The organism is Streptomyces sp. NPDC046931 (assembly GCF_040644655.1).
GTDB lineage: Bacteria > Actinomycetota > Actinomycetes > Streptomycetales > Streptomycetaceae > Streptomyces.
In genome coordinates, this window is the sequence record NZ_JBEYWX010000025.1 from 57,672 (window position 1) to 109,000 (window position 51,329).

At 70.9% G+C, this 51,329-nt stretch carries 34 protein-coding genes; 19 read left to right on the forward strand and 15 right to left on the reverse strand.

Going from position 1 to position 51,329, the window contains the following annotated elements; all coding sequences use genetic code 11:
- Positions 1 to 1,006: 1,006 nt before the first annotated feature.
- From ABZ876_RS31665 to ABZ876_RS31675, 3 genes are all read left to right on the forward strand, one after another.
- On the forward strand, positions 1,007 to 1,345 hold the full coding sequence (locus tag ABZ876_RS31665) for a MerR family transcriptional regulator (protein ID WP_361788392.1): 339 nt from the start codon (positions 1,007 to 1,009) through the stop codon (positions 1,343 to 1,345).
- 539 nt (positions 1,346 to 1,884) lie between these two features.
- On the forward strand, positions 1,885 to 2,397 hold the full coding sequence (locus tag ABZ876_RS31670; RefSeq protein ID WP_361788394.1) for a hypothetical protein: 513 nt from the start codon (positions 1,885 to 1,887) through the stop codon (positions 2,395 to 2,397).
- Positions 2,398 to 2,572: 175 nt separating this feature from the next.
- Entirely contained in the window at positions 2,573 to 2,683 is a 111-nt protein-coding gene (locus ABZ876_RS31675) for a helix-turn-helix domain-containing protein (RefSeq protein ID WP_361788396.1), read from the forward strand.
- 73 nt (positions 2,684 to 2,756) lie between these two features.
- Here ABZ876_RS31675 and ABZ876_RS31680 read toward each other — a convergent pair whose 3' ends face one another.
- The 5 genes from ABZ876_RS31680 to ABZ876_RS31700 form a co-directional block, all read right to left on the reverse strand.
- Positions 2,757 to 4,220 (reverse strand): hypothetical protein, encoded by a 1,464-nt coding sequence (locus ABZ876_RS31680; protein WP_361788398.1) that lies wholly within the window; start codon positions 4,218 to 4,220, stop codon positions 2,757 to 2,759.
- Positions 4,221 to 4,262: 42 nt separating this feature from the next.
- Positions 4,263 to 4,991: a Crp/Fnr family transcriptional regulator gene (locus ABZ876_RS31685; RefSeq protein ID WP_361788400.1), complete on the reverse strand. Its 729-nt coding sequence runs from the start codon at positions 4,989 to 4,991 to the stop codon at positions 4,263 to 4,265.
- 253 nt (positions 4,992 to 5,244) lie between these two features.
- The gene (locus ABZ876_RS31690; RefSeq protein ID WP_361788402.1) at positions 5,245 to 7,848 is read right to left on the reverse strand and encodes a CHAT domain-containing tetratricopeptide repeat protein; all 2,604 of its coding nucleotides are present in this window, start codon (positions 7,846 to 7,848) and stop codon (positions 5,245 to 5,247) included.
- Positions 7,845 to 9,719, reverse strand: coding sequence for a caspase family protein (locus ABZ876_RS31695; protein WP_361788404.1), 1,875 nt, complete (start codon positions 9,717 to 9,719; stop codon positions 7,845 to 7,847). The genes ABZ876_RS31690 and ABZ876_RS31695 overlap by 4 nt, the downstream gene beginning before the upstream one ends.
- 1 nt (position 9,720) lies before the next feature.
- The gene (locus ABZ876_RS31700; protein WP_361788406.1) at positions 9,721 to 13,461 is read right to left on the reverse strand and encodes a CHAT domain-containing protein; all 3,741 of its coding nucleotides are present in this window, start codon (positions 13,459 to 13,461) and stop codon (positions 9,721 to 9,723) included.
- 364 nt (positions 13,462 to 13,825) lie between these two features.
- Here ABZ876_RS31700 and ABZ876_RS31705 point away from each other — a divergent pair, with 364 nt between their 5' ends.
- From ABZ876_RS31705 to ABZ876_RS31735, 7 genes are all read left to right on the forward strand, one after another.
- Positions 13,826 to 15,433, forward strand: a complete 1,608-nt coding sequence (locus ABZ876_RS31705; RefSeq protein ID WP_361788408.1) for a hypothetical protein — start codon at positions 13,826 to 13,828, stop codon at positions 15,431 to 15,433.
- 26 nt (positions 15,434 to 15,459) lie between these two features.
- Positions 15,460 to 16,005 carry a hypothetical protein gene (locus ABZ876_RS31710; protein ID WP_361788410.1) on the forward strand — a complete coding sequence of 182 codons (546 nt, stop codon included), beginning with the start codon at positions 15,460 to 15,462 and terminating at the stop codon, positions 16,003 to 16,005.
- 108 nt (positions 16,006 to 16,113) lie between these two features.
- Positions 16,114 to 18,858, forward strand: coding sequence for a hypothetical protein (locus tag ABZ876_RS31715; RefSeq protein WP_361788412.1), 2,745 nt, complete (start codon positions 16,114 to 16,116; stop codon positions 18,856 to 18,858).
- Positions 18,859 to 18,860: 2 nt separating this feature from the next.
- Positions 18,861 to 22,394 (forward strand): hypothetical protein, encoded by a 3,534-nt coding sequence (locus ABZ876_RS31720; protein WP_361788414.1) that lies wholly within the window; start codon positions 18,861 to 18,863, stop codon positions 22,392 to 22,394.
- Between the two features lie 554 nt (positions 22,395 to 22,948).
- On the forward strand, positions 22,949 to 23,944 hold the full coding sequence (locus tag ABZ876_RS31725; protein ID WP_361788416.1) for a hypothetical protein: 996 nt from the start codon (positions 22,949 to 22,951) through the stop codon (positions 23,942 to 23,944).
- Between the two features lie 11 nt (positions 23,945 to 23,955).
- The gene (locus tag ABZ876_RS31730) at positions 23,956 to 25,404 is read left to right on the forward strand and encodes a hypothetical protein (protein ID WP_361788418.1); all 1,449 of its coding nucleotides are present in this window, start codon (positions 23,956 to 23,958) and stop codon (positions 25,402 to 25,404) included.
- Complete coding sequence (locus tag ABZ876_RS31735; RefSeq protein WP_361788420.1) at positions 25,394 to 26,818, forward strand: hypothetical protein; 1,425 nt, start codon at positions 25,394 to 25,396, stop codon at positions 26,816 to 26,818. Before ABZ876_RS31730 ends, ABZ876_RS31735 begins: the two co-directional genes overlap by 11 nt.
- A gap of 757 nt (positions 26,819 to 27,575) precedes the next feature.
- On the opposite strand, the gene ABZ876_RS31740 is transcribed toward ABZ876_RS31735, so the two are convergent.
- The 3 genes from ABZ876_RS31740 to ABZ876_RS31750 all read right to left on the reverse strand — a co-directional run bounded on the left by ABZ876_RS31740 (position 27,576) and on the right by ABZ876_RS31750 (position 29,859).
- Positions 27,576 to 27,977 carry a septal ring lytic transglycosylase RlpA family protein gene (locus ABZ876_RS31740; RefSeq protein ID WP_361788469.1) on the reverse strand — a complete coding sequence of 134 codons (402 nt, stop codon included), beginning with the start codon at positions 27,975 to 27,977 and terminating at the stop codon, positions 27,576 to 27,578.
- A gap of 158 nt (positions 27,978 to 28,135) precedes the next feature.
- Positions 28,136 to 29,014, reverse strand: coding sequence for a glycoside hydrolase family protein (locus ABZ876_RS31745; RefSeq protein WP_361788422.1), 879 nt, complete (start codon positions 29,012 to 29,014; stop codon positions 28,136 to 28,138).
- Positions 29,015 to 29,043: 29 nt separating this feature from the next.
- Positions 29,044 to 29,859 carry a thaumatin family protein gene (locus tag ABZ876_RS31750; protein ID WP_361788424.1) on the reverse strand — a complete coding sequence of 272 codons (816 nt, stop codon included), beginning with the start codon at positions 29,857 to 29,859 and terminating at the stop codon, positions 29,044 to 29,046.
- A 155-nt stretch (positions 29,860 to 30,014) separates the two neighbouring features.
- Between ABZ876_RS31750 and ABZ876_RS31755 the strand changes: the two genes are divergently transcribed.
- Positions 30,015 to 30,704 (forward strand): transposase, encoded by a 690-nt coding sequence (locus tag ABZ876_RS31755; RefSeq protein WP_361788426.1) that lies wholly within the window; start codon positions 30,015 to 30,017, stop codon positions 30,702 to 30,704.
- 253 nt (positions 30,705 to 30,957) lie between these two features.
- Here the strand turns inward: ABZ876_RS31755 and ABZ876_RS31760 are convergent, their stop codons facing one another.
- From ABZ876_RS31760 to ABZ876_RS31785, 6 genes are all read right to left on the reverse strand, one after another.
- Entirely contained in the window at positions 30,958 to 31,908 is a 951-nt protein-coding gene (locus ABZ876_RS31760; RefSeq protein ID WP_361788428.1) for an IS481 family transposase, read from the reverse strand.
- A gap of 361 nt (positions 31,909 to 32,269) precedes the next feature.
- Positions 32,270 to 33,025: an alpha/beta fold hydrolase gene (locus ABZ876_RS31765; protein ID WP_361788430.1), complete on the reverse strand. Its 756-nt coding sequence runs from the start codon at positions 33,023 to 33,025 to the stop codon at positions 32,270 to 32,272.
- 110 nt (positions 33,026 to 33,135) lie between these two features.
- Entirely contained in the window at positions 33,136 to 34,338 is a 1,203-nt protein-coding gene (locus ABZ876_RS31770; RefSeq protein WP_361788432.1) for a cytochrome P450, read from the reverse strand.
- Positions 34,339 to 34,367: 29 nt separating this feature from the next.
- On the reverse strand, positions 34,368 to 35,219 hold the full coding sequence (locus ABZ876_RS31775; RefSeq protein WP_361788434.1) for a phytanoyl-CoA dioxygenase family protein: 852 nt from the start codon (positions 35,217 to 35,219) through the stop codon (positions 34,368 to 34,370).
- 51 nt (positions 35,220 to 35,270) lie between these two features.
- Positions 35,271 to 36,500 (reverse strand): beta-ketoacyl-[acyl-carrier-protein] synthase family protein, encoded by a 1,230-nt coding sequence (locus tag ABZ876_RS31780; RefSeq protein ID WP_361788436.1) that lies wholly within the window; start codon positions 36,498 to 36,500, stop codon positions 35,271 to 35,273.
- The gene (locus tag ABZ876_RS31785) at positions 36,497 to 36,745 is read right to left on the reverse strand and encodes an acyl carrier protein (protein WP_361788438.1); all 249 of its coding nucleotides are present in this window, start codon (positions 36,743 to 36,745) and stop codon (positions 36,497 to 36,499) included. The genes ABZ876_RS31780 and ABZ876_RS31785 overlap by 4 nt, the downstream gene beginning before the upstream one ends.
- A 345-nt stretch (positions 36,746 to 37,090) precedes the next feature.
- Here ABZ876_RS31785 and ABZ876_RS31790 point away from each other — a divergent pair, with 345 nt between their 5' ends.
- The 6 genes from ABZ876_RS31790 to sbnA all read left to right on the forward strand — a co-directional run bounded on the left by ABZ876_RS31790 (position 37,091) and on the right by sbnA (position 46,108).
- Positions 37,091 to 38,266, forward strand: coding sequence for a cytochrome P450 (locus ABZ876_RS31790; protein WP_361788440.1), 1,176 nt, complete (start codon positions 37,091 to 37,093; stop codon positions 38,264 to 38,266).
- A gap of 140 nt (positions 38,267 to 38,406) precedes the next feature.
- The gene (locus ABZ876_RS31795; RefSeq protein ID WP_361788442.1) at positions 38,407 to 40,326 is read left to right on the forward strand and encodes a BTAD domain-containing putative transcriptional regulator; all 1,920 of its coding nucleotides are present in this window, start codon (positions 38,407 to 38,409) and stop codon (positions 40,324 to 40,326) included.
- A gap of 252 nt (positions 40,327 to 40,578) precedes the next feature.
- Positions 40,579 to 43,044: a non-ribosomal peptide synthetase gene (locus ABZ876_RS31800; RefSeq protein WP_361788444.1), complete on the forward strand. Its 2,466-nt coding sequence runs from the start codon at positions 40,579 to 40,581 to the stop codon at positions 43,042 to 43,044.
- Complete coding sequence (locus ABZ876_RS31805; RefSeq protein WP_361788446.1) at positions 43,037 to 44,062, forward strand: TauD/TfdA family dioxygenase; 1,026 nt, start codon at positions 43,037 to 43,039, stop codon at positions 44,060 to 44,062. Before ABZ876_RS31800 ends, ABZ876_RS31805 begins: the two co-directional genes overlap by 8 nt.
- Positions 44,059 to 45,108, forward strand: a complete 1,050-nt coding sequence (gene sbnB / locus ABZ876_RS31810) for a 2,3-diaminopropionate biosynthesis protein SbnB (protein ID WP_361788448.1) — start codon at positions 44,059 to 44,061, stop codon at positions 45,106 to 45,108. Before ABZ876_RS31805 ends, sbnB begins: the two co-directional genes overlap by 4 nt.
- 16 nt (positions 45,109 to 45,124) lie before the next feature.
- Positions 45,125 to 46,108 (forward strand): 2,3-diaminopropionate biosynthesis protein SbnA, encoded by a 984-nt coding sequence (gene sbnA, locus ABZ876_RS31815; protein WP_361788450.1) that lies wholly within the window; start codon positions 45,125 to 45,127, stop codon positions 46,106 to 46,108.
- A gap of 13 nt (positions 46,109 to 46,121) precedes the next feature.
- Here sbnA and ABZ876_RS31820 read toward each other — a convergent pair whose 3' ends face one another.
- On the reverse strand, positions 46,122 to 46,448 hold the full coding sequence (locus tag ABZ876_RS31820) for a hypothetical protein (protein WP_361788452.1): 327 nt from the start codon (positions 46,446 to 46,448) through the stop codon (positions 46,122 to 46,124).
- A 331-nt stretch (positions 46,449 to 46,779) separates the two neighbouring features.
- Between ABZ876_RS31820 and ABZ876_RS31825 the strand changes: the two genes are divergently transcribed.
- Positions 46,780 to 46,995 carry an MbtH family protein gene (locus tag ABZ876_RS31825; RefSeq protein WP_361788454.1) on the forward strand — a complete coding sequence of 72 codons (216 nt, stop codon included), beginning with the start codon at positions 46,780 to 46,782 and terminating at the stop codon, positions 46,993 to 46,995.
- Positions 46,996 to 47,097: 102 nt separating this feature from the next.
- Positions 47,098 to 51,329: condensation domain-containing protein (locus tag ABZ876_RS31830; protein ID WP_361788456.1), on the forward strand; the 4,232-nt coding region annotated here is incomplete at its 3' end.

Sequence of the window (51,329 nt, forward strand, 5' to 3'; positions counted from 1 at the left end):
GTCGGGCCCACACTACGTGCAGCGGGTTCCCGTCGCCGTCGCTCAGTGGCCGGAACAGCTGAAGTCGCCCACGGTCCAGGCGCTGACTTCCTCGATCGCAAACCGGTATCTCCCACCCGCCTCGGGACCCCCAGGGTGCCCTGCGGGATCCGGGCGGCATGGAAGTGCAGACGCGTGAGCGGCCCGTCCTTGCTTCGCGGGGGAGCCGAAGACGGCGGTGACTGAGCCTCGGAGCTGCTTGAACCAGCCATGGACCGGTCGAGGCGGATTGCCTCGTCTTCGAGCGCACAGAAATCTGTGTAACCCAGAGTAGACATTCGGTGACGGTGTGGTTATGGTTTCTCTCGTAGCCGAGATCGAGTGAGGCCCGGCAGAGATGAACTGCCGGCCAGCAGTACCGCAGTTGCAGTTCGCAGGGCGGTGCGGTGGTGGAGTTTCGAAGCCAGAGCGGTTGCAGGACGGCGACGGGACTGACGACCGGACCGGGTGGCCCGCAGTGATCAGGGGCCGCCATGAGCAGTACCGCAGTGGCAGTACCCGCAAATGAAGGATCGCAGTACCCAGCAGTGAAGTCAGTGAGCAGTACCTCGGTGAAGGCGTCGGCTGCGGACGCGCGCACCGGGAGGTTCGGCAGTGGGGTTCCAAGCCAGAGCAGACGCACGACGGGTGACGGGGCTGGCTGCCGAAGAGTGGCGCTGTTCGAGGCCATCAGAGGTTCGCAGTTTCCGTTGGTGAGTAGTTGATCAAGAGGGAAGAACGGAGGAGCCGAGCGCCATCAGGATCGCCCGGGCAGAAGTCTTGGCCCCGGGTACCGCAGGACATCGATAGTGAGGTGGTCTCCGGTCAGGCAACCGCGATCCCCGCGCCCCCGACAGCTTCTCGGTCGGGTCTGCGGAAACAGAGGGCCGGTGCAGTATCAGGGCCGGCAGATGGTGTAGTAGTTCCTTCGGGGCCCTGGTGCCAGTAAGGCGCCAGGGCCCCTCCACGCGTTCCACAGAGAGGTGCAATGACAGCAGACGACACGTTCAGCCGTCTCGACGACGACACCTACCCCGCCTACACCATGGGCCGGGCCGCCGAGATGCTCGGCACCACACAGGGCTTCCTCCGCGCCATCGGCGAAGCCCGCCTCATCACCCCTTTGCGCTCCGAAGGCGGCCACCGCCGCTACTCCCGGTACCAACTGCGCATCGCCGCCCGCGCCCGGGAACTGGTCGATCGGGGCACCCCCATCGAGGCCGCCTGCCGGATCGTCATCCTCGAAGACCAGCTCGAGGAAGCCCAGCGCATCAACGCCGAATATCGCCGCGCCGCCGAATCAGCGAAGCCAACGGCAGCAGCATGAGATGAGCGTGCCCGTCAGCGCCGGCGGGCACCGCGCGCACGATCTCGGTGTGCGGTGTGATCATTTCCTGTGGTGACGCCGGTGTGTGGGCGTGTAACGTCCGGGTCAGCTGTCGTGGTTCGGAATTCCCTCTTGCCCACGCCTCTGGTGTGGGCGTTTTTTCTTGGACTCACTGGCAGCTTCAGACTGGCCGAGCCGGGGGACTGGCCCTACTGCAGCGGTTGACCTGCCGGGTGGTGTCCACCTCGCGTTCCTTCACGTCCCGGACGGTGCGGTCGACTGCGCGGACAACGAGCCAGACGCATGATCTCGTCAGTTTGACGATTTTCTCTATCTGGTGGAGCACCCACGATCATGTGCGTTTCCGTGGTTGACGGTGATGTCGATCGAGCTGCTCGGGAACTCGTAGGTGTGGACTCCCAAGCAGAACGGGCGCCGTCCTGCGAGTCCGGCTGATCGGGCGCTCTCAGCCCGGCCCCGCGGTTTCCGCCACACCCGCCCGGCCGGTCCTGGGCCTGCTGGGCTCCTCCCCGCAGTGGTTGCGCGCGGTCGCCGACAGCGAAGCGGCGTTCGTCGCCGGAACATGGCTTCATCTCCTGGGCGAAGCCGGCGTCGGCAAGGGGACGCCGGTCGAGGTCCTGCACCGGGCCCATGGCGCCGGAGGCCGGCTGGAAATGGCGGAAGCGCCGCTGTCGGATGTCCCAGCTGTCACCGAGCGCTGGCCGCACGACATCCGAGAACTGCTTGCCGTACCGTCCAACGTGCTCGTCCTGCGCGACGTACACATGCTGGGCGACCAGCTGCGGCAGCGGCTGAGGAGCCTGTTGACGCAGCTGGACGGCACCGCCACCGGACAACTGGTGATGACCAGTCAGCCTTCGATGGTCGGCACCGACGACCAGCCGGACCAGTTCTGCGATGCCACGGTGGAGGTGCCGCCCTTGCGTCATCGCTACGGGGACATCGAGCACCTGGCGCGCTTGTTCCTGCGTAAGTACCGGCCGAGCGACGAGAGCAGGTTCTCCCCGGATGCGCTGGCCGTGTTTCAGTGATGCCCCTGGCCGGAGAACGTCCGGCAGCTGGAGTCGGTGATCCGCGGCCTGGTCCGGCGGCCTCCCGGCCGGGTGATCCACGTGGAGGACCTGCCGCCGGAATGCCGGGTGTCCTCGCACAAGGTCCTGACCACCATCGAGGCGCTGGAACGCGACGCCAGTTCTGCGTGGGTTGGTGGCCCGCAACTCCAACGTCCAGCGCACCGCGCAGGACCTCGGGATCTCCCGCGCCACCATGTACCGCAGGATGCGCCGTTACGGGATCGTCCCGTCGAGCCCGACCTGACGGGCCGCCCACTGCCTCGACGGCGTGCCGGGCCGCTGTGTCCTTGTCGGCGCGCCGGCGGACCGGTGAGGGCTCACAGGGCGCCGACGCGTCCACGGCCCGTCGGCCTCACCTGGATCCATGCCACCCCGGTGTAGCCCTTGGTTTCGACGTGTATCTCGGCCCGCTCGAAGCCGTTCCCCGACAGTCCTTCGTAACCGGTGGCTACAAGATCCTTGTAGAGCGTGTCGGAGAAGGCGACCGCCAGATGGGAGGAGGGGTTGTCGGCGAGCCTGCGGCGGACGGGACCGGAGTCGAGGACGCGGAAGAGGGCTACCACCGTCGATCCCGCGTAGCCGCTGTCCGCCTCGTGCACGATGCCCTGGTGCAGGCTGGCCCGCATGCGGACCTCGCGGGGGACGGTGGGGCCCCGGTCCGACTCCGTGCCAGGAGGCCGGTGGGCGGCGGCTGCGGCATTGGCGGTTGCCAGACCCGCGGCGAGCCCGTCCAGCAGCCTGGGGACGACCCTGACCTCGTCGATGCCGGGCTCCAGCACGAGCAGATAACCGTCTCCCTGAGCCTGGCGGCCACAGCGCTGCCAGTCGACGCCTGCCCTTGCGCAGGCGGCCCTCAGGGTCCGCAGCAGGACACGCTGCAGCCGGACCATGTCGGCGTTGTCGCGGGCGCTGTACTTCTCGATGTCGACGGCGAGGCAGAGCCGCCGCAGGCCCGGGGGCAGTTCCTCGCCGTCGGCGGAAGCGCCGTCGACATCGCTGTGGATCTCTCTGCCGGTCTCGCCGTCGCCGTCCGGCATGGCGCCGTCGTCGTACCCTGCGAGCGCCCATGACCCGGGGAGTGCCCCGTGGGGCGCGAGCGGTGCGGCAGCCGCCCAGGCGTCGGCGAGCCTCAGGCGGAACCGCGTGTCCTGCGGACTCGCCGCCTCCCTGCGCACAAAGGCCCCGCCCAGCACCGATTGCACAGTCACCGTCGTCAGGCTCAGCCGGCCGGACACCTCCTCTGCGGTCGCCGGTACGCGTACGACGGCCTGGACCCAGCGGCCGTCTGGGCGCAGAGCGCCGCCCCGACCCGGGGCACGGAAGGTCCAGCGGAGCCGGTCCTGGCCGAGCCCGAACGCGACGATCTCCGTTCCATCCGCGGCCATCGTGCCGGGCGCCGGCTGCAGGGCCAGGGCGTGTGTCCCGTCGTCGAACCGTACCGCGAGGGTGACCTGCTGGTATCCGCGGCCGTCCGGCAGTTCCTCCAGGTCGAAGGGGAAACACAGAAGCATCTCGCGGTGCACGTCGGCCTCTGTCGCCCCCCCACCGCCGGCTCCGGGCAGCACGAAGCCGAGGGGCCGCCCCAGCGAGGCACGGGCGACCCGGTCACGCACGGGGTGCCCTCCCCCCTTCGCCACCACGCTGTCGAGGGCGATCAGGTCCGTGGTGGCCAGTACGTCGTCGTGGTCGTCGTGGTTGTCACGGTCTCCTCGGTCGTACTGCTTCTCCGTGTCGTGCTCGCGGTCCCCCATGTCCCGTCCCCCCTCGATGTCCTGTGCCATGGCCGGCCGTTCCGTCCTGTCGCAAGTCCCGGCCGTCGTGCCTCAGTCGTCCGGTTCCGTCAACCGTGCCGCCTGACGCAGTCCGGCCGGGGAGACGACGGTGATGCGGCTGTAGCCGACCTGGATGATTCCCTGCTCGGCCAGCGCGCCCAGCACGTGGTGAACCCGTCGTTCCTTCGCCCCGACCAGTCCGGCGATCTCCGCCTGGGTGAGCCGCGGCCCGATCAGGACCCTGCCGCACGACGGCTGCCCGTAGTCCTCGACCAGATCGACGAGCACCCTGGCGACCCGCGTCGCCACCGGACAACCGCTGAAGTCGCCGCGGCGCCGCACCGACCACCGGTTCTTGCGCACGAGCATCCGGCTGACCGCCAGCGCGGCCACGGGACAACGGTCGAGGCAGCCGAGGAAGTCCAGCTGTCCGATGCGCCGGGCCGTGACCCGGCCGGCGGCCGTGACCGTGGCCGAGCGGGGTCTGTTGTCGAAGGCCGCGAACTCTCCGACGAGGTCCCCGCCGATCCGTACGGCCAACAGCGCCGTGTCCCCGTCCTCCGTGAGAGCGGTCACCTTGGTGACACCGCTCAGCAGCAACAGGACGAACGTCTCGTGCAGCCCTTCGGCCAGAAGCGTCTCGCCGGGCTCGTACGACCGCAGGGTTCCCAGGGAGAGCAGGGTTTTGGCGGCCTCCGAGGAACCGGCCAGCTCTGCCAGGAAAGTACCGTGCGGCCAGCGCTCGGCGGAGCCCGTGCCTTGTGTGTACCTGTCCGGCATCACAGCACCTCTCCGGCTTCTCGGGCTTCTCCGGCACTTGTGACGTACGGCATCGTAGTCGCTGCGCAAGGGTGGACAGCCGCTTTTCGCAAGCCCGTTGACACCGTCCCACGGGATTCCGCACTGCTGCGGGGACGTGGTCCCCGTGCGTGCCGCACGGTGGCTGTACGGGGACAGCACGGGGATCTGGCGGCCGTCGGCGGCTGCCGGGTCCCCGTCGCTCGTTCCTCCCGGGGCTCCGCCTCGCAGGAGCTCACCCCCGCGCCACCGGAGAGAGCCGGAGATCGGCGTTGCCCAGCAGGCTGAACCCCGCCCAGTCCTCCGGCCGTGGGTGACGCCGCCTGGTGTCGCGTACGGCTCGGCGCAGAGCCTCTCCCGTGGTCGTCCCCGTGACGAGGTACTGGTGGAACGCGGTCATCAGATCGGCCGTCGCCGTGTCGTCCACGGACCACAGGGAGACCACCACGGATTCCACCCCGGTGGCCAGGAAGGTACGGGCCAGGCCGAGGTTGCCCTCCGGTGAGGGCTTGCCCCAGCCGGTCTGACAGGCACTGAGCACGACGAGCGGGCAGTCCGAGAGGTCGAGCGGCTCGATGTGGCCGGCCCGCAGGTACGAGCCGTCCGCGCCGTCCCCGTGCGTCCCGCCGACCGGATCGGGCGTGCCGCTCGGGGCGAGGCAGAGCGCCCCCGGGATCCGCAGGACTTCCTCACAGGCGAGGGCGTGGGTCGCGAAGTGCGCGAACCGGGCCCGCGGCAGCCGGGCGAGAACGGCCTCGCGGGTGGCTTCCGCACCGAGGAGCGCGCGGGCTCCGTAGAGGTCGGCGACGTCCCGGGCCTCCCGTTCGGCCGCGGGCAGGGCCCGGAGGGCGGGCGCGGGCAGCCCGGGCATGAGAGGTTGCGTCGGCGGGTCGGGGTTTCCCACCACCAGGGCCTGGGACGATGAGACTTCGACGGGCCGGCTGCGCCCGGTGGCCCGAGGGCCCTGCCGGGTGGACGGCGCCACGGCCACGGTGTACCGGTCCACCAGCGGGGTGGAGTCCTTCAGGGGCAGCGCGTTGAACGGCAGGTGGTGCAGGAACCCGTCGGGTACGACCACCAGCCGCCGCGTCCCGGCTGCCGTCAGGTCGTCCTCGACCGGCCGCAGGAACGCGTCGGCGAGCAGGCGCAGTTGCGCGTCGGTGACCTGGTGGGAGTCGCGTTCGGCGAGCGGGCTGCTGTCGCGGGTGCTCGCGTCCGGGACCACGGTGCCCTGGGACAGGGCCCGCAGGAGCCGCTTCTCGGGGGGTTCGGCGGCGGCCCCGTCCGCACCGCCGCCGGAGGGGGCCGCGTCGGCCGCGACGGCGCTCGGCATCGCGGCGCGCACGGTGGCGAGGTCGACCTCGTGATGCCGCCGCGTGCCACCGGGTGCTATCACCCAGACATAGGCGGTGGTGGCGCCACTGCGGACGCTGGGGCGGGCGGGCCCGAGCAGGCTGTACACGAGCGTGACCGTGTTGTTCCGGGCGGCCTGCTCGGACAGTTCTCGCGCGGTCCGGGCCGCCGTCCTCGGCCCAGGGCTCGTGACGGGGCCGGAGGAGCACCCGGCGAGGAGCCGCTGTTCCAGCAGCAGGCCGCGGACCCGCTCCGCCGCCTCCAGCGCGCCGTCCGGGTCGCCGCCTGCGACCCGGCAGCGCTGGAGGGCCCGGTACACCTGGGCCTGTTCACCGAGCAGGTCGATGTGCTCGAGCTCGTTGCGGCTGGTGGCGCGTACCTGTTCCCACAGCGTGACCGCCTCCAGCAAACGGCGGTCGGCCTCGGCGTGCCTCCCGCGCACCTGCAGCATGGTCCCCAGGGTCAGCAGGGCGGAGGCGGCCATGTGCGGCCCCTGGCCGGCGTTCCGCGCGGCGTCCACGGCTCGCTCCGCCCAGGCGAGCGCCTCCTCCATGGCGTCCACCAGCGCATGGGCACCGGCGAGGTTGGCGGCGGAGGAGACGATGAAGAGTGCGTCGCCGCGCTCGACCGCCTCCGAGTGGTTGCGGCGCAGCAGATCGATCGCCTCGGCCGCCTTCTGCGGCTCGTCGCAGGAGAGCAGGCAGGTCGCGAGCCGTTCACGGGACTGCGCCAGTACCGCGACGTCCTGCCGGCCGACCGGGTCGGACAGCAGCGTCAGGGCCTCGCGTGCGTACGCGACCGCTTCCTCCCCGCGCAGTTCGCGCCGCAGCACGAGGGACCGGAAACCGAGGGCGGAGGCGAGCACCGTGGTGCGTTCTCGCCGGGTCGATGCCCGCGCGAGCCGCTCGGCCTCGGCAGCGCAGTCGCGGGCGGTGGCGTCGTCGCCCACCGTCGCGGCGGCGACGCCGAGGCTCACCAGTTCCTGGGCCACCTCCAGCCCTTGTCCGCCGGCTCGTGCGGTCTCGACGGCGCGGGTGAAAGCAGTCAGGGCGCCGCCGACCTGACCCTGGAGGAGCAGCGCCTGGCCGAGCCGGTGGAAGGCCTCGGCGGCGAAGTCGGCGTCCTTCCCGGCGGTCATGTCGTAGACCCGGCGGGCGACTTCCTCCCCGCCGGTGAGGTCACCGGTGCGGTAGCGGGATTCGGCCAGGGCCAGCAGGGCTCTGATCCGCGTCCTGCGTACCAGAGGGGTGCTGAGCACCGTGCCGTTCAGGAGGGCGAGGCTGCGCCTGCTGCAGTCCTCCTGCTCGGAGTAGCGGCCGAGCCGGCCGGCCATGCCCGCGGCGTCCTGCCAGCAGGCTGCGGCGAGCACCCGTTCGGGGTAGGCGCGGGCGGCTTCACGGTACAGGTCGTACGCCTCGGCCCACCGCTGCCGCTTGGCGCTGCGGTCGGCCTGGACCCGGCGCACCACCGGGGGCAGGCGGATCACGGGCGCTCGCCTTCCGGCTCCGGCAGCGCGTCCGCGTGCACCGTCTTCACGCGGTAGTGGAACTCCTCGCCCACCTCGAGCATCTGGTCGCGGGTGCCCTCCCAGACCTCCCGCAGCAGCGCGCTCAGGGTGGGACCGGCGGTGTGCGCGGACCGCTCGCGCGAGGCGAGACCGCTGAGGTCCATCGGGCGGTCGCCGACCAGGACGTGGATGGTCTCCGGCCGTGGACCCTGCTCGGGCACGTCGGACGGCCAGTAGATGGTGACGGGCGGGGTCGTGCGCGTGCCGCGGTGCTCGGCACCATGGGGTTCCAGGCGGTAGCCGCTGGGCTGGTCGTTGGTCACCAGCGAGGTGCGGCCGCTCAGCCCGACACCGATCACCCAGAAGTACAGCGGAACGCCGGAACGGTTGGTGACGGTGACCCGGTAGTGGTCACCGTGGTGGAGCCGCTCGCCGGCCGCGTGCAGTTCGCGCCAGTGCCCGCTCGTGGCGGGCTGCCGGGCCTCGATCAGGATGTCCGGGTCCGCCTCCAGGCGGCCCGGTCGCGGCGGGTCGCCAAGACGCCGTACGCGTTCGCCGCGGGCGAGTTCCTCCAGCAGCGCGATCAGCCCGGACGGACTGGCATGCGCCGCTTCGGACGGGTACCGGAAGGGCAGCCCCTCCGGGTTCAGGACCGCGCAGGTTCCGTCGTGTGCGCGGACGGTGGCGAAGGCATCCTGGGCGTCGTCGGTCTCCGCCAGCCGTGGGCAGCGGGCCAGTTCCTCACGGAGCGCGCCGGCGAGGGGGTCTTCGGCGTCGATGAGGACACGGCGGCGGTCGTGGACACGCACCGCGAGCGCGTGGGCGCCGGGGGGCAGCAGCGCGGTGCGCAGGTCACCGGCGGCAGGGCTCGCAAGGGCAGACGTCGCCGGGCGCAGCAGAGCGTCGCCGGCCCTCATCTCGTCCACGGTCGCGGGTACCGAGGTCCCGGTGCCGCCGTGCCGCGTACCGCTGCCGGGGAACACCATGCTGACCTGGTCCGCTACGCCCAGACCGAAGACGGCGCCGCCCGGTACGGCGAACCGGCCGTCGCGCCGCACCAGCGGGAGCCGTTCGGGCTCGGCGGGCTCGTCGAGGGAGAACGGCAGCCGCCCGGACGGCCCGCCCGCATCGGGCCACTGGCGTACCTGCTGCTGCTTGACGCGGTCGCGGACCCGGGCGATCAGCACCGACCACGGCACACGCGGGTGCCGGCGGGGGCGGAGGAACTCGGCCAGGGCCGCGGTGAAGACGCCCTGCCGTCCCTTGCCGGGGACGAGCTCCGCCTCGTACGCGGAACCGTGCTGCTGACATGCCGTCAGCCGGACCACGCCGGGGACGAGCGGGCCCCCGGGCCGCGCGAGTCGAGCCGCGCGGGCGAGTCCCGCGTCCCGGGCGACGGCGGGCAGCTCCACCGACTTCAGGGCCCACCGCCCCGACTCGTACGCCGCCTCCCGCACGGCGCCGCCGGAGTGGCAGGAGTCGAGGATCACGGTGAGGTTCGGCGTCCGCTCCCTGAGCGCCCGGACGGCGGCGGTGAGTTCCTCGGCCAGGTAACCGCGGAAGTCGGTGGGGGTGCTGTCGCCCATGTCGACGGGGACGAGGTACTGCAACTCGCCCAGGAGCGCGCCGTGCCCCGAGTAGTACACCACCACGCCGTCACCCGGCCGGGTGTCCGCCCGGAGCCGGTTCATCGCCTCGGTGATGCCCTCGTACGTGGCGTCGCCTTCCGTGCACGTCCGCAGGGTGGTGCAGCCGCGGGCACCGAGTGTCTCCGCCATCACCTCCACGTCGGTGTGCACACCGGTCAGGCCATAGGTCTGGGCGCCGATCAGCAGTGCTCGCAACGTCATCTCAGATCCCCACGTGGATGAAGGGCGCCCAGTGATACGGATGCCGGTCGTCTGCTTCCGTGTCCGGGCGCAGCGTGCCGCTGTCCCTGGCCGCTTCCCAGGAGCGGGCCCCGGCCGGCGCTCCGGGGCGGCTCCTCCCGGCCCGGCGGGCCAGCGTGCCGAACTCCTCGTCCCGTTCGGCGCGGGGGAGGTCGCGCACGGCGCGCTGGGCGCGTGCCAGCGCCGAGCCGACGGAGACGGCGGGGTCCTCCAGGAGGTACCGGTAGGTCCTCGTCATGACCAGGCAGCCCGTACGGTCGTGGACCGGCCAGAGTGAGACGACGGCATGCCGGGCCCCCGTGATCAGGGCGGCGCGGGTCAGTCCCAGAACGTCGCCGCCCGCCGTGGCGGTGCCGCGTCCGGTGTCGCAGGCGGAGAGCACCAGCAGTTGCGGCTCGTGGGCGGCGCGCAGGAGGTCGGCGATGCCGAGGACGTCGTCACCGGCGAGGGACAGCCGACCGCGGTTGGGGGCGAGTTCGTCGACGAGGCCATGGGTGGCGAGGTGCAGCACCTGGCAGTCGGGGGCGGCCTCCAGCACACGGTCCCGGGTTGCCTGCGTCGCGGTCAGGAGCCGGTGGCGGGGCAGCAGCCGGGCGAGTTCCGCGGTCTCGGCGACGGTGCCCGGCAGTGCCCGCAGCCCGTGGCGGGGGTCGGTGGCGGGACCGCCGATCAGCAGCGCGTTCAGCTCCGGCCACGGCCTGTCCGGCGTGCGGCGCAGACGGGGGAGCAGGGAGGCCGAAGGGAGGTAGGACACCTCGTGGCCGGCGCCGAGGACGTCCCCGTCCCAGGGAAGGGCGTGGAAGGGCAGCAACGAGAGCATGGCCGGGGGAACCACCAGCACGCGCCTGTGGTCGCGCAGGAGCGCGGCGAAGGGGCGCAGCAGCAGATCGGCCAGTTCCCGTCCGTCGGCCTCGCCGTCGCGCCCGCCATCCGCCGAGGAACACCAGCTGTGGAACCGGCGCACGGCCGCCACCATGGACTGCGCCCACCGGGTCCGGCGGTCGCTCACCAGTGTCCCGCGGGTCATCGCCCAACCGACCAGGGTGTCGTCGAAGAGGTGGTACGCGAGGAGGACGGTACCGGAGGGCAGGGACCCGGCCACGGCCGCGGCGCCCGGCAGCGCGCCCCTGCCCGACGCGGTGAGCGCGGCCGGGACGAGCCTGCGCACCTGCGCCTCGGCGGCGTCCAGGGCGCGCTCGGCGTCCTGGATGCGCACGCGTCGGTCTTCCCGTGGCGCCCGGTCCGTGCCGGCCCGTGCGCGGGCTGTGCCCGCCGCTGCCGGACGGGGCCCGGGCGGGAACTCCCGGCCGCCCAGGCGGGCCGCGTGGTCCTCGAACTCCGCGGACCAGTGGACCTCCGCACCCAGCCAGTCCTTGACGGCGGCGCGGGCGGCCCGGTCCGGGCCGGCGGTGTCGAGCGCGTGGAGCGCGTGCAGGAATCCGGCCCGGCCCCGCTCCGCCTGGGCGAAGGCGGCGGCCACCGCGCCGGGTCCGCCGGCGCCGAGGGCCGAGAGCACCGCCACGTGGTACAGGCCGGCGACCACCGGATCGTCGGCGAAGGAAGCACGCAGTGCGTCGCGGGCCAGCCTGACCTGGTGCGCCTCGTAGGCGTCGAGCCCCTGCCGGGCGTGGTCGGCGGCCGGGCCGTACGATCCCCTGGCCAGGGCCAGGTCCGCCCGGATCGCCGCCCGTTCCCAGGGGAGATCCTGGTCTCCGGCGCCGGCGGTGGGGCCGGCGTCGATGAACGGCACGTGGGCAGCGGCGCGTTCGGGGCGGTGCAGCCGCAGCCAGAGAGCGGCTGCCTGGACGGCGGAGAGGCGTGATTCGACCGCCTCCATCTCGGCTCGGGCGCGGGACCATTCGCGCAGGTCGACATGGGCCGCGCAGCGCAGTACGCACCGGAACGTCTCGTCCGGGATCCGCTCGGCCTCGCCCAGGGCTCGCCGCGCGAGGCGGTCGGCCTCCTCCTCCAGGCCGGCCGCGCGGGACCGACGGGAGCGGAACAGCGTCTCCTGCGCGGCGCAGGACGCGAGGTCGGAGGCAAGCACGCCGAGGACCTCGTTCACGGGCTCGACGTCGGCCAGGAATTCGGTGCCGATACGCAGCGCGAGCTCGATGCGGGCGCGGGAGGCGGCCACCACATCGGGGTCCCGCAGCGCGGACGCCTGATCGTGGAGGATCTTGGCGGCCTGGATGAGGCCGAGACAGTCCGCGAGGGCGGGCGGCTCGCCCCGTTCGCTGCTGCGCACAACGCTCTGGAGGCGGTCCTGCTGCTCCAGGTCGGTCAGCACGATGCCCGCCAGGCGGTGCCGGGCCCGCACGTAGACCCTCGGGGCGGGGAGGCCTCCTGCGACCGCCGGCCGTGCGTTCGCCCCACCGTCGCTCCCCTCGGGCCCCGGGCAGAGCCGCTCAGCGAGAAGGGCGGCCCGCTTGGCGCGGACGACGTCCCCCTGCCCGCCCCAGAACTCGGACCGGTCCAGGACGAGTTGCCGCAGACCCCGCAGCCATGACGTGCTGCCGGCCGTCGCGGCCCAGGCGACCACCTCCTCGGCGGCCTCGGTCTCCGGCTCGACCGCCCGGTCGGCGCGCCCCCAAGACGGGACGCCGGCCTGGATCAGGTCGAGCGCCTGATGGACACGGAGCAGCGCGGCACAGGCGCCGTCGCCGGCCGCCACCGCCAGTTCCCTCGCCCGCTCGACGGTCTCCCCGCATGCCTCCAGGCCGCCGCGCAGCCGCTCGACATGGGCGAGGCGCAGGAGCGCCGCGGCGCGGCCACGCCGCGAGAGCGCGGCCCGGTACGCCGCGTCCGCCCGCTGGTAGTGCTCCTGTGCCCGGGTCAGTGCCCGTGGGTCCGGCGCGGCGGCCGGGAGGGCGCATCGCTCGGCGGTTCCCGGTGTGCCCAGCTCCCAGTCACCGGCGAGCAGCGCGGCCAGGCCGGCGGTCGCCTGGCTCCCGGTGGCGAACCGCCTTCCGTGCCGCAGCAGCGGCTGGGCCGCCCGCGGGTCGCCGGCGCGGACGCGGAGGTCCGCGGCGAGCAGCAGATGACAGGCCGCGGCCTCCTCGTGACGCGAGGCGGCGATCTCTTCGTACAGGCCGTCGAACCAGGCGAGCGGCTCCCTGAGCCCGGCCGAGAGGTCTTGATGGTCCCAGTCGGCACGCGCCCCGTACGCGGCGGCTCGCTCCTGGGCCGCCGACGCGCTCATGGCGAGTCCCAAAGTCGTACGGGAGGAGAGGAGCACCGGGACGACGCGTCCCGCGAGGTGGGCGCAGAGCCTGTGCCCCGGGTCGGTGACCGACGCGACGGCTGCCTCGAACCCCGCTCCGGCGGCGAACTGGGCCTGCTGCGCGGCGGGCGGAAGGCGAACCGGCGAGCCGCCCGGCTGCCAGGCGCCGTCCATGGCGATCGCCGCGGTCCGCAGTGCCCGCGAGAGCGGGGAAGGACAGGATGATGCGAGGCCGACGGCGTCCGGTGGCGGCTCGTCGAGGAGGGCCAGTGCCGTCTTGGGCTCACCCGCGGCCAGTGCGGCCGCCGGGGCCAGCCAGGGATCCTGCCGTGCGGCGTTCGCCGCCCCCGCCGGCTCGCCGGGCGGGCCGGCGCCGGGATCGGTTCCGCGCTGCTCCAGGAGCAGGAGTCCCGTCAGCCGTGCCAGGTTCTCCCCGTCCGCTCCGGCCCCGCCACCATCGTCCTTCGTGGGTGTGGTCATGGCTCTCCCTCCCCTGCGCGCCGTCCCCACGGAACGCCGGTTGACGACCGTAGCCGCCATTTCCCGGACCGGACCATGCCTGTGAGTTCGGCTGGCCGTCCCCGACCTATCTCGATCGACAGAACAGTCAAACAGCGACACTTTCAAAAACAATTCAGAAACTGAACGCGTCTATTTCTGGCAGTAGTTGTCGCGCCTGTCACCTGCGGAATCTTCCGCCTCCCGGAGTCCCGGCCTTCGGGCAGCGGCGCACCACACTGGATACCGCAAGCCCCCCGGAACCAATTCCGCAATACGACTGGTTGTCCGCCGCTGTTCAGTGGCATATTTCAGGCCTATTCCAGGCGCGGCCGGGGGGAGCAGCATGGGGTGGCTGGAGACATGGGGGAGATCACGGGCGCGCCGGCGCAGGCACGACGCCCTGGCCCACGAGGGGAGCGCCACACCCAGGCCCACGCATCACGAACCCGAACGCCTCGCCGCCGAGCTGCGTCTCCTGGCCGGCCATCCGCGCTGCGCGGCGCACGCGACGGCCCTGACCCGGCTGGCGGACGCGGTGCAGTCGGGCAGCGAGGACGAACTGCGCCCGTGGGCGGGCGGCGGACTGGTGACCGCGTACTGCGGGCCCCACGCCCTCTCCGTTCCGCCCTCGGCCGGGACCGGCCGAGGCCGGCGGTTGCTGTCGGCGCTGCCTTCCGTGCTCGTCTTCGCCCCCCTGCTGGTCACCTGGGCGGGGCTCGGAGCAGCGGCCTACGCGTACCGGCGGATGCGGGACCCGGGAGCCACCGGGCAGGGCGGGACAGCTCCGTCCGGCTCCTTCCTGACCCTGTGGCAGCAGGGCTTCGACGGCCACCTCTGGCCCGTCCTGCGCTTCGACACGATGGTCGTCTACACCGTCGTCGCTCTGCTGGCGCTGATGGGCACGACCGTCCTGGGCCGCCTCAGGGAAACGGCGGAGGAGACCGAGCGACAGGGGCTCGTCTCCCGCCTCTCCGCGGCACTCGTCCAGGTCGAGGCGCTGGCCGTGCGCACCGCGCAGGCCTCCCCCGCGCGTTTCGCCGAGGAGCTCCAGGGCGCCGCCTCGGGTTTGCGGGATCTGCTGTCCGAGGCGACCCGGGTCCAGGAGCGCGCACATGACCTGCTGAGCGGGGCCAGCACGGCCACGGAGCACCATCTGGCGGCCGTCAAGGCCCTGGAGTCGGCCGTCGCCGAGCTGCGGGCCGGCGCCACGGACGTCCGGACGTCCGCCGGCTCTGCCACCCGGGCAGCCGACGAGGTCGCGGCCGGTACCCGCCGGCTGACCGAGGAACTGGCCAGGTCGGGCGCCGCGATGGCGGAGGGCGTGGACAAGGCGGGCCGGCTCACCGCGGAGCGAATAGGTGCTGCCGGCGAGTTGGCCGCCGTACGGATCGGTTCCGCCGGGGAGCTGACCGCCGAACGGATCGACAGCGCCGCGTCCGAGGCTCAGGAGCGGCACCGGGCGGCCGGCGAACGCGCCTCGGAGTGGATGCGCCAAGCCGTACGGGAAGTGACAGCGGCCCTCGCCGACGTACGGGCCTCGACGGCCGAGTCCACCCAGGTCCTCGCCGCCACGCGGGACGGTCTCCACGGCACGCTGACGGGCCTTCCGGCGGCCCTCGAAAGGGCGGCCGCCGAGGGCGCCGAACGCATCGGCGACGCCTACGACCTGGCGGTGGCGGCCCTGGCCGTCTCCCTGCGCGACGAGGTCCGCACGGTCACGGGCGAACTGGCCACCCGCATCGAGGAGATGCGGGAAGCGGCCCTCGCCCACCGGGAGGACAAGAACGAGGCGCGTGACCGGCTGTCGGAGACCGTCGAGCAGGTGCACGGCGCCCTGCGGATTCTCGTGGACGCACTGCCCGCGACCTCCTCCACCGGGCCGGCGGCGCGGGCGCCCTCCCCACCGCGGGAACCGCGTGCTCCCCAGCCGGTCGCAGAGGTCGACGGATGAGGCCGCCGAGGATGACGGGGGCGCACATGGCAGGGTGGCTCTTCGCCGATCTGCTGCTGGTCATGGTGGTCGTCCTCCTGGGCGGTGAGACGACGGACGGGGCCGACCCGCGCCCGCCCTGCGCCGCGGCGGGCCCCAGCTGCATACCGTCGCCCTCCGAGCCGACGCTCCCCGGCCCCTCCACCTCCGCATCGGTCGGTCCGCCGCCGAGTGGCGGGCTCGACCCCCACACCCGGTCGATCACGGTGCGCACGGACCCCGAGGCGTTCATGGGCGGCTCCGCCCGGGCCGCCGCGAGCGTCCGCAGGCAAGTCGCCCACCAGACAGAGAAGTTCCGGGGCAAGCGGGCGGCCTTCGTGATGGTCTTCGGCAACGCCGGCCGGCTCCCGGGCGGCGCGGTCGACACCGGGACCAGTACGGCCTTCGCCGAAGCCGTCGCCCGGCTCCTGCCCTCCGCGGCGCCGGAGTTCTTCCCGCAGTACCACAAAGAGATCATTCGCGGCTACCACAACACCGACCCGGGCATCCCGTCCGGCACCGCGGAGATCGAGTTGTTCTTCCTCCTGCACTGAACGGTCGTCAGGTCGGCCGATCGACCCACCGGCAAACCAGCTCACCGACTCACCGACAAACCGACCCGTCCTCAGATCCTCGCTCACCGCACTCACCGCGGAGTCGCCGTGTCCCACACATCCGCCTCAGCCGCCACCAGCCCAGCGGCTTCGCCCACCGCTCTGGCCGATCTGCGCCGGTACGCCGAAGACGCCCAGGCCATGCTCCAGGACCAGGAGATACCCGACACCCCGGAGTGCCACGCGGCCCGGGCGCGCGTCGCGGAGACCGCCCAGGAGCTGCTGGACCGGGTCGACTCACCCGTCACCATCGGCGTCGTCGGGGAGTACAGCGTCGGCAAGTCCCTCCTCCTCGGCACCCTCCTCGGCTGTCCCGATCTGCTGCCGGTCGAGGAACGCCCCACCACCGGCAACATCACCGTGCTGTCCCTGACCGCGGGCGAGCCCGGCAGCCCCACGCGGGCAGCCGACACCACCGAGATCCGCTATCTGAGCGAAGCCCAGCTGAGCCGCTGCGTCGAGGACATCCTCTCCACGCTCATCACCAAACTCGACCGCAGACACCCGACCCTGGGCGCCGGTGCCGCGCTCGCGGGATACGACCCGGTGACCGACCCGCGCGGCTGGGCGCCGTTCGACAGCTGGTACCCCTGCCTGTGGCCGGCGCCCGCCGGCGCCTCCCCGCCCCCGGTACCGCCCGAGCTCATCGATGACGCCCACCGGGACACCGTGGTCGAGCTGTGCCGGATCCGGGACGCCCTGCTCAGCCAGCGTGGCCAGTACAGCGTGCTGGGGCACCGGGCGCTCGTCGCCCGGAAGATCGTGAACGAGGCGCTGAAACTGCCCCCGGCCAAGGTCACGCCCAAGACGCCGCCCAGACTCACCCTTCAGCCCTTCAACAGCGAGAACATCGAGAGCGACAAGGACGCGCTCAGCCGCAGCTTCCCGCTGATCGAGCGCGTGGTGCAGAAGGTCACCGTCTCGCCGGACCACTGGGCCCTCGGCGGTCTGCTGACCGAACACCCGGTCCAGCTGCTCGACTTCCCCGGCATCGGCGCCGCCGGCTCGTACGGCCGGGACAAGTCCCTGAGCCGGCGCGCCCTGGTCGACGTGCACACCATCCTGCTGGTCGTCCTGTCCTCCCGCCCCGAGTCCAAGGGCGCGTCGGAATTCTGGGACATGCTGCTGGAGGACGGCCGCAGTGCCGAAGCCCTGGGGCAGGCGGCGCTGGTCGCCGCCAACGTCTTCGACCGGACGCATCTTCCGTCGCTCACGGCCGTCCCCGGCACCGCTCTGCCCGTGACCGAACTGCTGCGGCACGCCGACGAGCTCAACGGAATCCACGTCTACGGCAGCAAGTTCGTCCGGGGACGCCAGGACGGCATCGTGGTGACCTCGGCGGTACCCGCGATCCGCGCCTACGAGCTGTCGTACACCCGCCTCTCCGACGAGACCCGCGAGCGGGTACGCGCCGCCATGGGCAAGCTGCCCCCGCCCGGAGAGCGCCCGTGGGAACCGATCGCGGCCCGGCTGGAGAGCGCCGACCCCGGCAACCCGTGGACGCCGCGCCTGCGGGCCTACGACCAGGACGGCGGGATCGGCCATCTGCGCCATGTGATCGAGGACCACGTACGCAGGAACGGCGTGGGGCAGAAGCTGGAGCGCGCCGAGCGTTCCCGGCGGAAGCTGGACGCCGCACTGCTCACCCTGCGGCGCCAGGTGTACCGCGCCGCGGCGGGCGGGAACGCCGCGTACCGCGAGATCGCGGAGACCTTCGCCGAGCTGCGCTTCCTGCTGGACAAGCGGGTACGCCCGGCGCTGCACGCGCTGCGCCGCCCCGACCGGCTCCGCGGGGGCGGTCTCGAGACGCCGGTGTACGGCGAGGGCGAGGGCGCCACGGCACCGGCCGCGCCGCCGGGTCTGGCGGAGACGGCGGCCGCCGTGCACCGGGCCGTCTTCCAGTGGAAGGAGTGGCACCATCTGCTGGAACGGGCCGAGCGGGACCCGCAGCACCTGGTCACCAAGAGCGGGCCGCCCACGTCCGAGTCGGACATGTTCGACGACTATCCCGGCTTCGGCGACGCGACCGATGCCGGAGGTGCCGACGGGATCCTCGGTGACGGCGATCCGGTGGAGGACTCCTCCGATGCCTTCATCGAGCATTTCCAGCACACCGTGGAGGAGTGGGGGAGCAACGGCAGGGCGGCGCTGCGGGAATGGTGCCAGGACTGGGCCGCGCACTGGCAAGCGGAGTTCGCACCGCTGCGCGAGTGGTTCGCGGACCCGGGGACGAGCCCGCTGCTGATCGAGCTGTACTCCCGGCGCCGCGGCGGAACGGCGAAGGCCCGACGCCAGCTGGGTGATCTGTGGACCTGCCTCAACCCCGAGAAGGCCATCGAGAAGATCATGCCCGCGCTGGACCACCGGAAGTGGGACAAGGCGGAGCTGGAGGGTCACTTCCCGGCCCGGCCGCACCACGCCCTGGCCTGGCACCACCTGATGCGGGACCTGGAGGAGCACATCGAGGAGCGGGAACGGCACCCCCTGCGGATCGTCGAACTGCGCCAGCACACGGCTGTCGCCGCGGCCCGGGCCGTCACCGACCTTCTGGACGAACTGCTCGGCGCGGTCACCGACAAGCTCGTTCCGCTGTACGACCTGGCGTCGGCGGCGCTGCTCGACGAAAGCGACATCGTGCCGCCCCGGCAGGAGCCGCCGGACGACGGCCACGGCAGCCCGTTCCCATACCACGGGCCGAACGGCGACTCGCCGGACGACCATGAGGACGGCGCCCAGCCCCCGCACGACGAGCAGCCCATCGACCGTCTCATCAGCACCTGGAGCGTCGACTGACCATGAGCGCACTCGAGATCACCTTTCGCGTCCCCGATCCGGCCGGGATCCCGGCCGAAGCCTCGGCCCCTGGCGGGGTCGTCGCACTCGGCCGCCGGCACTTCCGCGTCTACGCCGGCCAGTCGGGCTTCCCGCTGCCGGAGGTGCTGGTGGAGCGCGAGCCCGGCAGCCCCGGCTATGTCACCGTCCATCTGCCGCCGCGTGTCGACGTCCGTGCCGAGCCCGGCGTGCTCATACCGGCACAGCTGGCCCACGCCCTGGAGACCATCTGGGTGCCCCAGGACTACACCGCCGCGAGCGTCGACGGGCCCCGCATCCTCTCCCTGGACTCCCGGCTGCCGGTGAGTCTGGTGTACGGAGATCCGCGCACGGCCGACGTCTTCGGCTCCGGCCACCCCACCGACGTGCGCGTCGACGTCCAATGGTCTCTCGAGTACACGGGATCGGCCGGCGCCGACACCGCGTCCGGCAGCGTCACGCTGGAGTTCGCCCCGCTCGGTGAGCAGCCGCCTGCTGCGTCCCGAGATGGGTTCGGGGAGGGGCCCGGACTCGCATCCGACGAGGACGAGTTCCTCAGGCTGCGTCCGCCGCAGCCCACCGGGGAGAACCTCCAGCAGTTCGTCGCGGTCGACCTCGGTTCCACCGCGTCGACCGCGACGCTGTGGGACCTCGGCGCCATCACCCAACGGCAGGTGGACCCCGGCCAGACGACGGCCTTGGCCCAGCTGCTGGGTGAACTCCTGAGCCCGGCCGCGGACGCCCCTCCCGAGTGGCGCAAGGCCGTGGAGGCGATCACCGCCGGAGAGGTGGTGCTGGGCCGCCGGGGCGGGCTGCGGATCACTGGGCGGCAGGCCCTGTCCCGGCTGGACGACGCAGACGTCGTCGACGCCCTGATGGTGAAGGTGGAGCAGAGCCTGCACCAGGACGGCCGGCCGGCGCTGCGGGACTGGCTGGTGCCCCGCCTCTTCGAGGGCTACGCCCGCGTCATGAACACCCCGGCGCTCGACCGGCACAAGCTGCGGCCCGTGGACTACCCCGACATCAACGGCGAGCGCACCACCGCACCGGCGAGCGCGCTGATCGAGCGGGCGCCGGTGAGCGACGGCGGACTTCCATCCGGGTCGCTGCCGGGTCCGAACGGGCCCACTGGCACCCTCAACGCCATGCTGCCCGAGGACCGGCGCTTCGAACTGCCCGGTAAGTCCCCGGCCGAGCCTGCCGCGGACGCGGCCATGATCACCGGCATCAAGCGGGCCGTGCTCCAACGGCAGCCGCCGGCCGTCAACGGTTCCGACATGAGCGCCGTCCACCTCGCCCAGCACCTGTATCTGCGACTGGTGGAACGGGCCGAGGATCTCATGCACCGCCGGCCGGGCCATGAACGCCCCACCGTACGCACCGCCGTGATCACCTACCCCACGACCATCCTCCCGGAGATCAAACAGCGGCTGGAGAAGCTCGTACGCTCCGGCCTCGGCATTCCCCAGGTGGTCATGGACTACGACGAGGGGCTGGCCGCCTGTCTGTTCTTCGTCATGCGGGAGCTCTCCGACAACCAGAACCTCGGGCTGGAGGCCCTGCGCGCGCAGTCGCGTCATGTCAGTGACGACCCGCCGACCTGGCACCGCATCCTGCTGGCCATCGACATCGGCGGCTGTACGACCGACATCGCACTGCTGCGGCTGGCCCTGGTAGACACTACGCCGTCCCTGACGCAGGAACAGGAATTCGTCTCCGGCCGCGACTACCGGCTCGAACCGCAGCTCCTCGGCTCCACCGGGCACGGGCAGCTGGGCGGGGATCTGCTGACGCTCCAGGTCTTCTACTGGATCAAGGCATGCCTGGTGGACCAGCTGAGGTCCGGGCCGGCGTCCTCGGCCACGGGCTCGGGGGCATCCGGTGACCGCGAGGAGCGCACGCTTTCCACCAGGGTCGCCGAGCAGGCCTCGGAGATGCTCCGGACGATCGTCGCCCCGGACGTGCGGCGGGACCTCGAGCACTTCCTGCCGACCCGCTGGGACGGCATCCAGGACGAGGAGGAGCGCACCCGCCGACGGGAGCGGTTCGACCTGCTGTGGCAGCTGGCCGAGTCGAAGAAGCGCAGACTCGGTGCGGGCGAGGACGACAGTACGTCACCGGACGCCACCATCGAGGAGGTGCACGTCATACAGATCCTCAACCACGGTTCCCACCGGCTCGGCACCGCGAAGGAGGTCACTCTCGACCCGGCCGAATTCCGTACGCTGATCGAACCGGTGCTCCGGCGGGCCGCGGAGATGGGCGCGGATCTCGTCCGCACGGTCTTCACCCGGATCCACGAGGACAACGCCAAGCGGATCGCCAAGGGCCTGCAACCGCAGCCCGTACCGGTGCTGGACCAAGTGGTGCTCTCCGGGCGGAGCAGCGCCCTGGAGCAGGTGGGGCAGACCGTGGTCGGTGTTCTCACCCACGCCGACGCCGGTTCCCAGGTGCGGCTCGGCTGGAACCCCACCGCGCTGTCCGTCGAGAAGGGTTCCGTCGCCAAACAGGCGACGTCGATCGGCGCCGCCTGGGCGCATTCCACACAGGCGCTCGCGGGTCAGCTGGCGATGAGGAACCGGTTGTCCGCCACCGACCCGGTGATCCGCCTGAGCGAGCTGGACATCCAGACGCGGGGGCTCTTCTCCAGCCTGCCCGGCGATTTCGGTACCGTCGCGGCGGGCGAGGCCAGGGTGCTCACCGTGCTGCGGGCAGGGACGCCGTTCGCCGAGCTCGACGCGCGTGGCCGCCGCGGGGTCCGTACCGGCTGGAAGCCGCTGACGGAGGTGGTGATGCTGCACCGGGCCACGTCCTCGAAGGACCACATCCAGTGGGGCAGCTTCAACCTGGTGCTGTCCGCCGGTGCGGAGTCGCTGACCGAGCCACTGCACGAGGTGTGGCGCAGGAAGGACGGCACCGGTGTCAACTACCAGCTGGAGATGGATCAGCAGCTCTTCCCTTACATCCTGCTGTGCCGGGGCATGCCCCATCTGCTGGTGAACGGCCAGCCCCTGGAGCTGGACGGCGCCCGGCAGGGCTTGTCCTTCGACGCCGCGCTGCACACGTTCTCGCTGCCGGGCAGCATCTGCGTGTCGCTGGGGGAACCGCACACGGGCAAGCCGGACCTGGTGGAGGTGTTCCCGGCGCCCGGGTCCGAGGAGACGTATCTGAACGAGTTCTTCCACGACTCCACCGACTCGGAACAGCAGCCGGTGCCCGGCCGGGCGGCGCTCCTCGAAGCACCACCCGTGCACGGGGCGTACCACTTCTATCTGGTACGCGAGGGGACGGGCGAACCGGAGGACCTCGGCCGGCTCCCCGCCCCGGGCCTGGCCGACCACTGGGCCACCCTGGACGCCCACGGACGGCTGCGGGTCCATCGCGGCGCCGTCCCGTATCTGCCCGCAGAGACCCTGCGGGAGGTGGAGCAGCGCCCCGGCCGGGTACTGCGCCGGCCCATGAGCAGCGGCCTGACAGAGTTCAACGAGTACTGGGACCCCTCGACCGGGAGGCACTGATGGGGGAGATCACCGCCGCGTCAGCCGATCCGCACGCAGGGCCGTCCGCCGCCGTGGCGCACTGGAACGCGTTCGCGAGGGCCGTGGCCGACGTCCTGGATTCAGGGCCGTCGGCGAGCCGGCGGACGGTGCTGCACGCCCTTCATGCGTGCCACAGGGAACTGAAAACCGTGGATCCTCTCCACCCCTACGAGGGGGATGCCGCAGAGACGATCACGCGCGTCATGGAGGCGACTTTCGCGCTGGGCTTCGCCATCAGGGCGGGACAGGCGGCGCCCGGGACGGTGACGAGTGAGCCGGTGACGGCCGAGGCCGCAGCATGTGCCCGGGCCGAACCCGGACACGGCACGGGGCCCGGAGCCGGACGGACCGCCGCCACCCGATCCGAGCGTGGCACTGCGGCGGGCGCCGAACAGGATCCGCCGACGGAGCCGGAACCTCGACCGGGGCGGGTCCCGGCGAATGAGCCGGACCCGACACCAGACCCGGAACCGCAATCCGGGCCAGAACCGGGGCCTGACCCCGTAGCCCGGTTTGCGGAGCGTCTGGGCGAGTTGTGTGCGGCGCTCGGCGACAAACACGCCAGGCGTCTCAGCGGATGGCGGCACGCCCGGCCCAAGGACCGTCCGCAGGCGGCAGATCATCAGCAGGCCGCGGCGGTCTGGACGGCGCTGCACATGGCCCTGCTCCGGCTGCCGGACGCCGACCGCCGGCTCTGGCAGGAGAAGGCGGCGCAGGCCGCGCAGGAGTACCTCGGCGGACCGCCGCCCGGCTGGGAGGACCCGGCCGTCATCGTGCCCGCCCTGCCCGCCCCCGAGGGCCCCGGTGGACCCGACGGGTGCGGCGGCATCCCCCGGGCGGTCACCGTGCCCCTGGACCTCAGCGACGCCGAGGCCCTCAGGCAAGCCGCGGCAGCCGCGCCCCCCGAGGTTCTGGAGGCGGTCGATGTGGTCAGCGTCGATTCCCTCGGCCCCGACGACCTCCGCCTGCTGTGGGCCGCGCGGGCGGGGCAGATTCTGCGGCTCGCCGAACTCGACCGCGAACTGCTGCACGCCATCAGCCATCCACTCAACTATCCCCGCACCAGTCGCCTCCCGCTCGTGGAGGAGAAGGATCAGAAGAATTTCAAGACCAGGCTGCTGACCCATCTGGCCACCGCCGCCCAAGCGCACCGCGACAAGCGCGACGGGAAGACCCAGCTGGGCACCGCCCGTGAACTGGACGGCGTGCTGGGCGGGCTGCTGCACTGGCCGACTGCCGCCCCGGGCAGCTGGTGGTGGCGGTGGCGCAAGGAGGTGTCGCTCATCCTCGAACCGCTGGCCCGTGCGGTGGACCACGAAGTCGTCTACGACCTGACCTCGGAATGGCAGAAGCCCGATCTCGACAGCTGCACCGAGACCCCCTTGAACCTCGGTGGCGCGCTGGAACTGGACGAGCGGCTGGTGCAGTGGGTGTTCCTGACGCCCCTGCGCCCAACCGGTGCGACCGAGCCGCGGACCACCTACCCCGGCAGGGTGGTACGGCGGCCCGACGACCCGGCCGACACGTGACGGGCCGCGCCGTGACAGCGGTGGACCGGGGCCGGGGCCGCGCGGGCAACGGCCCCTGGTGGGTGCGGGCGTGCGGGGTGCTGGGCGCGTCCGAGGTGGGCCGTGCCGCGGGGCTGTCGCCACAGTGTGCCGCCGACGCGGCGATGCTCGGCGGCGAACCGGGCGGCGCGCGACGGATTCCCGTGCGGATCGTGGTGGCTCGTACCGTGCCCGGCCTGGTCCCGGTGCTGACCGGGGTACGCATCGCCGATCCGCCGTTCGCCACGGACCTCCTTCCGGTCTCCGTCGTCCACTGCGCCGTCGACCGGCCCGAGCTGCGGTTGCCGCCCGGTCAGGCGGCGGCGCTCGACCGGCTCGCCCGCCTGCTGACGGCCCACCGGGCACAGCCGCCGCAGGCGGTGCTGCATGCCGCCCCGCGCACGGCGGCATGGCTCCGCGTCCGTGCGTCCCAGACGCCTGCCGGTCCCTTCTTCGGTACCGGTTGCGCGGGCACCGACGCGGTCGCGCGTGCCCTGCGCCGCTGCCATGACCTCACCGCCGCCGCTCCTTCGTCGCCGGCGCTGGACGCCGCGGTGGCGGCACTGCTCCGCGAACAGTCAGGGATCCGTGCGCGGATGCGCGCCGCCTGCTTGCCCTGGCCGGCGCCCGGGAGCGTGCTCCGGAGCGGTCCCGGGAGGCCCACACCCTCCGAGCCCGGGCGCGACGTCCCGCACCTGGAGGTCGTCGACCTTCCCGTCGCCTCTGCGGACCGGACCGGCCCCGAGAGCGGGCGGGCACTGCGCCGGGCGGCCTTGGAGCTGCTGCACGCCGCACACCTGGTCCTGGCCGTCGTTCCGGCGGCAGAGCTGGGCGGGGACGTGGCGCCCTCGCCGGCCGTCGCCGTGCTCGGCCGGCTGCTGGACCGTGTTCGGCGGGCACCCCACCCGCCGGCCGTGGTGCTCGTCGCGACGGTGGCGGGGCTGCGCGGACCCGGCGGCATGGCAGATCTGGAAAGCTGGCTGCGACACCGTGGCGGACGGACCCTCGGGCCTGCGGCCGCAGGGCTGCCCGTACGGGCGCTGGCCCTGTCCGAGGCCGGACGGGCGGTGCGGCTGCTGGACGGGCCGGCGCGACGGCCTGGGTACGCCGTGCGGCAGGCTGAGGCGGACTGCGCGGCCTCGGGGCTGACGGCGCTGTGCGACGGCGTACTGCGGCCGCTGATCGAGGAGGCACCCAGCCATGTCCCGGAGCTCACCGTGCGGCGGGTGCGGGCCGCGTGCCGCGACATCCGGCTCGACTGCCTCGATCTGACGGCCCGCCGGGGAGAACCGGTGGACACGGAAGCCGCGGCGGCCGGCATGGCCCAGGAGCGCGACGCACGCGAACTGTGGGACCGCCTCGAAGCCTTCGCCGTCTCCGCACTCGCGGAGCGAACCGTGCGACGGTCGGCCGCGGAAGGAGCTGGGCCGCGTGGAGACTGAACCCCTCGCCCTGGACGTGCTGTACCTGCTGTTGCTGGCGTCCGTCGTTCTCTGCGGGGTGCTGGGCCTCGCGCTGCGCCGCGCGTCGCGCCGCCGCGGTGTCGCGGCACCGGCAAACCCGTATCAGGGACTGCTCGCGACCGAGGCGGACCGGACCCGGAGGCAGCACGAAACGCAGCTCACCGGCATGCGTGCGGAACGGGACCAGGCCCTCGCGGCCAACCAGCACCTGCACTTCCAGCTCACCGAGCTGCGGGGCAGCATGGAGGCACGTATAGCGGCCGAGGTGGACGGACGGCTGGCGGCCGCCCTTGAGGCGAGGGTGGAAGCCGCTGTGGAAGCGCGGGTGGCCGCCGTGCTGGAGGCGCGGGTGGAGGCCGGTGTGGCGGCCCGGCTCGCCGAGGCCTCGGCGAAGGCTCTGGGTCGGTTCGCGCCCCGTGGCAGCGACCAGGTGCAGGAACCGCCGGGTGCGCCACCGCAGTCGCCGGCCGTACCGCACCAACTGCCCCTCGGCCGCGACTGTGCGGCCGACAGCACCGTCGACGGTGCCGATCTGGGTCCCCTGATCGTGCGGGCCGCCTCCGTGCGGGGGCCCCGGCAGCGCGAGGACGGTGAACACCGGCGGGACGCCGTCATGTTGGGGCTGGTGGCGGAGATTCCCACCCCGACCCTGCTCAGCGTGGTGGCGGCCGGAGCGCCGCGTGGCCTGTGGTCGCAGTCGGCCGCGCAGCGGACCTGCCGCAGCCTGGCCGCGCAAGTGGGTCGCTACGGCGAGCGTCTCGGCGGCGTGCTCGATCGCGGCGGCGATCCGGATCCGCGCACCGCCACGCTGCCGACCGGGTACGCCGCGGCGCGGGACGAGGCCGAAGACGGTGAGCTGGCCGGTCTGCTGCGCGCCGCCGTGCGGGGTGTCGGGCGCTCCGTCGGTTTCGTGGCACGCAGCGAGGGGGGTGCCACGAACATCGGTGCCGACGCCGCCGTGCCGGAGACCGGCGCCGAGGCCGAGGTCGGGTTCATGGCACTGCTGTCCGAGCTCGGTGATCGGCAGCGGCGTCGGCACGTGGCGTTCGGTATCGGCGACACTCGCGTCCTTCGGCTGAGGAACGGCGTGTGGGAGACGGTCTTCGCCGGAGTACGCGAGGCACGGCTTCCCACCGGCGCGGGCGAGTTGCGCTGGGCACGGTTCGAGACACGCCCGAACGATCTCGTGGCCGTGTGCACCGCTCCGGTGACGGAGCTGCTGCTCCGTGACGATCTCGGCGAGTGGTTCGCGCAGCGGTGGGCGCGCGGCCGTCCACATCTGACGGAGTTCTTCTCCGACGTCAACGTCCGGGTGAGGTGTTCGGGCGGGGACCGGTCGGTGGTCTGCCTCTGGGACTTCGGCGAAGCCCGCCGCACCCCGGAGCCTGCCTGAGCCGCCGTTTTCCGTGGAGATCTGTGCTGGGTCGGCGCGGGCGATCGTGACGCGACACGCTGCACTGTCCGTGCTGGTTCCGTGCCGGCTTCAAGGCCGCATATGTTCCAACATCGCGGGTCCTAGCCCCGATCGGATGAGTTGTCGTACCACTCGATGGTGGTGCCGATGAGGCCGGCGGCGACGCGGGGGAGGCTGGCGGGGGTTGGGGGAGCGGATGATGCTTCGGATGCCATGTGCGCCACTTCCTCGTGTGCGGTGGGGACGGGTACGTGCCGGCACACGGTAGGAAGGTGCAGGTCAGGGGCACATGCGGTGGGCCACCATGGTTCGAGGGTCGACTATGCGCGTGGCCACCATGCCGACTCAGGGAAGAGCGGTTCAGGGGCTCGCAAGTGATCGAAACCAGCACCGCAGAAGCACTCTCCAGGTGAAGAAGCGTATCGGGTCTTACCCGCATGTCCGTACCGAAGGCAGTGGTCGCGGGGTGGTTTCCCAGGCCGACGGGGTGCCCTGGCCGGTGAAGCAGAGTCCCTCGTCACCGGTCTGGAGCCGGACGAAGAGGTGGCTCCCGGGAGTGGTGTGGTGCGCGTCGCGGCGGTGGATGACGGGGGCCGCGGGAGCGGCCGCCCCGGCGGGGGTGGCGAGAGAGACAAGGCCGAAGCCGGCCGCGAGTGTGGCCAGTCCGACTACCGTCTTCTGCCTGATGGTGATCAGGAAGCTCTCCTTCTGGTGGCAGTGGATCGAGAGCCCGGGATCAGTTCAGGACCTGCTGCTGGACCACGATGTGGCCGGCGTCGGGGTTGAGGCTGCCGCCGAGGCGGCCGAAGGCACCGTCGGTCAGGTCGAGGCACTTCGGTTCCTGCGGCGTCTGCTGGAAGGTGCCGCGGTCGTTGACGCGCACGACGAGGGACTTGCCGTTCGCTACGTTGGTCACCTTCACGCGGGTCCCGAACGGCAGTTGCTGATTGCGTGTCAGTGAGGTCGCCGCGGTGTTCTTGTCGTTGTCGAAGATCTCGCCGCTGGCCGTGAGGGCTCCGGGGGGTATGGGACCGTAGTGCGTCGCCCAGCAGGTCCCGGCCTGCGGGACCCTGGGCGCGGCCGAACTCGCCGGGGAGAGCCCCAGTACGGCGGTCAGTGCGACGGCCCCTGCGGCCAGTGGGACGTAGAGCTTTCACTTGCTCATGCTCGTTCCTCATTTCGTGTAGCTTCGTTTCACGGCGTGGTGGATCAGTGAAGGGGGCGTTGTGCTCCTTGTCCGTGGCGGCATGCGTGCGCCCGGCCCGGCTGTTGCCGGATAAGGGGTGGGGCTGTTTCTCAGCCGGCCGCGCGATAGGCGGCGCTCACCTCGTTGGCCGTCGCACCGTTGTAGAGTCCGGTGCCGTCACCGCGGCTGGTAGAGAGGGTGAAGCATGCATACCGTTCGACGAACGGCAGCCCCTGCAGCATGGCGGTCGACTGCTTCACGAACGCGGCCTGCTGTGCGTGTGTCGGATACCTCGGGGTGGCGGTGGAGAAGTCGATCAGTGCGTACTCGGTGAGCCAGATCGGCTTCTTGTAGCGGTTGTAGGTGGCCTGGAGGTAGTTCCGCAGCTGGGCTGTCGCATGCGTGGCGTCGAAGTCCCCGCCGTACCAGTGCAGGGGAATGAAGTCGACCTTGTAGTGACGGCCGGCGGCGCCCTTCATGAAGCGGTCGAGCCAGCCGTCGGCGCCGGTGGCGACGGCGGGCGCTCCGAGCCTCATGCCGGTGGACTGCAGCCGGGGCCACAGATCGAGCGCCTGCGGCACAGTCATGTCGGCCTGCCCCGGCATATCGGGTTCGTTGAACCCGAGCAGGGTCTTACCCTGCTGTTCGGCCTGACCGAGTTCCGCATCGGTCACCGAGCCTTTGCCCCAGATCATGGGCACGAATTCGACCCCGGACGGCGGTGCGATCTGCTGCTTGCCCGAGGACCAGGTGTAGAACCAACCGGCTTTCGAGTCGGCCAGCGCGTTGGTGACGCCGGTGAAGTTCCAGGCGCTGACGCCCTTCTTGTTCACCGTGGCGGAGGACGCGTTCACCGCGCCGGTGGGCGTGCCCGCATGATTGCCGAACGCGAGCAGGGTCAGAGCCGCCAGAATCACGGCGAGACCACGTAAGTTGGGTGTTTTTCGCATGGCTTCTTCCTTTTCATCCGGCCGCTCGTCAAGCCGCATTCACGGCAGGGGGGCCGGGTGGTCTGCGGTCACGAGGCGCGGTGGAAGGTCACGAGGAAGCCGCTGCACTTGCTGCACTGCTGCATCACCTTGTTGCCCGGCTCCTGGTCTTGCCGGGACCACCCATAGGCTTTCGGGCAATGGGAGGCGATCATGTCGCTGTAGGCCGTCTTGGCGTCCCGGTTGGGGTTGGTGCACAGCATCGGCTTGCCGTCCGCCCAGCGCGTCAGATTGCCCGCGGGACAGTTCGGCAGCAGGTTGTTCGCGCAGCCCACCGTGTCGCACCCGCCACCGCCGGGGCTCACGTTCCGGGGGGCGATCGTGATCGGCATCGAGAACGCGTTCACGTAGCTCACGTCGTACCAGGGAGCGACAGCGTCCTTGGAGTCAAAGTTGAACTCGGCGAGGCTGACGGGCTGTTCTCCGGTGCCCTTGCCGCAATGGTCGGCGAACTTGCCGCAGTCCCCGACCGCACAGTGGAAGTTGCTGCCTGGTGTCCCGGTACATCCCATGCGCGCGAAGAACTTTCCGCGCCAGTGGCCGGGCGCCGTCGTCTCGGGAATGGTCACCGTCGCCGACTGGCCCGGCTCCGGGATCGGCAGCTTGTCGAAGTTCTTCGACTCGTCGGCGTTGACAGCGCTACCGATCCAGATCTTCCTGCCGGTGCTGTTGACGAACGTGACCGTGTGGTCGACCGCAGCCGGTGCGACGGAGCGTGCAGCAACCGCACCCGCGCCCGTACTCGGTGTGGCCGCCAACAGCGCTGCTGCGATCGCGGCGACCAGGCCGGTCAGGAGGGTTGTCAGGGAAACTCGCAGGGGGATTTGCAGAGGTGTTCTGCGCATGATTCCTCGCCGGCTGACTGTGAGGATGGCGGTGGCACCGTCCGAGGGGTCTGACCCTCCGACTGACCGACGCATGCTGTCCTGTTGCCTTCGCCGCCGCAACAGCCGTCCTCACCGGCCGGGCCAGCGGGACGCCCAAAGCCCGCGACGGCATCGTGGAAGCCGTCCGCACCCTGCGGGTGGTCCGTCGCTCCGCCGTCAAGGCCCGGACGCAGATCATCAACCAGATTCGCACCCTCATCATCACCGCGCCCGGCGAGGTCCGCGAGCAGTTGCGCGCCCTGGCCCCAGCCGAATTGATCAAGCACCTGGCCCGCTCCCGTCCCGGCACGCGGACCAGCGACCCTGCCTGCGCGGTCAAGGTCGCCCTGCGGCGCCTGGCCCGCCGCCACCAATACCTCACAGCAGAGATCAACGAGGCCGACGCCGAGCTGGCGGCACTGATGACCCAAGCAGCACCTGAGCTGGTTGCATTACCCGGCGTGGGCATCGAGACCGCAGCTCAGCTTCTGATCACCGCGGGCGACAACCCCGAGCGTCTGGCGTCGGAGACATCCTTCGCCCATCTGTGCGCAGTAGCCCCCGTCCCGGCCAGCTCCGGCCGCACCAACAGGCACCGTCTCAATCGCGGTGGCGACCGCCGGGCCAACCACGCACTCCACATGATCGCCCTAGTCCGCATGCGCTACGACCAGCGCACCCAGGCATACGTCGCCCGTCGCACCGCCGAAGGCATGTCCAAGAAGGACATCCTGCGCTGCCTCAAACGCTTCATCGCCCGCGAGGTCTACAAGCACCTCACCCGCCAACACACCCCATCGAAGCCGCTCATCCAGGCCACTTGACGGTCTATAGGAGCTTCATCAACGAGCGGGTTCTGAAGGGCGCGAGAAGGCGACCGCGGCAAGGCGGAGGGGGAGGCCGGTTGTGTGCCGGCATCCTGGGGCCAAGGGCGTCGCCTGCCGGCCAGGCACCACGGTGGGTGCGACAGCGTGCTATGCGGCGTGGTGGTGGCGGACCGCCGCCACCGGCGCGATCAGCAGGTCAGCTTGTCTCCGGGGGCGACATTCAGGGTCTTGTGCCACTGACGTTGATCGATTACGCCCGGGTCGTGGTCTTCTGTTTGAGGCGTTCGTAGGGTGTCTGGCCGCCTTGGGGGCGATGGTAGTTGTAGTAGTCCTCCCACTCGCGCAGCTTGTCGTTGAAGACCTCGGCGTCGTCGATGATGACGCCGTCGAGGAGCTGGTAGAACTCCTCGGCGTCAATGCGGTGGGAGCGTTCGACCTTGCCGTTCAGCCGCGGGGTGCGGGGCTTGATGTAGGTGTGGGCGATGCCCTTGTCGAGCACGTGCCAGTGGAAGGCGGACTGGAACTCGGCGCCGTTGTCGGTCTGGATGACCTCGACCTGGAACGGCAGACGTTGCAGCACGTAGTCCAGGCACTGTATGGCGGTTTTCTGGTTCAGCTGCGGATAGATCCGCAGGACACGCAGGCGAGTGCAGTCGTCGATCGCGGTGAACTGGAAGTACTTGTTGCGGCCGCCGCGCCGTCCCTGGGGTATCGAGGCGAGCGGTTCGATGAACTTCACGTCGATCTGAACGCGGTGGCCGGGCAGTTGCTTCTCGTACCGCTTCCATCGGCGGTCGTGGCGCTTGTAGCGCTGGGAGGCCGGCAGGCGGCCCATGTCGAGGCGGTTGAGGATGCGCCAGACGCCGGACTTGCTGATGGTGACGTCGTGGTACCGCTTGAGGTACATGGCGATCTTCTCGGGCCCGAAGTGGTAGTTCTGCCGCAGGTAGATGATCTTCCCGACCACCTCCACATGAGTCGCGTTCGGAGAGTTCTTCGGCGCCTTGGAGCGGGTGCGCAGACCCTCGACGCCCTCGGCCTGGTAGCGGCGGTACCACGTGTAGTACGCCTGCCGGCTGATTCCGAAGTACCGGCAGGACATCGCGACGTTCCCGCTGACCTCTTCGACGTGGCGTATGACGGCCAGGCGCCGCTTGGCCTCACGGTCAAGCGGCGGAGTGGTGGGCGTGGACTTTGGCATGTGGATCTCCGTAGTGATCGGAGACCCAGGTGTCAACGATGATCGTCAGTTTTAGAGGGTGATTTGACGGTGCGGTGCTGACTACGCTCCGTTGAACTCGGACTTCTCAGGTAGATCGACTCAGGGTCCTGGCTTGGCGGGTGAGGGGGAGCCTGACCTCGCCGCCTTTGCAGGCGCAGGCACGGACAGGCAAGGGCGCTGCGGCTAACGATGCTCGCCGAGGCGGACTGTCGCAACCGCGCCCCGTACCGATGCCCTGGACACAGTTTGCGAAGGCAGCCATGTGCAGCCAGGTCCGCAGGCATGCAGGCAGGCCCTCCCCTCCTGCGAGCCGGTCGACTGCGGGCACACACGGAACGTGTCAGTGGGTCCCGCCGTGTGACGGCGTGACGGGTGGTGTCTCCGCCAGGACAGTGCTGACCACTCGTTCCGCGGCTGGAACCAGGTAGAAGTGATCTCCGTCGAAAACCGTGAGCGAAAAGGAACCTGACGTCGTTGTACGCCACTGGTTAACTTCCTCGGGGGTGACCCGGGGGTCCTGGGCGCCGGTGAGAGCGTGGACATCGGTGCGCAACAAGGGTGTGTCGGCGTGCCGCCCGTAGCTGTCGATGAGGTGATAGTCGTTGCGCACGATGGGCAGGAACAGCTCGCGCAGTTCCGGGTCGTCGAAGAAACCCGCGTGGGTACCACCCAAGGACATCACTGCCTCGACCACCTCGTCGTCCGTCCGGAGGGCTGTGCGGGAGGCACTCCCGGGGCCCCGGCCGGACACGCACAGGCGAGTGATGTGAGGCGCACCCGCCCGCTCGAGGCGAATGAGCACCTCGTACGCGACGGCGGCGCCCATGCTGTGTCCGAAGAGCACAGTGGGCAGCGGCGGCAGGGCCGACAGAGCTTCGGAGACGGCCGACGCCAGCGGGTCCATGGCTGGGATCAGGGGTTCGGCCCAACGGTTCTCGCGACCGGGATACTGAACGGCCAGGACCTCCACCGTCGGGTCGACATGCTTGCTCCAGCTGCGGTAGAAGTTCGCGGTGCCGCCCGCGTGCGGGAAACAGACCAGGCGGCGACGGGGACGGCCAGGCGGAGTATGGCGGACCAGGTAAGGCGATTGCATGTGAGGGGTCCGTTTCTCTGGACACGGCTGGCCGTACTGAATGGGGGAAGTGATTCCTTGATTCCAGCGAAGTTCCGTCGCTGGTTTCATGCCGGACATCGTGGCACCTGTTAGGACGCGGTCATGCGTACGGGCAGCCGTTCAGGGCCGTTGACAACGATAGAGCTCAAGAGCGTCGGCGCCCCCTCGAGGGTCACGTCGATCGAGCGGCTGAGGAGTTCCCTGTACAGGAGCCGCATTTCCACGCGTGCTAACACGTTGCCGACGCAGAAGTGCGCGCCGAAGCCGAGGGCCAGATGCCGGTTCGGATGCCGCCGGACGTCGAAACGATCCGGGGCGTGGAAGACCGACTCGTCGCGATTGGCCGAGGGCAGCCAGAAAGTGACGCGATCGCCGGCGGCGATCCGCCGGCCACTGATTTCCACCGCTCTTGTCGCGGTGCGCATGATGTGGGTGGCCGTCGATGTCCAGCGCAGTACCTCCTCCACGGCTGTCGGCAGCAGGTCGGGGCTGTCCGAGACGATCCGCCACTGGTCGGGGTGGCGCAGAAACGCGAGCATGCCGCCGGCTGTCGCGATACGCGTGTTCTCCGTGCCGCCGACGAGGAGGTTGTCACAGTTCAGGATCACATCGTCAGGCGACAGACGCTCACCGTCCACACTGGCCGTCGCCAGCACGCTGACCAGGTCATCGCCCGGGTTCTTCGCCTTGTCCGCCTGGAGCGCCTCGAAGTAGCCGAGGATGTCCAGGTGTGCGAGGCGGCGGGTGAGCGGGTCACCGGCGCCGAACGCGTCGCTGGTGAGCGTGAACAGTTTCTCCCAGTCGGCGTTGGGAATGCCCATCATCTTGCAGATCACATACAGGGGCACACGGGCGGCGACATCCGTCACGAAGTCACACGTCCCCTGCTCCAGCGCGTCGTCCACCACGCGACGGACGACGCTCTGGACGTCCTGCTCCATGGCCCGGGCCGACCGCACGGAGAACCATTCGTCGATCAGCCCGCGCAGCCGACGGTGCCGTGGCGGGTCGGTCAATGCGAGGGTGCGGCCGCCGCCGGGATCGGTGCCGTGACTCTCGGGACGCAGCAGGATGCCCTGTGCGGAACTGAAGGTGGCCGCGTCACGGTAGGCCGCGCGGATGTCCTCGTACCGGGACAGGACCCAGAAGCCCGGGTACTCCGTGGGTTCGTGCCAGTACACCGGTTCTTGGGTGCGTAGCCAGCGCCATTGGACGAAGGGGTCGCCCTTCGCGTACAGCTCGGGATCCACCAGGTTGATCAGCGGTGGCAGTTCGGCGGGCTGGGGCGGCATGCGGGTTTCTCGCACTTCTGCTCGGTGACTCAGCGGGAGGAGGAGGCGGGGTCGGGGAGTACCTGGAGGTCCAGACGCTCGTCCGCGCGTGACTCGACGGGAGTGGCGTCGCGTGAGACCAGGAATGTGGGGCGAGTGGGGCGCGTCGGGGCGTTGGTGACCGCGTTGTACGTGATAAGGAGCAGCGCACGGCGGTCCGATGACACGTTGTTCGACGACGAGTGGACGATGCTGGGGTGAAAGACCTGGATGGAGCCCTGCGTGCCGAGAAACAGTTTCCGCCCGTTCTGCTTGGCGAGGGTCCGGGCCCGGTCGGCGTTCACGGTGTACGCGAGGTCGGCGGAGACATGACTGCGCCAGTCGGAATCCTCGTCGCCCGCACGGTCCTCCGGCAGGTCTAGCAGGCCCAGACGGTGCGATCCAGGAATGGCCATGAGCGGCCCATTGCCTGCGTGGACGTCGTCCAGGGAGATGGCGATGTTCACGGCGTCCGGATGCGGCATGCCGTCCTCCTCGTGCCAGAACGCGAAGTCCTGGTGCCACGGCCAGGCCGCTCCTTCGTGCGCCTGCTTCAGATTGACCTTGAACTGGTAGACGTACACGGGTCCGCCGACGAGATGCTCGGCGAGCTCGACGAGGTATGGATGGCGTACGAGCGCCGCGCACACCTCGTCGAAGGCATGACAGCCGTGGACGGCCCGGACTGTTCCGCTGTCCTTCTCGTGCACCACCTCCGGCCTGCGCTCGCGGCTGATGGCGAGGGTGCGCTCCCGGAGCAGTGCCACGGCGGCGTCGCTGAAGCGGTAGGGCGGCTCACACCAACCCTCCCGTTCGTACGCGGATTTCAGGCCGACGTGTGGGGTGACGCCGATACCGGCCATGACAGAACCTCCTGTGAAGAGTGGAAACGGGAAGAGCCGGGGCTGCGGAGGTCAGGCGGCCGTCAGGACGAGTGCCGCATTCTGGCCACCGAAGCCGAAGGACGTGCTGAGCGCGGCCTCCGCGACCACGTCCCGGGGCTTCTCCATGACTAGGTCGAGTTCGCCGGCCGTATCGTCCACCCGGTCAAGGTTCGCGATGACCGGCACCCGCTGGTGCGTCAGCGCCAGGAGCGTGAAGGCAGCCTCCAGGGCTGCCGACGCGCCCAGGGCATGTCCCATCAGGCTCTTGGTTGCGGTCACCGGCGGAGCGTGCGTGAAGACCCGTCCGAGCATGGCCGCCTCCGCCGCGTCGCCGATGACGGTCGCAGTGCCGTGGGCGTTGATGTGCCCGATGTCGGCCGCCGTCATGCCCGCGTCGGCGAGGGCCGAGCGCGTGGCCAGCTCGGTGCCCCGTCCTTCGGGATCGGGCGTGGTGAAGTGGTGGCCGTCGGCGGAGGCCCCGAAGCCGGCGATGTGGCCGTGAACGCGGGCGCTACGAGCCTGCGCGTCGTCGGCCCGTTCCAGCACGAAAATGCCCGCGCCCTCGCCCAGCACGAAACCGTCCCGGTCGGAGTCGAAGGGACGAGAGGCCTCGGCCGGAGCCGAGACACGGGTCGACAGCGCCCCCATGCGGCTGAAGCCGACGCTGGTGACACGGGCCCGGGCCGACTCGGCGCCGCCGACCACCGCGATGTCACAGCTGCCGGAGAGCAGCAGATCACGGCCCAGGCCGATGGCCGTGGCACCGGAGGCACAGGCCGTGCTCACACTCAGACTGGGGCCGAACGCCCGCAGGTCGCTGCTGATCTCCCCCGCCGTCAGGTTGGTGAGGCAGCGCGGTATGAACAGCGGCGAGACACGGTCGTGTCGTTCGGCGGCGAAGTTCTTGAACTGCTTGTCGAAGTGGCGGGTACTCGTGCCGCCGGTCCCCAGGACGACGGCGACCCGGGAACCCTCCCACGAGGCGGGGTCGAGACCAGCATCGGCGACGGCCTCCCGGGCAGCGACAAGCGCCATCTGTGCGTACGGTTCGAGCCGCCACGCCAGCCTGCGTCCCAGCAGGTCGTCTGCGTCGAAGCCCGGCACGGCACAGCAGAAGTCGACGGGCAGCCCCTGCAGCAGACCGTCCGTGGCAGCCCTCGAGACGCCCGCGAGAAGCCCGGACCAGGTGGCCTCGATGCCGATGCCCAACGGGGAGACCAGGCCGAGGCCGGTCACCGCCACAGCGGGACGGGCGCTCACGACGAGGCCTCAACGTCGCCGTTCATCGCGGCAGCCACGAGAGTCACCGCTTCGCCGATGGTGCTGTCCGGCGTCAGCTCCAGGGGCGGAACGCCATACTCTTCGTCCAGGACCACCGAGAACTCGACCAGAGCCAGCGAGTCGATCTTGAGCTCGACGAAGGTCACGTCAGGGGTGATGAGCGACTTGTCTATGCCCAGCGTATCCGAGAGCCGCTGGGCTACCTCGTCGTGAAGATCGGACATCGGACGTCCTTTCAGGAATGACCAGAGAGGTGCGCGCCATCGATTTTCGGAGCGGTGATTGGCGCTAATCCACCGTGCACTGCGGGCAAGCCGCCGCAGATGTGGTAAATAGCGGGCGCGGACTGTTCACGGCGTGTGCGGCGGGCGCAGGTGACCGAAGATTAAGCACGACCGTGTGCCGAGCCGTCCACCATCGTCTACGTGACGAATCGGGACCCTAGGACAGGATCTCCGTCATGGCAAGCTCCAATCCCCCCGGCCTCACGGCGATATATGAGTGAAAACGAAGCGATAAACCGCATGAGCATGGTGGACGGCGGCACATTATGACGGGGAGATATGCCGATGCAGAAATTGCGAGCCGCACGCAAGGAGCCGGACGTACCAGAGGGATTGCCGATCGGCCCGCTGCCGATCCCCTGTGATCCCAATGACACGACACCCATCCGCTGGGTGCGGATGCCGAACGGCGCCGGCTGCTGGGCCGTGTCGGACTACCGGCTTGCCCGTCAGGTCCTCGCCGATCCGCGTTTCAGCCGCGCGGCCACCCTGGCGGCGGACGTGCCCAGGCTCACCAGCATCGACCCGGCACCCGACTCCATCATCAGTCTGGACGGCACGGCACACGCGAGGCTGCGCAGGATCGTGGCCGGGGCCTTCACGGAGCGCCGTATCGCCGCACTACGACCGATGGTCGAGGGCCGCGTGGGTGAACTCCTGGACGAGCTCGCGGCCGGGGAACAGCCAGCCGACCTGGTTGCCGGACTCGCCGCGCCGCTGCCGCTCAGTGTTCTCTGCCACATGCTCGGCATCCCGGTCGCCGACCACGAGAGCTTCCGCGAGTGGGTACCGGTCCTCTTCGACCTGGAAGGCGCGGGCCCCGACAGCCGGGCCCGCGCCTTCCGCCTCACCCACTACATGACGAAGCTCATCGGGCAGAAGCGGCGTGAGCCGGGCGACGATCTCATCAGCGCGCTGATCCGGGCCGCCGACTCCGAGGGGAAGTTGACGAACCGTGAGCTGGTCACCCTGTCGCTGTCGCTGCTGATGGCCGGCTACGACTCCACCGCCGACCAGATCACGCTCGCGTTTCTGACCCTTCTGCACGACCCGGCGCGCGCGGACGCCCTGCGTGCCGACCCGAGCCTCGTCCCCGCCGAGGTGGAAGAGTTGCTGCAGACCAATCCCTCGGCCCCCCTCAGCTTCAGTCGCGCGGTCACCGAACCCGTACAGGTGGCAGACGTGACCATCCGTCCGGGGCAGCCGGTCCTGGTCTTCCTCATGGGTGCCAACCGCCTGCTGCGCAAGTCCGAGGGCACGACGGCCGGAGCCCATCTCGCGTTCGGGCATGGTGTGCACCGCTGCCTCGGCGCACCGTTGGCTCGGCTCCAACTGACCACGGTGATCCGTTTGACGCTGAACCGTCTTCCCCACCTCGCGCTGGCCGAGGACGTCGACAGCCTGCACTGGAAACCCGCAGCGGCGACCCGGGGCCTCACCGCGCTCCGTGTGCGGTACTGAGCACCGTGGTCACCGCACGCTGACCACGCGCGGCGGCAGGGCACCCATAGTGCCGGACCAGGCTGTGAGACGTATGCCTATAGTGAACGTGAGTTCTACTCGCTACGGGGAAAATAGGCGAGATGAGGGGGAAATCTGGCATGTCCTCTTGTGTTGATGACCACGCAGAAGAGGCTGACCGTCATGACATCGCGATAAAGGCTTTGGGTACGCTGCTGGCAACCGTCGACGGTCACCCAGTGGCGATTTCCGGTCCGCGGCAGCGCACCATCTTCGCGATGCTCGTCCTTGCCAGGGGCAGAGTTGTGTCCGTGGACAGCCTGGTCGACGCGGTGTGGGGGGTCAGACCGCCCACCACGGCTCGCACACAGGTGGCCATCTGTATCGGGGCTTTGCGCAAGGCGTTCCGCGCGGCCCACGCCAAGGAACCGGTTATCCTGACCACCCATCCGGGATATCAGCTCCTGACCGACTTCTGCTCATTGGATGTCGGCGACTTCGCCGCCATGACGGCCGACGCCGCCGACAGCGCCCGGCAGGGGCGCCTCGAAGACGCCGTCGGCCTGTACCGCAAGGCACTGGGCCTGTGGACGGGGTCGGCCTACTGCGGTGTCTCCGGGCAGATCGTGGAGGACGAGGCCACCCGTCTTGAGGCCGAACGCCTCGGCGTCTACGAGGCGTTGTTCGACGCGGAACTCTCACTCGGTCACCACAACGAGGTGCTGCCCGAACTGTCCGCGATCGCTGATGACCACCCCCTGCACGAGAAGCTGAGGCACAGTCTGATGCTGGCCCAGTACCGCTGCGGTCGCAGGGCGGAGGCGGCCGAGGGCTTCCGCATCTGGCGCCGACGGTTCGTCGACGAGATCGGTATCGAGCCCAGCGCATCGATCCACGAACTGCACAACGCCATCCTTCGGGACGCTCCCGAACTCGCCCTGCGCGCAGAGGCGGCACCCCGTCCCAATCGCCGCGCCATTCCGGCGGAACTGCCCGCTGACGTCCCGGACCTCATCGGACGAAGGGCGGAACTTACCGCCCTGGATGCGTTGCTGGACAACATGCCGGGTCGGCCGTCGGCGCGGACGGGCGTGGTCGCCGGCACCGCCGGGGTGGGCAAGACAAGCCTCGTGGTGCACTGGGCGAGTCGAGCTTGGGATTACTTCCCCGACGGTTTGCTCTACGCCGACCTCTCCCAGTACGAGTGGAGCCACGAAGCGGCCACGGTCCACTCCCTGCTGCACCGCTTCCTGCGCGTGCTCGGGATTTCCGCGGAAAGTGTGCCCGAACGGCTCGACGAATGCACCTCGTCCTACCGCAGTCTGCTCGCCGAGCGTCGCGCGCTTGTGGTTCTCGACAACGCGCGGTCGCTGGCGCACATCCAGCCGTTCCTGCCGGGTTGCGGCGACTCACGGCTTCTCGTGACCACCGACGGGCGCCAGGACCCGATGGCCGTCGGCCGTGGCACGGTCCACGTCGACCTGGACGCTCTGCCGTTACCCGAGGCCGCGGACCTGGTGACGAAGCTGGTCGGCGAGCGCAGAGCCCTGGACGACCCGTCGGCCGTGCGTGAGTTGTGCCGGCTGTGCGGCGGGCTGCCGCTCGCGCTGCGCGCGGCCGCAGGGCGTCTCATCGCCAAACCCCACTGGTCCGTACGGCATTTCGTGTATCGCCTCACCGATGACAACCGGCGGCTGCGAGAACTCGGTGCCGGTGGCCTGGAACTGCGGGACGGGTTCGAGCGCGGCTACCACGCGCTCACCGGCACCACGGCGCGCATGTGCCACATGCTGGGGCTCCTCGACGCAGGGCACTTCACCGCCTACGCGGGTGCTGCCCTGCTCGCCATCGGCCCGGACGAAGCCGAAGAAGCCATAGAGCAGCTCGTCGACAGGCATCTCGTGAGGGTGGTCGGCGTGGGCCCCGGAGGGGTGCTGCGGTACGCCTTCCATGAGCTGGTGCGTCTGTTGGCCCGGGAGAAAGCGCTCGCAGAGGAGACCGAGGCGGAGCGGTACGCCGCTCTCGCGCGCGTGTGCGGCCCACAGCTGGCCGCCTGCTGATGAGCGAGGGAGCGCGTGGACGGACTCCGATCGATAGTCCTCTGATAAGCCGCCCGCCTAACGTCCACAGTGTCAACTGAAGGGGCCGGCGGGGCCCCGGTCATGGAGCGCACGAAAGGTTTGGGTGTGGAGACTGGTCCGCCTGGAGCGTTCTGGCAACGTGTGCTCACGAGCAGTGGGTACACGCCTCTGCCCCGGTGGCCGGAGGACCGGACGCAACCCGCCGGAGCTGTCGGGCGTCGCGTGCCGCCCATGGCCCCGGGCGCGCCGGCGGCGATGCACTTCGCCGTCCCGCCGATGACCGCGCACATGCTCCAGCACATGTGTCAGCGGTCCGCGGTGGCACTGGACACAGCTGTCCTCGCCGCGTTCGTCAAGGTGCTGGCGCAGGTTACCGGCGACCAGGCCGTGACCTGCGGATATTACCCGTCCGCCGGTAACGGTCCGGCGCGCTGCCCGGTCTCGGTCACCGACGGCACATGGTCCCGCCTCCTCAGCGACGTGACTCGTGCCGAGTCGGAGCTGGTCCGGCACCTGCCGGGCTACGCGGAAGCACTGCGGACTCTCGCGGCAGCCGATCCCGACCCCCAAGGCCCCCTCTTCGACGCGCTCTTCGTCGCGGGGCGTCCGCCCTGCGACACCGATCTTCCGGCGGACACCGTCCTCGCAGCGGGCCTGTCCCGGGACGGCGACTCGCTGACGCTCGTGCTCCGCCATCGTCCGCAGGCCATGGGCGGCGACCAGGCGGGACGCTTCGCCGCGTACCTGCTCGCCGCGCTGCGCGCCCTCACTGAGGGACCGGAGGCATGGCACCATGAGTGGAGCCCTGTGCCGGACGACGAAGTCAAGTACCAGGTCAACGAGTTGGCGGGTGCCGTTCGGGAACGGCCCGACCGGCGCGTCCACGAACTCTTCGAGCAGCAGGTGCGGCTCCGCCCCGACGACGTCGCCGCCGTGCACAACGCCACGGCGTGGACGTACGCGGAACTCAACCAACGCGCCAACCAGCTCGCGCACAGCCTGCTCGAGGCCGGACTAGGTGCCGAGGACGTGGTCGGCGTGGTCATGGAGCGCGATCTGGAGTGGCTCGCGTCCGTGCTCGCCGTCTTCAAGGCCGGCGGCGTCTACCTTCCGGTGGAGCCGCAGTTCCCCGCCCACCGCGTCGCGGACATGCTGCGACGGTCCAGCTGCCGGCACGTCCTTACGCGCCGCGGGGCTTCCCGCACCCTGCACACCGCCGTGGCCCAACTACCCGGCGTCCGCACCGACCACGTCGAAGACCTGCTCGCCGCTCCCGACCGGGTGACCGACCCGAAGGTGTCCGTCGCGGCCCACCAGAGTGCGTACCTGTACTTCACCTCCGGCTCCACCGGCACGCCCAAGGGCGCTGTGTGCGAGCACGCGGGATTCCTCAACCACCTCCTCGCCAAAATCGAGGACCTCGGTGTCATGGAGGGCACCGTCGTGGCGCAGACCGCGCCCCAGTGCTTCGACATCTCCCTGTGGCAGCTTGTCGCGGCGCTCGCCGTGGGCGGTCGTACCGTCATCGTGGACCAGGCCGCTGTCCAGGACGTGGCGCTGCTTGTCGATACCCTCGACACAGAGCGCGTGGAGGTCCTCCAGGTGGTGCCGTCGTACCTGGAGACGATGCTGGCCCAACTCGACCGTACCCAGCGTCGGCTGCCCCATCTGCGCTGTGTGTCGGCGACCGGCGAGGCCCTGAAGAAGGAGCTGGTCGAGCGATGGTTCGCCACCTGTCCCGAGGTCGCCCTTGTCAACGCCTACGGCCTGACCGAGACGTCGGACGACACCAACCACGAGGTGATGTGGCGCGTACCGGACGAGGCCTCGGTGCCCCTGGGCAGACCCATCGCCAACGTGCGGGTGTATGTGCTCGACGCGGCGCTGCGACCCGTCCCGCTTGGCTCCCCGGGTGAGATCGCCTTCTCCGGTGTGTGCGTGGGCCGCGGCTACGTCAACGACGAGGAGCGCACCCGTGCCGCATTCATGCCCGATCCGCTCGTACCGGGGGAGCGGATGTACCGCTCCGGGGACTTCGGCCGCTGGCTGCCCGACGGGCGCCTGGAGTTCCTTGGACGCCGGGATGCGCAGGTGAAGATTCGGGGCTTCCGGATCGAGATCGGCGAGATAGAGAACGCGTTGCTGAAGGTACCCGGCGTACGCGACAGCGCCGTAACCGTGGTCGGCACCGGAGAGCGCCGGCAACTCGCAGCCTTCTGCACGGGCGCGGAGCATTCCGCCGAGAGGCTTGCGGCGGCCCTGAGCGAGATCCTCCCCGGCTACATGATGCCGCACCGCTTCCACCACCTATCCGAGCTTCCGCTGACCGGCAATGGCAAGACCGACCGCAAGGCGCTGGCCCGGATCGCCGAGGAGACGGACGCCCGCGACGGCCGGTCGGCGGCGCACGAACCCGGCGGTGAGGATCCGTCCACCGACACCGAGCGCAGGCTGGCCGAACTCTGGGCCGACGCGCTGAAGGTGCCGGCCGCGAGCATCCGCCGCACCTCGGACTTCTATGCCCTGGGCGGCACCTCGTTGTCCCTCATCCGCCTGGCCATCGACCTCGACCATGCTGTCTCGCCCCGGGAACTGCGGCAGGCCCCGCTGCTGGCGGACCTGGCGGCGCTCCTCGACGCCAAGGCCGCGGCCGTCACCACCGAATCTCCGCAGAGGGCGGGTGGCACCGATGACTGACCTCACCACGGCCTCGATGTCAGGGGACCTTCCCGACGGTTGCCGCCTCGTCCTGCAGCCGGGGCACCCCCCGGTCCTCCAACTTGCGCACGGAGAGTTGCCGGCTCCCGCCGTACGGCAGTCGCTCACCCGTCACGGCGCGGTTCTCCTGCGTGGACTCGGCCTCGGGGTGCCGACGGACCTGGCGCAGGTGGCACATGCCCTCGGGGTGACACCGATGGCGGAGCGGGAGGGCTTCGCGGCCCGCGACGATGTCGGCCAGGGCGTGTACTCGGCGTCGCGATGGCCTGCCGAAGAGCCGATGTGTATGCACCACGAACTGAGTTACGCAGACGAGGTGCCAGGCACCGCGCTCTTCGGCTGTCTGCGGGCGCCGGAGAAGGGGGGCGCCACCGCCCTGGCCGATGCCCGGCACGTCCTCGGCGCCCTCCCGGCGGATCTGGTGGCCCCGTTCGAGCGGCACGGCTGGCTGCTCGCCCGGCACTACGGCGAAGTCGGGCTGAGCTGGGCCGAGGCCTTCGGCACCGACGATCCCGAGGCGGTGTCCGCGTACTGCCGCGACCATGCCGTGGAGCACTGCTGGCTGCCGGACGGATCGCTGCGCACGGTGCAGCGCCGGGCGGCGGTCGTCCGCCATCCGGTCCTCGGGGAACGCCTGTGGTTCAACCAGGTCGCGTTCCTCAACGAGTTCACCATGGACCCGGCGGTCCGGGAGTACCTCGTCTCCCTGTACGGCCCCGACGCGTTGCCCTTCACCACCTTCTACGGTGACGGGACACCCGTGCCCGAGCAGGTGGTCGCGGCCGTCAACGACGCGTACGCCGCGGTCGCGGTCAGCGAACCGTGGCAGGCGGGCGACGTACTCGTCGTGGACAACCTGCGGACGGCCCACAGCCGCGAGGCGTACCGCGGCGAACGCGACATCGTCGCCCTCTTCGGCGATCCGGTGCGCCTTCCCGGGCACGTCCGGCCCGGTGCGACCGACCGCCCCCTTCGGGACATCCAGGAGCCTTCATGACCGAGTCCAGCCCCGAGCAGGGTGCCGCACCGTCGTTCGCCGTCATCCCCGGCGCGCAGGTGCAGCACGTCCTCGACGGCCGCCACCGCGAGGTGGTCGAACTGATAGAGACTGCCTACCGGCTGCACGGCGAGGGACAGACCGTCAACCCGCCGTCGTACTTCCTGCGCTTCCCGGACCGGCCGTCCGCCCGGATCATCGCGCTGCCCGCGTCCGTGGGCGGGGACGTCCGCACCGACGGCCTGAAGTGGATCTCCAGCTTCCCGGAGAACGTCGGCCGCAGCATCCCGCGGGCGTCGGCGGTCCTCATCCTCAACGACCACGACACGGGATACCCGCTCGCCTGCCTGGAAAGCTCGATCATCAGTGCCGCGCGCACCGCTGCCTCGGCGACGCTCGCCGCGGAGCGCATCGCGGACGCGCGGGGTGTCCGCCCGACCCGGATCGGCTTCTTCGGAACAGGCCTCATCGCCCGGTACGTCCACGGTTTCCTGGCCGGCACGGGCTGGACGTTCGACGAGATCGGCGTGTACGACCTCGCGGTGGAGCACGCCGCCGGGTTCGAGGAGTACCTGCACCGCTTCGGTGAGCGCGGCCCGGTCACCCGCCACCAGGACGCCGAGGCCCTGATCCGCTCCTCGGACTTGGTGGTCTTCGCGACGGTGGCCGGTACCCCGCACATCACGGACCCGGCCTGGTTCGACCACGACCCGCTCGTGCTCCACCTGTCCCTGCGGGACCTGGCGCCCGAGGTGGTCCTGGCGGCCACCAACATCGTCGACGACGTCGACCACTGCCTCAAGGCGGCCACCTCGCTGCACCTGGCCGAACAGTTCACGGGGCACCGCAACTTCGTAGCCGGCACGCTCTACGACGTCCTGACCGGCACCCTGCGCCCGCAGACCGGACGGCCCGTGGTGTTCTCGCCGTTCGGCCTGGGCGTGCTGGACCTGGCGCTCGGCAGGCACGTCTACGACACGATCGTGGCGTCGGACGAACTGCGGGTCGTGGACGGCTTCTTCCACGACATGCGACGTTACGGCTGAGACGGGGAGAGGGCAAGTGCCGGTCATCTCGGCGCCCCAGGAGTTCAACCAGGACGATCTGTACGTCGACCTCGGCACCGCTCTCGGGATACCGCTATTCCTCAAGTGCGAGGGTTTCAACTTCACCGGTTCCATCAAGCAGAAGGCCGCCGTGGAGATGGTGGAGGCAGCGGAACGGGACGGTGTCCTCGGGCCGGACTCGATCCTGGTCGAGTCCTCCTCGGGCAACCTGGGCATCGCGCTCAGCGTCATCGCGGCCAACAAGGGCTACCGCTTCGTCTGCGTCACCGACCCCCGTTGCACGCTCGCCGCCCGGCGCGTCATGTCGGTGCTCGGCACCACGGTGCACACCGTCCCCGAGCCCGACCGCGACGGCGGATTCCTCGCCGCGCGCATCAACCACGTGCGCGCCCTGTGCGCGGACGACGCACGGTACGTCTGGCTCAACCAGTACGCCAACGCCGCCAACTGGCGCGCGCACCACCGCCACACGGCACCCGCCGTCGACCGGGCCTTCCCCCGGCTGGACGTCCTGTTCGTGGGGGCCGGCACCACGGGCACGCTGATGGGCTGCGCTCGCTGGTACCGGGAACACCGCCCGCACGTCCGCATCGTCGCCGTGGACAGCTCGGGCTCGGTCACCTTCGGCCGTCCGTCCGCGCCACGCATGATTCCCGGCCTCGGCTCCGGGGTGCGGCCACCTCTGCTGGACGAGGAGTTCGTCGACGAGGTGATCATCGTGCCGGAGGCCGAGGCCGTGCGGACGTGCCACCGGCTCGCCGCGGCCGGTTTCGTCTTCGGAGGGTCCACGGGAACCGTCGTCAGCGGCGCCCGGCAGTGGCTCGACACGGCGGCCCCGCGGACCCGGCTCACCTGCGTGGCGATAGCCCCGGACCTGGGCGAGCGGTATCTCGACACCATCTACCGGCCGCAGTGGGTGGAGAGCGTCTATGGGAACGACATCCTGGACCCGCTCCGCCCGGAGCCCGCCGGGCAGTAGCCCGCAGGAAAGTTCAGATCACCTGGATCCGGCCGGAACGCCCGACGGTGGACGGATAGCAGTACGCGGCACGCATCGTGGAGAGCAGCAGCGCGCCGCGGACCTGCGCCAGGTGGGACGCGTGACAAGCCGCGAGCACCTCGGCGCCCTCGACACGCTGGTCCGCGCAGCGCGCGTAGAGCTTGCCCGCGGACACCGCTTCGTCCGGGGACAGTTCGAGGACATCGACGCCGCCCCGGTCGACGAAGCTCTGCACGGCGGTGCCGGTGCTGAATTGATGTCCTTTCGTGCAGTACTCGTCCCAGCAGGTGCGCATCGCACAGGACACCGCGAAGGTCACGGAGGGTATGGCGAGATGGAATTTCCTGGCGCTGATCGCCGCTTTCAAGGACGACGCGGTCGGGGTGTGGCCGGTCGCAATCTGGTATAGGGCGAAGGAATCGGCGACTGCGTACCCGTCTGATGTTCCCAGAAGGCCGTGCAGTTCCACTGATGCTCCCCTCGGTCGCAGGGCAGTTACGTGACGGTAGGCGAAAGGATAGCGCCTGGCCGGGCCCGCCGAAGCATCAACTCCGGCGGCCGGTAACGGGAGATGGTGCCGCGATATCGAAGTGATGCAAGCCCATGATGATCTGGGGACAACGGCCCATTATCGAAATCGAGGTTGTGGTGTGACGAACCCCTTTGAGAATGCTGAGGGAAAGTTCCTCGTCCTGCTCAACGAGGAGGAGCAGTACTCGCTGTGGCCCGGCTTCATCGAAGTCCCCGAAGGATGGCGGGTCGTCCTTGACGAGACCGACCGGCAGGCGTGCCTCGACTTCATAGAGGAGAACTGGACCGACATGCGGCCCAAGTCGCTGCGCGACGCCATGGACGCACACGCCTGAGGAAACTCCGCCCGCCAGGGCGGCCGCCGCGGGTGACGCCCGCCCTGGCTCGTTCTTCCCTTTTCACCGTTCCGGATTCGTAACTCATGGGGTAGGTAACAGGTGTCTGGCACTGGAGCCGCTCGCCGGCCGTTGTCCGCCGCGCAGTCGGGCGTCTGGTTCGCCCACCAGCTGGGCGTGACGGACCTGGACTTCAGTCTCGCCCAGTGCGTGGAGATCCGCGGCAGCGTCGACGTGGAGCTTCTGACGGCGGCGATCCGGGAGGCCCTGCACGAGGCGGAGGCCCTGCGCGTCCGCTTCACCGAGGACACCGACGGCGTGTGGCAGACACCCATGCCGGTCCCCGACGATGCAGTGACGTTCCATGACGTCTCGACGGACCCCCACCCCGCCGAGACCGCGCTGCGCCGGATGCGCGAGGACCGCGCCCGCTCCGTCGACCTCATCGCGGAGGGGCTGTACGAGCTGGCCCTGTTCCGCCTGGCACCGGACCACCTCCTGTGGTACACGCGCGCCCACCACGCCGTCGTCGACGGCCACGGCGCCAGCCTGTTCACCCGCCGCGTCGCCGAGATCTACACGCACCTCGCCGAGGACCAGCCTCCCGGCGACTCGCCGTTCGGTTCCCTCGCCGCCCTCCTCGCCGAGGACCGGGAGTACCGGGCGTCGGCGGACTTCACCGAGGACCGCGCCTACTGGGAGACCCGACTCGCCGACCGGCCCGCCAGGTTCAGCCTGTCGCGGCGCACCGCCACCTCCCGCAGCTCGTCGCTGCGCGCCACCACGAGCCTCGCGACGCCACTCAACGACGCACTCGTCGCCGCCGCCCGGGCCGCTCGTACCCACTGGTCCGTGGTCCTCACGGCCGCTGTCGCCCTGTACGCGCACCGCATGACCGGCTCCCGCGACATCACCCTCGGCTTCCCCGTCACTGCCCGCGTCAGCCTCGCGGCCCGCCGCACCCCCGGCATGACCGCGAACGTCGTCCCGCTGCGCCTGACTGTCTCCGGCGAAGACGACTTCACCGGCCTCGTCACGCGGACCGGGCAGGTCGTGAAGGAGGCGCTGCGGCATCAGCGTTACCGCCAGGAGGACCTGCAACGGCACTTCGCGGCCGCCGCGGACGGCTCGGGCTCCTTCGGGCCGCTGGTCAACATCATGACCGCGGACGACGGCCTCGCCTTCGGCGCGTGCTCCGCCCGGCTCCTCAACCTGGGCAACGGGCCCCTCGACGACCTGGCCTTCGACGTCTACGGCACCGCCCGCGGCGAAGGCCTCGTCATCCACCTCGACGGCAACGACACCCTCTACACCGCCGAGGAACTCACCGGGCACCTGGAACGCTTCGAGCACACCCTGGCCACGGCCCTGGCCGGCCCCGGCCGCACCGTGGCCGGGCTGGACCTGCTGCCTCCCCGGGAACGGCGGCTGATCCTCGGCACGTGGAGCGCCCCGGCCGGCGAGGCGAGTCCCGCGACGACGGTGACCGAGCCGATCGAGGAGCAGGTCCGGCGGACCCCGCACGCCGTCGCCGTGACCACCACGGCCGGTGAGTTGTCCTACACGGAGCTGAACGCCCGCGCGAACCGTGTCGCCCGCCTGCTGATCGAGCGTGGCGCGGGCCCGGGGCGCACCGTCGCCCTCGCCCTGCCCCGGTCCCCGGAGTGGGCCGTGGCGGCGCTCGCGGTGGCGAAGGCGGGAGCGGCCTGCCTGCTCACGGACCCCGACGCACCGGCCGGCGCCGACGACGCCCCGCGAGCCGTGTGCGCGGTGACCTCCGCCCACACCAGCACTCCGCTCCCACGCACGCTGCCCCGCATCGCCCTGGACGCGCCGGACACGGCCGAGATCCTCGCCCGCTTCCCGGACACGGACGTCACCGACGAGGACCGCACGACCGCCCTGCTGCCCGCCCACCCGGCGCAGGTGAGCCACCCGGCGGGCCTCACCATCTCGCACGCCGCACTCACCGGCCGGCTCGGCCGGCTGGGGACCGTCCACCCGCAGCGCCCCGGCGACCGCGCGCTGCACGGCACCGCGTCCCTGTGGGCGCTCTGGTGGGCGCTCGGCAGCGGGGCGACCCTGGTGATGCCGCACCCGGACCAGCTCCGCCCGGGCCGGGGCGGACCTCACCGGGACGCGGCGCACACGGCCGCCGCCCTCGCCGCGGACATCAGCACCCACGGCGTCACCACCCTGCATACCACCCCCACGGTGCTGGCCTCGCTCCTCGCCGAGCACGCGGGTGCCTGTACCTCCCTGCGCACCGTCGTCTGCACCGGCGAACCCCTGCCGGCCTGGCTGCCGACCCGCTTCCGCGACACCCTGGGCCAGGCAGCCCTGTGCGCCGTCCACACCCCGGCCGGGGCCGACGTCCCCGTCGTCGTCCGGGCCGACGGCGAAGGCACCGGCAGCGCAGTCCTCGGCCGTCCCCTGGACGGCATCCGCGCCTACGTACTCGACGAACGGCTGCGCCCGGTTCCGGCTGGCGTCACCGGCGAGCTGTATGTGACGGAGGAGAACGCCGCCCTCGGCTTCCCCGCCCATCCGGCCGGCACCGCCGAGTTCCTCGTCGCCGACCCGCATGGCGAGCCCGGCGGGCGGATGCGGCGCACCGGTGACCTGGCCCGCTGGCGCGCCGACGGCACGCTCGAACACGCCGGCTCCGCGGACCGAACCGCCGTGCCGAACCCGGGCCTGGACCCCGCCTCCGTCGAGGCCGCCCTGATCACGCACCCCCAGGTCGCCCAGGTGGCCGTCCTCGACCGGGACGACACCGCGGGCAGCCCGGTCCGCGTGGCGTACGTGGTGCCGTGTCCCGGCGCCACCCTCGACCCGGACGCGGTACGGCGTCATGCGGCCGAGCGGCTGCCCGAGGCACAGGTCCCCACGGCACTGGTCGTCCTCGACGCGCTCCCCGTCACCACGCACCACCTGCTCGACCGGGCGGCCCTGCCGCTCCCGACCGGGGACGCGGCACCGTCCCGCCGCACGGCCCGCAGCCCCAGGGAGGCGGCGCTGTGCCGAGTCTTCGCGGAAGTCCTGGGCGTCGAGATCCCCGGCATCGACGACAGCTTCTTCGACCTCGGCGGGCAGTCCCTCACGTCCGTCCGGCTCCTGAGCCGGGTCCGCACGGAGTTCGGCGTCGAGCTTCCCGTGCGCGCGCTGTTCGAGGCGCCCACCGTGGCGCAGTTCGCCCAGCGGCTCGACGAGGCGGAGCGCTCCACGGCCCAGGCCCTGGTCCCGGCCCCGCGTCCCGACGTGCTCCCCCTGTCCTTCGCGCAGCGCCGGCTGTGGTTCCTGAACCGCCTCGAAGGGGCCACCTCGTCCGCGTACAACATGTCGTTCGCCGTACGACTGACGGGCACCCTGGACCGAAAGGCCCTGGCCGCCGCGCTGCGGGACGTCGTGGAGCGGCACGAGAGCCTGCGGACCGTCTTCCCCGAGGGCCCTGACGGCGCCCCCTACCAGGACATCCTCACCACCGACCGGATCCCCGCCGTCCTCCTCGACGTCGTACCCACGAACGCCGAGGAACTGCCGCGCCTCGTCGACCGGGCGGCCGGCCGCGGCTTCGACCTGACCACCGACCTTCCCCTGCGCAACTCCCTGTTCACCCTCGACGACAACGCACACGTGCTGCTCGTCGTGCTGCACCACATCGCCGGCGACGGCTGGTCCATGGTCCCCTTCGCCCGCGACGTGGCCACCGCCTACGAGGCGCGCACCATGGACGCGGCCCCGGACTGGAAGCCGCTTCCCGTGCAGTACGCGGACTACACCCTGTGGCAGCGACGCGTCCTCGGCGACGTGAACGACCGCGAAACCCCGCTCGCACGCCAGCTGGCCTACTGGGCGCGGACGCTGGACGGACTGCCGGACCAGCTGGAACTGCCGGCTGACCGGCCCCGCCCGGTAGTCGCCTCGCACCAGGGCGGGAGCATCCCGGTCACGATCGGCCCCGACGTACACCGGTCCCTGGCCGCGCTCGCCCAGGAGGCCGACGCCACCCTCTTCATGGTGGTGCAGGCGGCGTTCGCCGCGCTGCTGTCCCGGATGGGGGCGGGGACGGACATCCCGATCGGTTCGCCGGTGGCGGGCCGTGCGGACGAGGCGCTGGACGACCTGGTCGGGTTCTTCGTGAACACGCTGGTGCTGCGGACGGACGTGTCGGGTGATCCGACGTTCCGGGAGTTGGTGGAGCGGGTCAGGGAGACGGACCTGGCCGGGTACGAGCATCAGGACGTGCCGTTCGAGCACTTGGTGGAGGTCCTCAACCCGGCCCGTTCCATGGCCGCGCACCCGCTGTTCCAGGTGATGCTCGCCTTCCAGAA

What these genes read in the sequence shown, in the direction of transcription:
- ABZ876_RS31750 (WP_361788424.1), bottom strand. Translation starts at nt 29,859, where the DNA reads ATGCGCAGAACACCTCTGCAAATCCCCCTGCGAGTTTCCCTGACAACC.
- ABZ876_RS31705 (WP_361788408.1), top strand. Translation starts at nt 13,826, where the DNA reads ATGGGGTGGCTGGAGACATGGGGGAGATCACGGGCGCGCCGGCGCAGG.
- ABZ876_RS31800 (WP_361788444.1), top strand. Translation starts at nt 40,579, where the DNA reads ATGGCCCCGGGCGCGCCGGCGGCGATGCACTTCGCCGTCCCGCCGATG.
- ABZ876_RS31685 (WP_361788400.1), bottom strand. Translation starts at nt 4,991, where the DNA reads ATGCCGGACAGGTACACACAAGGCACGGGCTCCGCCGAGCGCTGGCCG.
- ABZ876_RS31710 (WP_361788410.1), top strand. Translation starts at nt 15,460, where the DNA reads ATGGCAGGGTGGCTCTTCGCCGATCTGCTGCTGGTCATGGTGGTCGTC.
- ABZ876_RS31760 (WP_361788428.1), bottom strand. Translation starts at nt 31,908, where the DNA reads ATGCCAAAGTCCACGCCCACCACTCCGCCGCTTGACCGTGAGGCCAAG.
- ABZ876_RS31785 (WP_361788438.1), bottom strand. Translation starts at nt 36,745, where the DNA reads ATGTCCGATCTTCACGACGAGGTAGCCCAGCGGCTCTCGGATACGCTG.
- ABZ876_RS31805 (WP_361788446.1), top strand. Translation starts at nt 43,037, where the DNA reads ATGACTGACCTCACCACGGCCTCGATGTCAGGGGACCTTCCCGACGGT.
- ABZ876_RS31695 (WP_361788404.1), bottom strand. Translation starts at nt 9,719, where the DNA reads ATGACGTTGCGAGCACTGCTGATCGGCGCCCAGACCTATGGCCTGACC.
- ABZ876_RS31765 (WP_361788430.1), bottom strand. Translation starts at nt 33,025, where the DNA reads ATGCAATCGCCTTACCTGGTCCGCCATACTCCGCCTGGCCGTCCCCGT.
- ABZ876_RS31700 (WP_361788406.1), bottom strand. Translation starts at nt 13,461, where the DNA reads ATGACCACACCCACGAAGGACGATGGTGGCGGGGCCGGAGCGGACGGG.
- ABZ876_RS31795 (WP_361788442.1), top strand. Translation starts at nt 38,407, where the DNA reads ATGTCCTCTTGTGTTGATGACCACGCAGAAGAGGCTGACCGTCATGAC.
- ABZ876_RS31775 (WP_361788434.1), bottom strand. Translation starts at nt 35,219, where the DNA reads ATGGCCGGTATCGGCGTCACCCCACACGTCGGCCTGAAATCCGCGTAC.
- ABZ876_RS31790 (WP_361788440.1), top strand. Translation starts at nt 37,091, where the DNA reads ATGCAGAAATTGCGAGCCGCACGCAAGGAGCCGGACGTACCAGAGGGA.
- sbnB (WP_361788448.1), top strand. Translation starts at nt 44,059, where the DNA reads ATGACCGAGTCCAGCCCCGAGCAGGGTGCCGCACCGTCGTTCGCCGTC.
- ABZ876_RS31770 (WP_361788432.1), bottom strand. Translation starts at nt 34,338, where the DNA reads ATGCCGCCCCAGCCCGCCGAACTGCCACCGCTGATCAACCTGGTGGAT.
- ABZ876_RS31720 (WP_361788414.1), top strand. Translation starts at nt 18,861, where the DNA reads ATGAGCGCACTCGAGATCACCTTTCGCGTCCCCGATCCGGCCGGGATC.
- ABZ876_RS31745 (WP_361788422.1), bottom strand. Translation starts at nt 29,014, where the DNA reads ATGCGGCTTGACGAGCGGCCGGATGAAAAGGAAGAAGCCATGCGAAAA.
- ABZ876_RS31680 (WP_361788398.1), bottom strand. Translation starts at nt 4,220, where the DNA reads ATGGCACAGGACATCGAGGGGGGACGGGACATGGGGGACCGCGAGCAC.
- ABZ876_RS31665 (WP_361788392.1), top strand. Translation starts at nt 1,007, where the DNA reads ATGACAGCAGACGACACGTTCAGCCGTCTCGACGACGACACCTACCCC.